General features: G+C 62.0%; 51 protein-coding genes and 1 pseudogene (2 of these 52 cut by a window edge). 31 read left to right on the top strand and 21 right to left on the bottom strand.

The genetic code is table 11. The features are described 5' to 3' along the window. A protein-coding gene (quiC, locus tag IFT44_RS10030) for a 3-dehydroshikimate dehydratase QuiC (protein WP_192137686.1) crosses the window boundary here: on the top strand, nucleotides 1-1,209 show its 3' portion. Its footprint begins 702 nt before the window's first position; only the last 1,209 of its 1,911 coding nucleotides appear in the window; its start codon lies off the left edge, out of view; it ends in the stop codon at nucleotides 1,207-1,209. 94 nt (nucleotides 1,210-1,303) lie between these two features. Next, nucleotides 1,304-1,975, top strand: coding sequence for a TetR/AcrR family transcriptional regulator (locus IFT44_RS10025; RefSeq protein ID WP_122475393.1), 672 nt, complete (start codon nucleotides 1,304-1,306; stop codon nucleotides 1,973-1,975). 80 nt (nucleotides 1,976-2,055) lie between these two features. Here the strand turns inward: IFT44_RS10025 and IFT44_RS10020 are convergent, their stop codons facing one another. The 3 genes from IFT44_RS10020 to IFT44_RS10010 form a co-directional block, all read right to left on the bottom strand. Beyond that, nucleotides 2,056-2,907 (bottom strand): shikimate dehydrogenase, encoded by an 852-nt coding sequence (locus tag IFT44_RS10020; protein ID WP_185795190.1) that lies wholly within the window; start codon nucleotides 2,905-2,907, stop codon nucleotides 2,056-2,058. Between the two features lie 96 nt (nucleotides 2,908-3,003). Then, on the bottom strand, nucleotides 3,004-4,089 hold the full coding sequence (trmA, locus tag IFT44_RS10015) for a tRNA (uridine(54)-C5)-methyltransferase TrmA (RefSeq protein ID WP_122475390.1): 1,086 nt from the start codon (nucleotides 4,087-4,089) through the stop codon (nucleotides 3,004-3,006). Further along, nucleotides 4,086-5,378 (bottom strand): NCS2 family permease, encoded by a 1,293-nt coding sequence (locus IFT44_RS10010; RefSeq protein ID WP_192175837.1) that lies wholly within the window; start codon nucleotides 5,376-5,378, stop codon nucleotides 4,086-4,088. The genes trmA and IFT44_RS10010 overlap by 4 nt, the downstream gene beginning before the upstream one ends. Nucleotides 5,379-5,614: 236 nt before the next feature. Between IFT44_RS10010 and IFT44_RS10005 the strand changes: the two genes are divergently transcribed. The 10 genes from IFT44_RS10005 to IFT44_RS09960 all read left to right on the top strand — a co-directional run bounded on the left by IFT44_RS10005 (nucleotide 5,615) and on the right by IFT44_RS09960 (nucleotide 15,840). Beyond that, nucleotides 5,615-6,133 carry a (2Fe-2S)-binding protein gene (locus IFT44_RS10005; RefSeq protein WP_122475723.1) on the top strand — a complete coding sequence of 173 codons (519 nt, stop codon included), beginning with the start codon at nucleotides 5,615-5,617 and terminating at the stop codon, nucleotides 6,131-6,133. After that, a complete protein-coding gene (locus tag IFT44_RS10000; RefSeq protein ID WP_122800663.1) occupies nucleotides 6,130-7,119 on the top strand; it encodes an FAD binding domain-containing protein in 990 nt (329 codons plus the stop codon). The genes IFT44_RS10005 and IFT44_RS10000 overlap by 4 nt, the downstream gene beginning before the upstream one ends. Beyond that, a complete protein-coding gene (locus IFT44_RS09995; protein WP_192175836.1) occupies nucleotides 7,116-9,305 on the top strand; it encodes a xanthine dehydrogenase family protein molybdopterin-binding subunit in 2,190 nt (729 codons plus the stop codon). Before IFT44_RS10000 ends, IFT44_RS09995 begins: the two co-directional genes overlap by 4 nt. Nucleotides 9,306-9,776: 471 nt before the next feature. Then, nucleotides 9,777-10,367: a hypothetical protein gene (locus tag IFT44_RS09990; protein WP_192175835.1), complete on the top strand. Its 591-nt coding sequence runs from the start codon at nucleotides 9,777-9,779 to the stop codon at nucleotides 10,365-10,367. A 38-nt stretch (nucleotides 10,368-10,405) separates the two neighbouring features. Then, entirely contained in the window at nucleotides 10,406-10,903 is a 498-nt protein-coding gene (locus IFT44_RS09985) for a hypothetical protein (protein ID WP_192175834.1), read from the top strand. Nucleotides 10,904-10,964: 61 nt separating this feature from the next. Beyond that, entirely contained in the window at nucleotides 10,965-12,221 is a 1,257-nt protein-coding gene (locus tag IFT44_RS09980; RefSeq protein WP_185795195.1) for a transporter, read from the top strand. A gap of 29 nt (nucleotides 12,222-12,250) precedes the next feature. Then, a complete protein-coding gene (locus IFT44_RS09975) occupies nucleotides 12,251-12,853 on the top strand; it encodes a C39 family peptidase (protein ID WP_244652138.1) in 603 nt (200 codons plus the stop codon). A gap of 328 nt (nucleotides 12,854-13,181) precedes the next feature. After that, on the top strand, nucleotides 13,182-14,618 hold the full coding sequence (locus IFT44_RS09970; protein ID WP_122475379.1) for a cytochrome ubiquinol oxidase subunit I: 1,437 nt from the start codon (nucleotides 13,182-13,184) through the stop codon (nucleotides 14,616-14,618). Nucleotides 14,619-14,620: 2 nt separating this feature from the next. Beyond that, on the top strand, nucleotides 14,621-15,628 hold the full coding sequence (cydB, locus tag IFT44_RS09965; protein WP_122475377.1) for a cytochrome d ubiquinol oxidase subunit II: 1,008 nt from the start codon (nucleotides 14,621-14,623) through the stop codon (nucleotides 15,626-15,628). A gap of 50 nt (nucleotides 15,629-15,678) precedes the next feature. After that, the gene (locus IFT44_RS09960) at nucleotides 15,679-15,840 is read left to right on the top strand and encodes a DUF2474 domain-containing protein (protein WP_082223659.1); all 162 of its coding nucleotides are present in this window, start codon (nucleotides 15,679-15,681) and stop codon (nucleotides 15,838-15,840) included. Nucleotides 15,841-15,936: 96 nt separating this feature from the next. On the opposite strand, the gene IFT44_RS09955 is transcribed toward IFT44_RS09960, so the two are convergent. Beyond that, nucleotides 15,937-17,061, bottom strand: coding sequence for a methyltransferase (locus IFT44_RS09955; protein WP_192175832.1), 1,125 nt, complete (start codon nucleotides 17,059-17,061; stop codon nucleotides 15,937-15,939). A gap of 344 nt (nucleotides 17,062-17,405) precedes the next feature. Here IFT44_RS09955 and IFT44_RS09950 point away from each other — a divergent pair, with 344 nt between their 5' ends. Next, a complete protein-coding gene (locus tag IFT44_RS09950; protein ID WP_192102661.1) occupies nucleotides 17,406-18,182 on the top strand; it encodes a ferredoxin--NADP reductase in 777 nt (258 codons plus the stop codon). Between the two features lie 228 nt (nucleotides 18,183-18,410). On the opposite strand, the gene mscL is transcribed toward IFT44_RS09950, so the two are convergent. Continuing rightward, a complete protein-coding gene (gene mscL, locus IFT44_RS09945) occupies nucleotides 18,411-18,863 on the bottom strand; it encodes a large-conductance mechanosensitive channel protein MscL (protein ID WP_122475373.1) in 453 nt (150 codons plus the stop codon). Nucleotides 18,864-19,074: 211 nt separating this feature from the next. Here mscL and radA point away from each other — a divergent pair, with 211 nt between their 5' ends. From radA to IFT44_RS09930, 3 genes are all read left to right on the top strand, one after another. Further along, the gene (gene radA, locus IFT44_RS09940; RefSeq protein ID WP_122475371.1) at nucleotides 19,075-20,442 is read left to right on the top strand and encodes a DNA repair protein RadA; all 1,368 of its coding nucleotides are present in this window, start codon (nucleotides 19,075-19,077) and stop codon (nucleotides 20,440-20,442) included. Between the two features lie 151 nt (nucleotides 20,443-20,593). Continuing rightward, nucleotides 20,594-21,829: a M20/M25/M40 family metallo-hydrolase gene (locus tag IFT44_RS09935; protein ID WP_192102659.1), complete on the top strand. Its 1,236-nt coding sequence runs from the start codon at nucleotides 20,594-20,596 to the stop codon at nucleotides 21,827-21,829. Nucleotides 21,830-21,941: 112 nt separating this feature from the next. Then, nucleotides 21,942-22,634: an HAD-IA family hydrolase gene (locus IFT44_RS09930; RefSeq protein ID WP_185795199.1), complete on the top strand. Its 693-nt coding sequence runs from the start codon at nucleotides 21,942-21,944 to the stop codon at nucleotides 22,632-22,634. 51 nt (nucleotides 22,635-22,685) lie between these two features. Here the strand turns inward: IFT44_RS09930 and IFT44_RS09925 are convergent, their stop codons facing one another. Next, nucleotides 22,686-23,054: a PilZ domain-containing protein gene (locus IFT44_RS09925; protein ID WP_192058522.1), complete on the bottom strand. Its 369-nt coding sequence runs from the start codon at nucleotides 23,052-23,054 to the stop codon at nucleotides 22,686-22,688. A 40-nt stretch (nucleotides 23,055-23,094) separates the two neighbouring features. Next, nucleotides 23,095-23,556 (bottom strand): methyltransferase family protein, encoded by a 462-nt coding sequence (locus IFT44_RS09920; RefSeq protein WP_185795200.1) that lies wholly within the window; start codon nucleotides 23,554-23,556, stop codon nucleotides 23,095-23,097. A gap of 172 nt (nucleotides 23,557-23,728) precedes the next feature. Here IFT44_RS09920 and IFT44_RS09915 point away from each other — a divergent pair, with 172 nt between their 5' ends. The 3 genes from IFT44_RS09915 to yjiA all read left to right on the top strand — a co-directional run bounded on the left by IFT44_RS09915 (nucleotide 23,729) and on the right by yjiA (nucleotide 27,117). Beyond that, nucleotides 23,729-25,795 (top strand): carbon starvation CstA family protein, encoded by a 2,067-nt coding sequence (locus tag IFT44_RS09915; RefSeq protein ID WP_192102656.1) that lies wholly within the window; start codon nucleotides 23,729-23,731, stop codon nucleotides 25,793-25,795. A gap of 18 nt (nucleotides 25,796-25,813) precedes the next feature. After that, nucleotides 25,814-26,011: a YbdD/YjiX family protein gene (locus tag IFT44_RS09910; protein ID WP_122475360.1), complete on the top strand. Its 198-nt coding sequence runs from the start codon at nucleotides 25,814-25,816 to the stop codon at nucleotides 26,009-26,011. A gap of 125 nt (nucleotides 26,012-26,136) precedes the next feature. After that, complete coding sequence (yjiA, locus tag IFT44_RS09905) at nucleotides 26,137-27,117, top strand: GTPase (protein WP_192058526.1); 981 nt, start codon at nucleotides 26,137-26,139, stop codon at nucleotides 27,115-27,117. A 106-nt stretch (nucleotides 27,118-27,223) separates the two neighbouring features. Here yjiA and glyA read toward each other — a convergent pair whose 3' ends face one another. Both glyA and IFT44_RS09895 read right to left on the bottom strand, forming a co-directional pair. Continuing rightward, on the bottom strand, nucleotides 27,224-28,477 hold the full coding sequence (gene glyA / locus IFT44_RS09900; RefSeq protein ID WP_192175831.1) for a serine hydroxymethyltransferase: 1,254 nt from the start codon (nucleotides 28,475-28,477) through the stop codon (nucleotides 27,224-27,226). 231 nt (nucleotides 28,478-28,708) lie between these two features. Beyond that, a pseudogene (locus IFT44_RS09895) lies at nucleotides 28,709-31,324 on the bottom strand (sensor domain-containing protein); the annotation flags it as partial. Nucleotides 31,325-32,613: 1,289 nt separating this feature from the next. Here IFT44_RS09895 and ettA point away from each other — a divergent pair. Continuing rightward, a complete protein-coding gene (gene ettA, locus IFT44_RS09890; RefSeq protein WP_122475355.1) occupies nucleotides 32,614-34,278 on the top strand; it encodes an energy-dependent translational throttle protein EttA in 1,665 nt (554 codons plus the stop codon). An 84-nt stretch (nucleotides 34,279-34,362) separates the two neighbouring features. Here ettA and IFT44_RS09885 read toward each other — a convergent pair whose 3' ends face one another. The 8 genes from IFT44_RS09885 to IFT44_RS09850 form a co-directional block, all read right to left on the bottom strand. After that, entirely contained in the window at nucleotides 34,363-34,860 is a 498-nt protein-coding gene (locus IFT44_RS09885) for a GreA/GreB family elongation factor (protein ID WP_122475353.1), read from the bottom strand. Nucleotides 34,861-35,038: 178 nt separating this feature from the next. Continuing rightward, nucleotides 35,039-36,280, bottom strand: a complete 1,242-nt coding sequence (locus tag IFT44_RS09880) for an NAD(P)/FAD-dependent oxidoreductase (RefSeq protein WP_192175830.1) — start codon at nucleotides 36,278-36,280, stop codon at nucleotides 35,039-35,041. A gap of 11 nt (nucleotides 36,281-36,291) precedes the next feature. After that, a complete protein-coding gene (locus IFT44_RS09875) occupies nucleotides 36,292-37,008 on the bottom strand; it encodes an ABC transporter permease (protein ID WP_192175829.1) in 717 nt (238 codons plus the stop codon). Next, the gene (locus IFT44_RS09870; protein WP_192175828.1) at nucleotides 37,008-37,724 is read right to left on the bottom strand and encodes an ABC transporter permease; all 717 of its coding nucleotides are present in this window, start codon (nucleotides 37,722-37,724) and stop codon (nucleotides 37,008-37,010) included. Before IFT44_RS09870 ends, IFT44_RS09875 begins: the two co-directional genes overlap by 1 nt. Before the next feature lie 50 nt (nucleotides 37,725-37,774). After that, complete coding sequence (locus tag IFT44_RS09865) at nucleotides 37,775-38,533, bottom strand: transporter substrate-binding domain-containing protein (protein ID WP_122475347.1); 759 nt, start codon at nucleotides 38,531-38,533, stop codon at nucleotides 37,775-37,777. Between the two features lie 29 nt (nucleotides 38,534-38,562). After that, entirely contained in the window at nucleotides 38,563-39,426 is an 864-nt protein-coding gene (locus tag IFT44_RS09860) for a MurR/RpiR family transcriptional regulator (protein WP_192058532.1), read from the bottom strand. A gap of 141 nt (nucleotides 39,427-39,567) precedes the next feature. Then, a complete protein-coding gene (locus tag IFT44_RS09855; RefSeq protein WP_192175827.1) occupies nucleotides 39,568-41,421 on the bottom strand; it encodes an Lnb N-terminal periplasmic domain-containing protein in 1,854 nt (617 codons plus the stop codon). 69 nt (nucleotides 41,422-41,490) lie between these two features. Beyond that, complete coding sequence (locus IFT44_RS09850) at nucleotides 41,491-41,979, bottom strand: DUF3015 domain-containing protein (protein WP_043192793.1); 489 nt, start codon at nucleotides 41,977-41,979, stop codon at nucleotides 41,491-41,493. 227 nt (nucleotides 41,980-42,206) lie between these two features. Here IFT44_RS09850 and IFT44_RS09845 point away from each other — a divergent pair, with 227 nt between their 5' ends. The 3 genes from IFT44_RS09845 (at nucleotide 42,207) to IFT44_RS09835 (ending at nucleotide 46,091) form a co-directional block, all read left to right on the top strand. Further along, entirely contained in the window at nucleotides 42,207-44,648 is a 2,442-nt protein-coding gene (locus IFT44_RS09845; protein ID WP_192175826.1) for a Lon protease family protein, read from the top strand. Nucleotides 44,649-44,843: 195 nt separating this feature from the next. Further along, complete coding sequence (locus IFT44_RS09840; protein WP_043192796.1) at nucleotides 44,844-45,332, top strand: TIGR00645 family protein; 489 nt, start codon at nucleotides 44,844-44,846, stop codon at nucleotides 45,330-45,332. A gap of 141 nt (nucleotides 45,333-45,473) precedes the next feature. Then, nucleotides 45,474-46,091: an FKBP-type peptidyl-prolyl cis-trans isomerase gene (locus IFT44_RS09835; RefSeq protein ID WP_122475340.1), complete on the top strand. Its 618-nt coding sequence runs from the start codon at nucleotides 45,474-45,476 to the stop codon at nucleotides 46,089-46,091. 256 nt (nucleotides 46,092-46,347) lie between these two features. On the opposite strand, the gene IFT44_RS09830 is transcribed toward IFT44_RS09835, so the two are convergent. From IFT44_RS09830 to IFT44_RS09820, 3 genes are all read right to left on the bottom strand, one after another. Further along, entirely contained in the window at nucleotides 46,348-46,590 is a 243-nt protein-coding gene (locus IFT44_RS09830) for a PA4570 family protein (RefSeq protein ID WP_122475338.1), read from the bottom strand. A gap of 142 nt (nucleotides 46,591-46,732) precedes the next feature. After that, nucleotides 46,733-47,074, bottom strand: a complete 342-nt coding sequence (locus tag IFT44_RS09825) for a zinc ribbon domain-containing protein YjdM (RefSeq protein WP_122475337.1) — start codon at nucleotides 47,072-47,074, stop codon at nucleotides 46,733-46,735. Between the two features lie 229 nt (nucleotides 47,075-47,303). Continuing rightward, nucleotides 47,304-48,272 (bottom strand): polyprenyl synthetase family protein, encoded by a 969-nt coding sequence (locus IFT44_RS09820; protein WP_192175825.1) that lies wholly within the window; start codon nucleotides 48,270-48,272, stop codon nucleotides 47,304-47,306. 330 nt (nucleotides 48,273-48,602) lie between these two features. Here IFT44_RS09820 and rplU point away from each other — a divergent pair, with 330 nt between their 5' ends. The 5 genes from rplU to IFT44_RS09795 all read left to right on the top strand — a co-directional run bounded on the left by rplU (nucleotide 48,603) and on the right by IFT44_RS09795 (nucleotide 52,405). Continuing rightward, nucleotides 48,603-48,917, top strand: a complete 315-nt coding sequence (rplU, locus tag IFT44_RS09815) for a 50S ribosomal protein L21 (RefSeq protein WP_003176051.1) — start codon at nucleotides 48,603-48,605, stop codon at nucleotides 48,915-48,917. Nucleotides 48,918-48,951: 34 nt separating this feature from the next. Further along, nucleotides 48,952-49,209 (top strand): 50S ribosomal protein L27, encoded by a 258-nt coding sequence (gene rpmA, locus IFT44_RS09810; protein WP_008371588.1) that lies wholly within the window; start codon nucleotides 48,952-48,954, stop codon nucleotides 49,207-49,209. A 185-nt stretch (nucleotides 49,210-49,394) separates the two neighbouring features. Further along, nucleotides 49,395-50,615: an Obg family GTPase CgtA gene (gene cgtA, locus IFT44_RS09805; RefSeq protein WP_043192803.1), complete on the top strand. Its 1,221-nt coding sequence runs from the start codon at nucleotides 49,395-49,397 to the stop codon at nucleotides 50,613-50,615. Nucleotides 50,616-50,808: 193 nt separating this feature from the next. Further along, nucleotides 50,809-51,927 carry a glutamate 5-kinase gene (proB, locus tag IFT44_RS09800; protein ID WP_122475717.1) on the top strand — a complete coding sequence of 373 codons (1,119 nt, stop codon included), beginning with the start codon at nucleotides 50,809-50,811 and terminating at the stop codon, nucleotides 51,925-51,927. Nucleotides 51,928-51,946: 19 nt separating this feature from the next. After that, a complete protein-coding gene (locus IFT44_RS09795; protein WP_122475332.1) occupies nucleotides 51,947-52,405 on the top strand; it encodes a CreA family protein in 459 nt (152 codons plus the stop codon). Between the two features lie 488 nt (nucleotides 52,406-52,893). Here IFT44_RS09795 and rpsT read toward each other — a convergent pair whose 3' ends face one another. Next, nucleotides 52,894-53,172, bottom strand: a complete 279-nt coding sequence (rpsT, locus tag IFT44_RS09790) for a 30S ribosomal protein S20 (RefSeq protein WP_043192805.1) — start codon at nucleotides 53,170-53,172, stop codon at nucleotides 52,894-52,896. A gap of 252 nt (nucleotides 53,173-53,424) precedes the next feature. On the opposite strand from rpsT, the gene murJ reads away from it, so the two are divergent. The 3 genes from murJ to ileS all read left to right on the top strand — a co-directional run. After that, the gene (gene murJ, locus IFT44_RS09785) at nucleotides 53,425-54,963 is read left to right on the top strand and encodes a murein biosynthesis integral membrane protein MurJ (protein ID WP_192137704.1); all 1,539 of its coding nucleotides are present in this window, start codon (nucleotides 53,425-53,427) and stop codon (nucleotides 54,961-54,963) included. 130 nt (nucleotides 54,964-55,093) lie between these two features. Next, the gene (gene ribF, locus IFT44_RS09780; RefSeq protein ID WP_192175824.1) at nucleotides 55,094-56,029 is read left to right on the top strand and encodes a bifunctional riboflavin kinase/FAD synthetase; all 936 of its coding nucleotides are present in this window, start codon (nucleotides 55,094-55,096) and stop codon (nucleotides 56,027-56,029) included. A 15-nt stretch (nucleotides 56,030-56,044) separates the two neighbouring features. After that, a protein-coding gene (gene ileS / locus IFT44_RS09775) for an isoleucine--tRNA ligase (protein WP_122475329.1) crosses the window boundary here: on the top strand, nucleotides 56,045-56,202 show its 5' portion. It continues 2,674 nt past the right edge of the window; only the first 158 of its 2,832 coding nucleotides appear in the window; its start codon is at nucleotides 56,045-56,047; the stop codon falls past the right edge of the window.

The following is a 56,202-nucleotide window of genomic DNA, read 5'->3' as shown; positions in this document are numbered from 1 at the left end:
CCGTTGTCCCTGGAAATCTTCAACGACGGTTTCCGTGCCGCACCGCCTCGGGCCAACGCGGCCGACGGTTTGCGCTCGCTGCTGTACCTCGAGGAAAAGACCCGCAAGCTGCTGGAACAGGAGGCTACGCCGGTGCCCAACCTGGATATTCTCTTCGCGCCCCCGGCTGCGGATGAATACCAGGGCATCGAGTTTCTCGAGTTCGCCGTGGACGAAAGCCTGGGCGCCAAGCTCAGCCACTGGCTGCAGCAACTGGGCTTCGCCAAGGCCGGTCAGCACCGTTCCAAGAACGTCAGCCTGCTGCGCCAAGGCGATATCAACCTGATCCTCAACGCCGAACCGTACTCCTTCGCCCACAACTTCTTCGAATCCCACGGCCCCTCACTGTGTGCCACGGCGTTGCGGGTCAAGGACAGCGCCAAGGCGCTGGAGCGCGCCGTGGCCTACAAGGCTCAGCCCTTCCGCGGTCTGGTCGGCCCCAACGAGCGCCAGCTGGCCGCCGTGCGGGCCCTGGATGGCAGCCTGATCTACCTGGTAGACGACGCCAGCGACGGGCCGACCATCTACGAGTCCGATTTCAGCCTCAGTGCACCCGCGGCGACACCCGGCATGCTCAAGTCCATCGACCACATGGCCATGGCCATACCGCCGGACACCCTCGACAGCTGGGTGCTGTTCTACAAGACCGTGCTGGACTTCAAGGCCGACGACGAAGTGGTGCTGCCCGACCCCTACGGCCTGGTGAAAAGCCGTGCGGTGCGCAGCCAGTGCAGCTCGATCCGCCTGCCGCTGAACATCTCGGAGAACCGCAACACGGCGATCTCCCATGCGCTGTCGACTTATCGCGGCTCGGGCGTGCATCACATCGCCTTCGATTGCGACGACATATTCGCGGCCGTGAGCAAGGCCAAGGAGGCGGGGGTGGCACTGCTGGACATCCCGCTCAACTATTACGACGATCTGGGCGCGCGGTTCGATTTCGACGACGAATTCCTCAGCGAGCTGGCGTACTACAACGTGCTGTACGACCGTGACGCCAACGGTGGCGAGCTGTTCCACGTGTACACGGAGCCGTTCGAGGAGCGTTTCTTCTTCGAGGTGCTGCAGCGTCGTGGTGGCTATGCCGGCTATGGCGCGGCCAACGTCGCCGTGCGGCTGTCGGCCATGGCCAAGGCGCGCGCCGGTGGCATCCGTCACGCCAAGCTGTGAGGGCCTGCCCGCAGCGCAGGTGTGCTGCGGGCTTTCCATGGGCGCGCGGCGCGCCGCATAATGGCCCCTGACCAACGACGGCCGTGAGCCCAGCATGACTACGATCTCAGAGGCGGACGCGCAATCGACCGACGTTCCTCGCAAGCCCCGCAAGAACAACCCCGAGAAGACCCGCGAGAACATCCTGCAGGCCGCTATCACCGAATTCGTCGAGCAGGGCCTGGCGGGCGCGCGCGTGGATGCCATCGCCGAGCGTACGCACACCTCCAAGCGCATGATCTATTACTATTTCAGCAGCAAGGAGCAGCTGTACCTTGAGGTGCTGGAAAAGCTCTACGGCGATATTCGCGGTACCGAAGCCAAGCTGCATCTGGACGAGCTGACGCCGGTGGAAGGCATCCGGCGGTTGGTGGAGTTCAGCTTCGATCACCATGATCGCAACGAGGATTTCGTGCGTATCGTGTGCAACGAAAACATGCACAAGGGCGAGTACGTCAAGAAGTCCACGAGCATTCGCGAGTTGAACAAGACCGTGCTGCTGGCGTTGGCCGACCTGCTGCGGCGCGGTACCGAGCAGGGCGTGTTTCGTCCGGGTCTGGATGCCATGGACGTGCATTTGCTGATCAGCTCGTTCTGCTTCTACCGAGTGTCCAACAAGCACACCTTCGGCGAGTTGTTCCAGGTCGATTTCAACGAAGCCACGTTGAAGCTGCACCACCGCGAAATGCTCTGCGAATCGCTCCTGCGCTTCATCCAGGCCCCGTAGCCGCATTCCACCTGACACACCACCCTGGCCGCCGACGCGGCTCGCGCCGCTGCTACACGGGTCGTGATCGGGGTCCTGGCTTATCCGTTCATTTCGGCGAAATGCGCCATCATGCGTTCGGCGTCGGCTTGCCGGCCGCTGAACAGCTCGAAGGCCTTCACTGCCTGGAACACCGCCATGGTGCCACCGTCCAGCGTGCGGCAACCCAAGGCGCGGGCTTCGCGCAGCAGTTCGGTTTCAAGGGGAAAATAGACGATTTCGGCCACCCACAACCCCGGGTGCAAGGCCGCCTTGGGCACAGGCATTCCCGGCAGCTTGGCCATGCCCATCGGCGTGGTATTGACCAGGCCGTCGGCCTCGGACAAGGCCGCCAGCAGGTCACTGCCCACCCGCGCCGGCTGCCCCGGGAAATGCTGATTGAGGTTGTCCGCCAACGCCTGCGCCCGTGCCGGCTCGACATCGAAAATGCTCAGTTGCCCCACACCCTCGAGCAGCAACGCATGGGCCACCGCCGCACCGGCGCCACCGGCGCCCATCTGCACCACGCGGTCGCGCTTGGCACCCTGCATGCCGCGGCGAAAACCTTCGGCGAAACCCAGGCAGTCGGTGTTGTGGCCCACCCGTTTGCCATCCTTGAGCACCACGGTATTCACCGCGCCAATCCCGGCCGCTTCCGGCGACAGCTCATCGAGCAGAGGAATGATCGCCTGCTTGGCAGGGAAGGTGATGTTCAAGCCGGTAAAGCTCATGCGCTGAGCGGCAGTGAGCAATTCTTCGAGGGCGCCGTTGTCGAGCTTCAGCGCATCCAGATCGATCAATCGGTAGACATAACCCAAGCCTTGCGCGGCGCCTTCGCGCTCGTGCATGGCCGGGGTACGGGACTGCTGGATACCGGCGCCGATCAGGCCTGCCAGGACGTTATTGCCGCTCATCGAGTGACTCCATTGTTATTGTTTGTTTAATGGAGATAAATTGTACGAACTAGTTACTTACGTCAAATGGTTTTCGACGATGGCGCAGGGCGCGCCTCAACGGCGCACCAGCAGGACCCCTGATTCCATGTGGTGGGTATACGGAAACTGGTCGAACAGCGCGCACTTGGCCACTTTGTGGGTGTCATGCAGCTGCTGGATGTTGGCCGCCAGGGTTTCCGGATTGCAGGAGATGTACAGGATGTTGTCGAAGCGCCGGGTGAGCTCGCAGGTGTCCGCATCCATGCCGGCCCTTGGTGGGTCGACGAATACGCTGCCGAAGTCATAGGCCTTGAGATCGATGCCCTGCAAACGGCGGAACGGCCGCACCTCGTTCAGCGCCTCGGTCAGTTCTTCGGCCGACAGGCGCACCAGCGTCACGTTATCGACCCCATTGTCGTCGAGGTTGTGCAGGGCAGCGGCAACCGACGTCTTGCTGATCTCCGTGGCCAGGACCTTGCGTACTCGTGTGGCCAGCGGCAGGGTGAAATTGCCATTGCCGCAATACAGCTCCAGCAGATCATCGTCACGCGGGCCCAACGCCTCGTACGCCCAGTTGAGCATCTTCTGGTTGACCGTGCCGTTGGGCTGGGTGAACGCGCCCTCGGGCTGGCGATAGCGGAAGGTACGGCCAGCGACTTCGAGCGCCTCGACCGCATAGTCGCGGCCGATGACCACACGCTTGCCCTTGGAACGACCGATGAGGCTCACGCCCAGATCGCTCGCCAACTGCTCGGCCGCGCGCTGCCAGTGCTCGTCCAGCGGGCGGTGGTAGCACAGGGTGACCATGGCGTCGCCATCCAGGGTGGTCAGGAACTCCACCTGGAACAGCTTGTTGCTCAGCGCTGCATCGTTCTGCCAGGCAGCTTTGAGGCGCGGCATCAGCTCGTTGATGCGGATGCTGGCAATGGGGAAGCTGTCGATCAGGATCGGCACATGCTTCTCGCCGGGAGCGAACATCGCATAGTGACGCTGGCCAGCCTCGCGCCACAGGCGAAATTCCGCACGCAGCCGGTAGTGCTCGCGCGGCGAATCGAAGACGGCCGGTTCCGGGGCGTCGAATGGCGCCAGCAGCGCGCGCAGGCGCGCCACTTTTTCATCCAGTTGCTGGGTGTAGGAGGAGGGGTCGAGAACAGCACTCATGGATACCAGCCCAGTTTCACAACGAACAGAATGGAAAGGATCACCAGTGCCGAATTCAAGTCGCGGGTACGGCCCGCCAGCAGCTTGATCAAGGTCCAGGCGATGAAGCCGAAGGCGATGCCGTTGGCGATCGAATAGGTCAGTGGCATGGCCAAAGCGGTGACCACCACCGGTGCGGCTTCGGTGATGTCGTCCCAGTCGATCTCAGCCAGCCCCGAGGCCATCAATACCGCCACGAAGAACAGCGCCGGTGCCGTTGCATAGGCCGGTACGCTGCCGGCCAGCGGAGCGAAGAACAGCGCCAGCAAAAACAGCACCGCAACCACGATGGCGGTCAGCCCGGTGCGGCCACCGGCACTCACACCTGCGGCCGACTCGATGTAGCTGGTCGTGGTGGAGGTGCCCAGCAGCGAGCCGGCCATGGCCGCCGTGCTGTCGGCGATCAACGCGCGGCCCATCTTCGGCATGTGGCCGTCCTTGCCCATCAGGCCGGCGCGCTTGGCGACGCCGATCAGGGTCCCGGAGTTGTCGAACAGGTCCACGAAAAGGAAGGCGAAGATCACGCTCAGCAGGCCGATGTCCAGGGCCCCGGCGATGTCCAGATGCATGAACGTCGGTGCCAGCGAAGGCGGCATCGACACCAGCCCGTTGAACGGGCTGAAGCCCAGCAGAATAGAGGCCGTGGTCACCACCAGAATGCCGATCAGCACCGCCCCGCGAACCTTGCGCGCCTCCAGGGCGACGATCAGGAAGAAGCCCAGTATCGCCAGCACCGCGCCAGGCTTGGTCAGGTCGCCCATGCCCACCACCGTGGCCGGATTGCCGACCACGATGCCAGCGCCCTGCAAGGCGATCAGCGCCAGGAACAGGCCAATGCCGGCGGCGATGGCCGAGCGCAGCGGCAGGGGAATGCTGTTGACGATCCATTCGCGGATGCGAAAGATCGACAGCAGGAAAAAGCACACGGCCGAGATGAACACCGCACCCAGCGCCACTTGCCAGGTGTGGCCCATGTGCAGGACCACGGTGTAGGTGAAGAAGGCGTTCAGGCCCATGCCAGGCGCCAGGGCGATCGGGTAGTTGGCGATCAGGCCCATGATCGTCGAGCCGATGGCGGCAGCCAGGCAGGTCGCGACGAAGACCGCGCCCTTGTCCATGCCGGTTTCGCCCAGGATGCTGGGGTTGACGAACAGGATGTAGGCCATCGCCAGGAAGGTCGTCACCCCGGCGAGTATTTCCGTGCGCACGTTGGTGTTGTGCGCCTTGAGTTGAAACAGCCTTTCCAGCATGCCTGCTCCCTGTGGCGCTTTTTGCGCCGTTGCCGTTGTTATCGAGTGTTGTAGTGTCGACCCTGATAGCAAAGCACATCCGGGCGGTAAAAAAAGCCGCGCATCATACCAGCAGCACCGCATGGAAACACTCATCAGCTCGTCTGAACGAATGGCGACCGCTCAAAGTCGTACCTGCAAACGACGCGACAAGAAAAATGTCGCGCAGCAAGCTGAATTACCGTGAGGTCGACCCGATGAACACGCTTTCTACAAGCGCTGGTGCGCAGCCGTACGCCAGCCACAGCATTTCCCTGCAACTCAATGGCCAATCACGTCAACTCGACGTGCTGCCCTGGACCACGCTGCTGGACCTGTTGCGCGAACAACTCGACCTGGTCGGCAGCAAGAAAGGCTGCGACCACGGCCAGTGCGGTGCCTGCACCGTGCTGCTCAATGGCAAACGCGTCAATGCCTGCCTGACCCTGGCCGTGATGTGCGATGGCGCCGAACTGACCACCATCGAAGGGCTGGCGCAGGGTGACCAACTGCATCCGGTCCAGGCGGCGTTCATCAAGCACGATGCTTTCCAGTGCGGTTACTGCACGCCCGGGCAGATCTGCTCCGCCGTCGGCCTGATCAACGAGGGTCGCGCCGAATCCAGCGCCGACATCAAGGAATTGATGAGCGGCAACCTGTGCCGTTGCGGTGCCTACAGCAATATTCGCGCGGCCATCGAAGAAGTGGTCGAAGTGCAGGGGGGTGAGCGCTCATGAATCCGTTTACCTACGCCAAGCCTGCAGGCGTCGATGAAGCCGTACGCCTGGCCGGCCCGCACTCGCGCTTCATCGCCGGTGGTACCAACCTGCTCGACCTGATGAAAGAAAACGTCCTGCAGCCCGAGCAGCTCATCGACATCACCGGGCTGCCGCTGCGCGAAGTCGAGGAGACCGCCGACGGCGGCGTGCGCATCGGCGCATTGGTGAGCAATGCCGACCTGGCCTGGCACCCGTTGATCGAGCAGCGTTACCCATTGCTCAGCCAGGCGATTCTGGCGGGCGCATCGCCGCAGCTGCGCAACATGGCCAGCACTGGTGGCAACCTGCTGCAACGCACGCGTTGCTACTACTTCTATGATTCGAAGATGCCGTGCAACAAGCGCGAGCCTGGCACCGGCTGCCCGGCCAAGGACGGCCTGAATCGCATTCACGCCATTCTTGGCGCCAGCGAGCAATGCGTGGCCACCCACCCGTCGGACATGTGCGTGGCCCTGGCGGCCCTGGCTGCCGTGGTCCATGTGCAAGGCCCGAACGGCGCACGTACCATCGAGTTCGCCGACTTTCATCGCTTGCCTGCCGATGCTCCCGAGCGCGACAACCAACTGGCCGATGACGAGTTGATCACCGCGGTGGAACTGCCTGCCGCCGGCTTCACCGCCCACAGCCAGTACCTGAAGATTCGCGATCGGGCGTCCTATGCCTTCGCACTGGTTTCGGTTGCGGCCGCTCTGGAACTCGACGGCGAGACCATCCGCGACGCCCGCCTGGCGCTGGGCGGGGTGGCTCACAAGCCATGGCGCGATGAGGCGGTGGAACGCCTGCTGATCGGCCAGCCCGCCACTGCCGAAACCTTCGGCAAAGCCGCCGACCTGTTGCTGCAGGACGCTCGCGGCCTGCAACACAACACCTTCAAGATCAAGCTGGCCCGCCGCGCGATAGTCCGTGCCCTGAGCGATGCCGCAAAAGGGGAGATGCAGCCATGAGCACACTCGGCCAACCCATGGACCGCGTCGACGGTCTGCTCAAAGTGACGGGTCAAGCGCGCTATGCCGGCGAGTTCCCGGAAGACGGCCTGCTGTTCGGCAGCGTTGTCTCCAGCACCATCGCCACTGGTCGAGTGGTTTCCATCGACGCTTCCAGGGCGCTGGCGCTGCCCGGTGTGGTGGCCGTGATCGACCACAGCAACCGGCCGAAGCTGGCCAGCTACGACGAAAAATACGAAGACGACGACTCCGCCGATGGCTCGCCGTTTCGCCCGCTGTACAACGACAACGTGCTCTACAGTGGTCAGCCCCTGGCCCTGGTCGTCGCTGATAACCTGGAGCTTGCCCGCCATGCAGGCTCGCTGGTGCAGATCGAGTACGCCCAGGAATCCCACCAGACCGACCTGCGCGCCCAGCTGTCCGCCGCCAAGCCGGCACCCGCCGAGCTGCCCGAGCCACGTGGCGATTTCGCCGGGCAATTCGCAGCTGCGCCGATCACCGTCGACGCGACCTACGACACACCGGTCGAGCACCACAACCCGATGGAACCGCACGCCAGCACCGCGCTCTACCAGGCCGATGGCAGCCTGGTCATCCACGACAAGACCCAGAGCACGCAGAACTGTCAGACCTACCTGTCCAACGTGTTCGGCCTGGACAAGAAAAAGATCCGCGTCATGGCCGCCTTCGTCGGCGGTGCCTTTGGTTCCGGCCTGCGTCCGCAGTATCAGCTGCCTTTGGCCGTGATGGCGGCCCTGCACCTCAAGCGTTCGGTGCGCGTCACCTTGACCCGTCAGCAGATGTTCACCTTTGGCTACCGCCCACGCACCGTGCAGCAGCTGCAGCTGGCCTGTAGCGCCGACGGCAAGCTGCAGGCAGTCGGTCACACGGCGACCGGGCAGACCTCACGCTTCGAAGACTTCTCGGAGCACGTCGTGGAATGGAGCGGCATGCTCTACCACTGTGACAACGTCAAGTTGACCTACAACCTGGTGCCGTTGGACGTGTTCACGCCGCTGGACATGCGCGCACCGGGTGCGGCCCTGGGCATGATCGGCCTGGAGTGCGCGATGGACGAGCTGGCCGTAGCGGCCAAAATCGACCCGGTCCAGCTGCGCCTGGTCAACTTCTCCGACACCAACCAGAACGAAGGCAAGCCGTATTCCAGCAAAGAGCTCAAGGCCTGCTATCAGCAGGGTGCCGAACGCTTCGGCTGGAGCCAGCGCAAGGTCGAGCCGCGCAGCATGCGCCGCGCCAACCAACTGGTTGGCATGGGCATGGCCGGTGGGGTCTGGGAAGCCATGCAGATGCCGGCCAGCGCCAAGGCCAGGCTCGACAAGCAAGGCAAGCTGGTGGTGAGCAGTGCAACCACCGACATCGGCACCGGCACCTACACCGTGATGACCCAGATTGCCGCTGCGGCGGCCGGCGTCGCCGCGCAGGACGTGGAGTTCAAGCTGGGCGATTCGTCGCTGCCTACGGCGCCGCTGCAGGGCGGCTCGTTCACCGTGTCTTCGGTGGGTACGGCCGTGCAGCAGGCCTGCGAAGCGCTCAAGGCCAAGCTCATCCATGCCGCCAGCCAGGTGCAGCCGGCGTTTGCCGACGCCGATCCTGCGCAGGTGTTCGTCGAGGGCGGCGAACTGCGTTGCCCTGGCCACCATTTGTCGCTGGCAAACCTGGCCAGCATCGACGGCTCGGACACTTTCCAAGCGCAGGTCGACGCCAAGCCGGACAAGAAGCGCGAAGGCTATGCCACGGCCACTCATTCGGCGGTGTTCGTTGAAGTGGAGGTCGACGAAGACCTGGGCACCATCCGCGTGACCCGTGTGGTCAGCGCCGTGGCCGCCGGTCGCGTGGTCAATCCGAAAATGGCCCGCAGCCAGATTCTCGGTGGCGTGGTCTGGGGCCTGGGCATGGCGCTGCAGGAAGAGACCCAGACCGACCATAACCTGGGCCGGTTCATGAACCACAGCCTGGCCGAGTATCACATTCCAGTGAACGCGGACATCAACGACATCGAAGTGATCTTCGTCGACGAACCTGACGACATCGTCAACGCCCTGGGCTCCAAGGGCGTCGGTGAAATCGGTATCGTCGGGGTTGCCGCTGCGGTGGCCAACGCGATCTACCACGCCACCGGCAAGCGTGTCCGCGAGTTTCCCATCACGCTGGACAAGGTGATGTAACGCATCTGGTGTCTTGGTAGGACAGTGCACTCCTCAAGAGCCGTTTAGGTTTTTTGGGGAGTGTTCTTGCAGGTGCAAGCCAAGTACGCACACCAGAAGAATCTTTCGATCGCGACTGCGTATCCGCGTTGATCAGTGCGGGCTCCGTCGCCCGCCTACCCATAATCATGGGCATCAGCTATCTGAGCAAACCCGCAGGAAGAAGGAATATTTCACCATCTCTCCAGCGGATTTTGCGCGCTAAGTATGTATCGACGCGGTTTTTTTCAGAATGTTCTTACAGCTTGTTGCGAATAGTCTTTGGTCGGGCTGCTATCTCGCAATGTTTTTTAACTTTCCAGATTATGGCACGCCTTGACGTCGGTAGGGTTAAGTCGACTACAGTACCGTCGCGCTGCAGTCAGGCGCATCATTGTTAACGCTCAATTTCTGCAAGATTCGCAACGGACATTACTTGCCAGGAGGCAACCGATGAATGTATCGAAAGTCGATTTTACTCGAGTTGTAAATCCGTTGGTTAAAGAGTCAAAGCCAGCATCGGACACAACGGAAAGTTTCAAGCAGATACTGAACCTATCATCGGAAACGCCACCTTCTCGGCACGATAACGTAACGCTTTCTCCAGCTGCCGTGAGTCTGGCTGACAAAGAACGGGAAATCGAGCGAGTGCGGGCGCAGGGGCGGGAATTGAGTGAGTGCGGGGTGAGTCGCGCAGAGTTGGCGATATGCCAAGTGCCGAGTTGGATGATTGGCTTTGCCAATTCCATTGTTGAAGTCGTGGGTTCACAAACTATCGAAACCCGTCTGACCCACAACGTTTCAGACGGTCAGATGCAAGAGTTCCGCGAGCGCCTGCAGGCCGTACAGCAAACGGTGTCGGAGGGTCATGGTTTGTGGGGGGTCGATGATTTGGAACATTACGTGATCATGAATACCACGCCGGGCATTGAAGCTACCCTGCATCGAGAGATGAACGAGGCAATCCGTTCGGACGCCCGACTTGTGGCACTTATCGCTGAAATAGGCTTTTACATGACGGACATTGGATCGCCTGACGTATAAGTCCCGATTTTTTAATAAAGGAGTACAGAAATACCTCCATGCAATGGAAAGCCCTTTCGATAGGCATAATGTTGGTCGCGGCGTCAGTGGGCAGTTATGCTGCGGTTCCCATGGTTGAAGCACTGCGCGGCGCGGGTATGGAAGTGCGCACACTTGACGATGGACAAATGGCGCTAATAAAAGGTACGGCCCGCATCACTGGATACGCCCGACCCAGTGTCACCCAAGGTATCAAAACTCATCAGGTCACATGGAAAAAGCGCGGTAGTCAGTCTGATTATCGAGCCTATCAATATCAAGGATTCGATTATAGCCCGCATGAATATAAGTGGTATCGAGATGGCGGGACGCTGGAGCTTGTTGCAGGCGATGTCTGGCTGGCCGATTCAACTAGCCGTATGAACGCCTGGAATCGTGCCAATGCCCGCGAAATCGAGCATCACTACCAGGCTCTGGATCGCGAAACCAAGGCGCCGCGCAACTATGGCTTCCGCGCCAGTCAATGGTCACGGCCCATCTCCACATTCCGCTGGTGACCCATAAGCGCAGCCTTGATACGTGCTGCGCCTACTTTTGTCGATAACCGCAAGGACGCCAATGTCTATCCCGTCTTCACTCACGCACTTTGCCGCGAGTGTCAGCATTCTGTTATCTACCGCTCCTGTTGCAATGGCTGATACTGTCCACCTGAAGAATGGCGACAGCCTCTCAGGCAGGTTGATCAGCTATGAGGGCGACGTCTGCGTTTTCAGCGCTTCCTACGGCACGGGGTTGAATATTCCGGGTCCGGACATTGCGTCATTGCAAACCGACCATGATTATGAAGTGCGATTCAAGAATGGCGAACTAGCCTCGGGGCGCTTGATGAGTAATGGCGCAACGTTGACCTTGCTCACATCCACGACCTTCGGTGAGGTCGAGGTCAGGATGACCGAAATACAAGCACTGACTCGCAGCTTCGTCGAAGAGCGGAATCCCGAAGCCGAGGATGTTCCCGCCGAATACGGCGAACGTACCGAACAACCGCCGCTGGATTTCCTGGTGGGTTCTACGGTATTGCTCGGGCCGGGTGAGTATGAGTTCGATATGGGGCTTGTTTACAAGCAAAGCCGCCGGCAACACAATCTGTTTGACGTTGGCTATTTCCAGAAATCCTCCTACAGTGCACGCGTCATCCAGTTCGAACCTACGCTTCGCGCAGGGCTTTTCGACCGGTTGGAAGGGCATCTTGCAGTGCCCTTCACTTATACGAGCGTCGAAGATGTCTCTTCCAATGAGTATGTAAGTACCACCGGCGCGTGGGACCTCGCGGACATAGGCTTTGGAGTCCAGTATCAGTGGCTGGACGAAACCTCCGCACATCCAGCTCTCTCGTTCACGTTCGACATCGGCGCCCCCACCGGCCGAAAACGCTACAACGACGCAGCCAACAGATGGAAGGACCCGTTGAACAACGGCTCGGGACACTGGAACGTAGCGCCAGGCATTGCGTGGGTGCGCAGCACAGACCCTGCCATTTTGTTTGGCGGTCTCAGCTATCAGCACTTCTTTAAGAGCACCATAGACGGCTATGCCGTGAAGCCGGGCTGGGCGTTGCGGAGTTACTTGGGTGCAGGTTTTGCACTGAATGAGAAGCTGTCCATAGGGGCGAGATTCTCATATAGCTACAGCGCCAACTTGAAGGCAGATAGACAAATCATCAAAGGTACTGATATCGATCCGGCGGACCTTGCCTTCAACCTGTCCTACCGGCTTCGTGACGATTGGGTGGTCTCTCCTCAAATCATGCTTGGGCTAAATGACGATGCAGGGCCGGCTTCCATGTCATTGAACCTCAAGCGCCAGTTCAATTGATGCGTCATCTAGCGGTTGGCCTTGCGTTCATGTTTGGGTTGACCATCATGGCGAGCGCTTCGCCATTCCAGGCTCCCAGATCCTTTGTCGCATTGCGCATGGCTAACATTGATCGCCAAACGCTGGATTACTCCTGTGGTGCTGCGTCATTGACCATTCTGCTCAACTTGTATTTCGGCGAGACCCTGAGTGAGCAGGACGTACTCGCCGACATGGTTGCCAGGCTTACCAATGAGCAGGCTATGGAGCGAACCACTCAAGGATTTTCCTTGCTTGACCTCAAAACCACCGCCCAGCGTTTAGGCTATCTGGCCGAAGGTGTGATGTTGCCTCGTCAGGCATTGGCCTTGCTGAAAGGTCCGGTGATCATCCTGCTCAGGCAAAAAACGCTGAATCATTTTGTCGTGCTCAAAGGTATAAGCAATGGTAGTGCTTTGGTGGCAGATCCCGCACGGGGACATATCCGTATGCCCCTGTTTGAACTGTTCGAACAATGGCAGGGTGAAACGCTTGCACTGGGCCGAGACCATTTCGGACTGCCATCGGAGCATGGGTTAAGGCTGCCATCGCGTCGCTTGATTGCATCCGAGCGGGAAACTGTTCGGACAATGCAACGAACCCCAGTGCAATGATGCCGTACGGCTACCTTGCGCCTAGGTATCAGATCCACCAAAGCCGTACAGATAGCCTTTCCAAACCCCATACCAGAGGAAAGTAAACCGGGTGCGACATCTGGTCGTGCGGCACTAAACCACACAGGCCAAGGCTGCAAACAAGGCTACTCTTTGAAGGTGTCTTCATCCATGTCAACGCCTCGTCTGGCGCGGCATGGCGGCCAAACGGCCACAATCCCTGCGACGTGGACTCCACTAGAACGAAGTCATCAGACCGCGCTCCCCTCGCAGGGGCCGCTGGCATGGGCCGCCCGCCTGCGCCGGTTCACCTGATAGAGGAAGCCCCATGTTCGGTTTAGAGGCAATCGATCTCGCCCGAATGCAGTTTGCGTTTACGGTCTCGTTCCACATTCTGTTTCCCGCCATCACCATCGGTCTGGCCAGCTACCTGGCTGTGCTCGAAGGCATGTGGCTGAAAACCCGTGACGACACCTACCGCGATCTGTATCACTTCTGGTCGAAGATATTCGCAGTCAACTTCGGCATGGGCGTCGTGTCCGGTCTGGTGATGGCCTACCAATTCGGCACCAACTGGAGCCGCTTCTCCGACTTCGCCGGTGCCGTCACCGGGCCGTTGCTGACCTACGAAGTGCTCACTGCGTTCTTCCTGGAAGCGGGCTTCCTGGGTGTCATGCTGTTCGGCTGGAACCGCGTGGGCCGTGGCCTGCACTTCTTCTCCACGATAATGGTGGCAATCGGCACGCTGATTTCCACGTTCTGGATTCTTGCGTCCAACAGCTGGATGCAGACCCCCCAGGGCCATGCGATCATCGACGGCCGGGTGATCCCGGTCGACTGGTTCGCAGTCATCTTCAACCCCTCGTTCCCGTATCGCCTGGTGCACATGTCCATTGCCGCGTTCGTGGCCACGGCGTTCTTCGTCGGCGCCTCGGCGGCCTGGCACCTGCTGCGCGGTCGCAACACCCCGGCCATCCGCCGGATGTTCTCCATGGCCATGTGGATGGCACTGATCGTGGCGCCGGTGCAGGCCTTCGTGGGTGACATGCACGGCTTGAACACGCTCGAGCACCAGCCGGCCAAGATCGCCGCGATCGAAGGCCACTGGGAAAACAAGGGTGACGAGGCAACGCCGCTGATCCTGTTCGGCTGGCCCGACATGGAAGCGGAGAAGACCCGTTTCGCCGTCGAGATTCCGTACCTGGGCAGCCTGATCCTGACCCACAGCCTGGACAAGCAGGTACCCGCGCTCAAGTCGTTTGCCAAGGAAGACCGTCCCAACTCGACCATCATCTTCTGGTCGTTCCGCGTCATGGCCGGACTGGGCATGCTGATGATCTTCGTCGGTCTGTGGAGCGTGTGGCTGCGCAAGAAAGATGCGCTGTTCACCTGCCGCCCGTTCCTCTACCTCACCCTGTGGATGGGGCCATCGGGCCTGATCGCGATACTGGCGGGCTGGTTCACCACCGAGATCGGCCGTCAGCCGTGGGTGGTCTACGGCCTGATGCGCACTGCCGACGCATCCTCCAACCACAGCATCGGCCAGATGACCTTCACCCTGGTGATGTTCGTCGTGGTGTATTTCGCGCTGTTCGGCGTGGGCCTGGGCTACATGATGCGCTTGGTGCGCAAGGGTCCGAAGGCGCACGAAGACAAGATCAACACCGGTGGCCCTGGTACCCAGCGCACGCCTGCACGTCCTCTTTCGGCTGCCCATGAAGGCACCGAAGAAGGCCACACCGACACCTTGAGCAAGGGGCACTAAGCATGGGTATCGACCTTCCGTTCATCTGGGCCGTGATCATCATCTTCGGCATCATGATGTACGTGATCATGGACGGCTTCGATCTGGGCATCGGCATCCTGTTCCCCTTCATGCAGGACGAAGGTGACCGCGATGTCATGATGAATACCGTGGCGCCGGTCTGGGACGGCAACGAAACCTGGCTGGTCCTGGGCGGTGCGGCGTTGTTCGGCGCCTTCCCGCTGGCCTACTCGGTGGTGTTGTCGGCGCTGTACCTGCCGCTGATCCTGATGCTGATGGGCCTGATCTTTCGTGGCGTGGCGTTCGAGTTCCGCTTCAAGGCCACTGCGGCCAAGCGCCATGTCTGGGACAAGGCGTTCATTGGCGGCTCGCTGGCGGCCACGTTCTTCCAGGGCGTGGCACTGGGTGCGTACATCGACGGCATTGCCGTGGTCGACCGCAACTATGCCGGTGGTGGCTTCGACTGGTTGACGCCGTTCAGCCTGTTCTGTGGGTTGGCACTGATCGTTGCCTACGCGTTGCTCGGTTGCACCTGGTTGATCATGAAAACCGAAGGCAGCCTGCAGCAGGCCATGCACAAACTGGCGCCGCCGCTGACCTACGGGCTGCTGATCGTGACCGGTATCGTCAGCATCTGGACGCCGCTGGCCCATGACGACATCGCCACGCGCTGGTTCAGCACGCCGAACCTGTTCTACTTCCTGCCCGTGCCGATTCTGGTGCTGGCCACGGTCGTCGGCCTGCTGCGCTCGGTGAAACGCAACGCGCACTACACGCCGTTCCTGCTGACCCTGCTGCTGGTGTTCCTGGGCTACAGCGGGCTGGGCATCAGCCTGTGGCCGAACATCATCCCGCCGTCGATCTCGATCTGGGACGCGTCGTCGCCGCCGCAGAGCCAGGGGTTCATCCTGGTGGGCACGCTGTTCATCATTCCGATCATCCTGGTGTACACCTTCTGGAGCTACTACGTGTTCCGCGGCAAGGTTACCCACGAAGACGGCTACCACTAGTCCAACCGCCGCTGCCCAGGCCAAGGCCTGGGTCGGGCAGGAGTAGAAGCATGAGCGAGAAACCGATCGTTACGCACAGCGAAGAGAAAAAGCCCTTGTGGAAACGCCTGGGCTGGCTGGTGGTGATCTATGCCGGCAGCGTCGTCGCGCTGGGCTTGTTTGCCATGTTGATCCGCCTGTTCATGACGGCGGCGGGGATGAAATCCCATTGAATCCCATCAGTGCTGCCCTGGCAGTGCTCATTTTACAGCCCTCCTTGCGGAGGGCTTTTTTTTGCCTGAGGGCAGCTGAGCGCCTGTGCAGTGCGCTTACTTGCGTGCGCGCAGCACCACGAACTTGGGCGTGGACGCGACCTGTTCTACGGCCCGGAACAGCCGCGCCAGTTTGCTGTGATAGCCCAGGTGGCGATTGCCGACGATGTACAGGTCGCCGCCGGCAACCAGGGCTTCGCGGGCTTGCTGGAACATCCGCCACGCCAGGAAATCGCCCACCACTTGCTGCTGGTGGAACGGCGGGTTGCACAACACCACGTCCAGCGACTGCGGTGCCTGGCCCGCCAGGCCATCACCGGCACGGACTTCGACCTCGCGGGCACCCAGGGCTGCTTGCCAGTTTTCCCGCGCCGATTGCACGGCCATGAACGATTCATCGACCAGCGTGTAGTGCGCCTCCGGGTTGGCCAGGGCGCTGGCGATGGCCAGCACGCCGTTGCCGCAGCCCAGGTCGGCCACCCGCGCCGAGCCCAGGTTGCGCGGCAGGTGGGGGAGGAATGCGCGAGTGCCGATGTCCAGGCCCTCGCGGCAGAACACGTTGGCGTGGTTGAGCAGCGTCAGCGCAGGTTCGTCCAGCGCATAGCGGGTAGGGTAGGGCGATGCTTGTGCGGGTTTGTCTTCATGGGTGGCGATCAGCAGCCTGGCCTTCTTGACGGCCAGTGAGGGTCGCATCGTGCCGATGTATTTTTCCAGCAGCTCGCCAGCGGCGTGAGGCAGGTGCTTGACCATGCCGGCGGCCACCACCTCGGCGCCAGGCTTCAGGTGGCCGTGCAGGCGGATGAGTTGTTCTTCGAGCAGCGCAAGGGTCTTGGGCACGCGCACCAGCACACGGTCGAACGGACCTTGCACATCGGTGCTGGCCGGGATGAGCTCGACGCTGTCGAATGGCAGGCCGTTACGCGTGAGGTTCTTTTCCAGCCCTAGCGCGCCCAGAAACGAATCGCCGCTGCTGACCACCTGCACGACGCTCTGCAGACTGATGGCCAGAGCACCGAAGCTGTCGTTGAGAATCAGCACGCGGGCCTGGGCTGGCAGCGCGTGCTCGGCCATGTAGGCCAGCAAGTACTCGTCCGCCGCATCGAACGCCTGCAACGGTTCGTTGGGTTGATCAGGCTGGCGGATCAGATCGAGTTCAGCGAAGGGCGAGGTCAGTACAGGCATGGCGAAGGGCACGAAAGCGGCAATAAAGCCGCGATTCTACCCGATCGCACGCGGAGCCTGTAGAAGCGGTCATCAGCCGCGGAAGCCGCGCCGCAGCCACACCTGCGCAAGCAGGTCCTACCCGCGATGGGTTCACCGCAGCCTCACCCTGTGGGAGCGGGTTCTACCCTGCAACTGCACCCTGTGGGAGCGGGTTCTACCCGCGAAGGGCTCACCGCCCAACATCAGACTCACTGCGGTACGAACTTCGCGAGCAGATGGCTCACCGGTCGCCACACAAACCAGCGGTGTTTATCTTCAGCGGTTTGCGGGAAAATGCCGGCACTTGAACAACGGAGCGCCTCATGACCGCCAGCGCAGAAAAATTCACTCGCCAGACCCTCATCGAGGTCCAGCCGCTGACCCCCAGCCTGTTCACCCTGCGCACAACCCGCGATGCCGGTTTCCGCTTCGTCGCCGGTCAGTTTGCTCGTCTGGGTGTGACCAAGGCCGACGGCACCGTGGTGTGGCGCGCCTATTCGATGGTGTCGTCGCCCCACGACGAGTTTCTCGAGTTCTTCTCCATCGTCGTACCGGATGGCGAGTTCACCAGCGAGTTGAGCCGACTACGCCCGGGAGACGAGCTGCTGGTGGAGAAAATGGCCACCGGATTCCTCACCCTGGACCGCTTCGTCGACGGTCGCGACCTGTGGATGCTGGCAACCGGCACCGGCGTGGCGCCCTTCGTTTCGATCCTGCAGGATTTTCCCGTGTGGGAAAAATTCGAGCGGATCAAGCTGGTATACAGCGCCAGACAGGGCCAGGAGCTGGCCTATCGTGAGCTGATCGCCGGGCTTGAACAGCGCGACTATTTGGCCGAGTTCGCCGGCAAGCTGCAATTCATCCCGATCGTGACCCGGGAAAGGGTGCCTGGGACCTTGCACGGGCGCATTACCGACCTGATTCAAAGCGGCGAACTGGAAAGGGCCGCAGGGCTGGAACTGACCCCCGAGCATTCACGGGTGATGATCTGCGGCAATCCGCAGATGATCGACGACACCCGGCAACTGCTCAAAGGCCGCGCCATGAACCTCAGCCTCAGCCGCCGTCCCGGCCAGGTCGCGGTCGAAAACTACTGGTAGCAATCGCCCCACCACCTGACCCACCGCATCAACCATTCGCGAACCGATGATCGCTCCTGCAGCAGCTTCCACCCGTAGGAGCGGTCATCGGCCGCGAAGGGCTCACCGCGTTGTACCTGGCTCACCGCATCAACCTTTCGCGGCCACAGACCGCTCCTACAGTGGATCAGTGCCCACCCCGGCCCACCCGTAGGAGCGGTCATCGGCCGCGAAGGCAGCACTGCGGTATCAGATCTGCGGCCCGGGCGTCGGCGCAGTGGTGACCACGGTGCCCTTGCCGTTCTGCTCCTTGAGCAGGTCACGGATTTCGCCCAGCAACAGCTCTTCCTTGGTAGGCGCAGCCGGCGCTGCTGGCTTCTTTTCTTCCTGGTGGCGCAGGCGGTTGATCGCCTTCACGCCCATGAAGATGGCGAACGCCACGATGATGAAGTCGATGACCGTCTGGATGAACTTGCCATAGGCCAGCACCACCGCCGGCGCATCGCCAACCGCGGCGCGCAGGGTAATGGCCAGGTCGCTGAAATCCACGCCCCCGATCAGCAACCCGAGCGGCGGCATGATCACATCGCCAACGAAGGATGAAACGATCTTGCCGAACGCTGCACCGATGATGATACCAACGGCCATGTCGACTACATTGCCTTTGACCGCAAAGGCCTTGAATTCACTTAGCACGCTCATGAGGTTATTCCTTATTACAGATGAGGTTGGTCAACGCATTCCAAATCAGCGAGATGCTTCATTTTCCATGCCTGCTGCAAGGGACCCAACTGCGCCCTAGAAGTTTTGTCAAAGTACAGACTAGACGCTTTTCCGCGCTGCAAGGGCTTGATTTGCCCACTATTCCAGCGCGCTCGATTATCATGAACGCACTTTTCGAACAGGAATTTTCATGGCCAAGGCAAAGCGCATGTACGGCTGCACCGAGTGCGGTGCCACGTTTCCCAAATGGGCAGGCCAGTGCGGCGAGTGCGGTGCCTGGAACACCCTGGTGGAGACCGTCATCGAAAGCGGCGCTGCCGCACCGCCCAGTGGCCGCACCGGCTGGACAGGGCAGCAGGCGCAACTCAAGACCCTGGCCGAAGTCAGCATAGAAGAGATCCCGCGCTTCTCGACTGCATCGGCCGAACTGGACCGCGTGCTCGGCGGCGGCCTGGTCGACGGCTCGGTGGTGCTGATCGGCGGCGATCCGGGCATCGGCAAATCCACCATCCTGCTGCAGACCCTGTGCAACATCGCCATGCGCATGCCCGCGCTGTACGTCACCGGCGAAGAATCGCAGCAACAGGTGGCCATGCGCGCGCGACGCCTGGGCCTGCCCCAGGACAAACTAAAGGTCATGACCGAGACCTGCATCGAAACCATCATCGCCACCGCCAAGGTCGAGCAGCCCAAGGTCATGGTGATCGACTCGATCCAGACCATCTTCACCGAAAACCTGCAGTCCGCGCCCGGCGGCGTGTCGCAGGTGCGCGAAAGCGCTGCGCTGCTGGTGCGTTATGCCAAACAGAGCGGCACGGCCATCTTTCTGGTTGGCCACGTGACCAAGGAAGGCGCCCTGGCCGGCCCCCGCGTGCTCGAGCACATGGTCGATACCGTGCTGTACTTCGAAGGCGAATCCGATGGCCGCCTGCGCTTGTTGCGGGCCGTGAAGAACCGCTTCGGCGCGATCAACGAGCTGGGCGTGTTCGGCATGACCGACAAGGGCTTGAAAGAAGTCTCCAACCCGTCGGCGATCTTTCTCACCCGCGCCCAGGAAGAAGTCCCCGGCAGTGTCGTGATGGCCACCTGGGAAGGCACCCGGCCGATGCTGGTGGAAGTGCAGGCGCTGGTCGACGACAGCCACCTGTCCAACCCGCGCCGGGTCACCCTGGGCCTGGACCAGAACCGCCTGGCCATGCTGCTGGCAGTACTGCATCGGCACGGTGGCATCCCCACCCATGATCAGGACGTTTTCCTCAACGTGGTCGGCGGCGTGAAAGTGCTGGAAACCGCTTCCGACCTGGCGTTGCTCGCGGCAATCATGTCCAGCCTGCGCAACCGTCCGCTGCCGCACGACTTGCTGGTGTTCGGCGAAGTCGGCCTGTCCGGCGAGGTGCGCCCGGTTCCCAGTGGTCAGGAACGGCTCAAGGAAGCGGCAAAGCATGGCTTCAAGCGCGCCATCGTGCCCAAGGCCAACGCGCCCAAGGAGGCGCCGCCAGGCCTGCAGGTCATCGCCGTGACGCGTCTGGAACAAGCGCTGGATGCCTTGTTCGAGTAGCGCGCACGCCGCAGTAGGCTAAGGTTGTTGGGTGTCAGGACTTGCCCTATCGGCGTAGACGCTCCCGCTGTTCCATTGTCGGAGCGGGTCTCTGCCCGCGAAGAGGCCAATCCTGGCTACAAAAACCACAACCGCCCGAGGCTCCCGACCTATGCCCGTTCGACCTTCACGCGTCACCGCAATCGCTGCAGCCTGCCTGTTCTCGCTGTCGACGCAGGCCGCCGAACTGCCTGCCGCCGATCTCTACAAACAGGCCCAGGCCGAACAACCCAGCTACCTGGAAACGGTCAAGGAGCTGGTCTCGGTAGACACCGGCACCGGCCAGGAAAAAGGCCTGGCCACGGTCAGCGCGCTGCTGGTCAAGCGCCTCAAGGAGCTGGGTGCCACGGTCCAGACCACCCCGGCCACGCCGTCGGTGGGCGACAACATCGTCGGCATCTTCAAGGGCAGCGGCAGCAAGAACTTCCTGCTCATGGTCCACTACGACACGGTCTTCCTGCCCGGCACTGCGGCCAAGCGTCCGTTCCGCACCGACGAAGCACGCGCTTACGGCCCTGGCGTGGCCGATGCCAAAGGCGGCGTGGCGATGATCCTGCACGCGCTGAAACTGCTCAAGGCCCAAGGCTTCGACGGCTACGGCACGCTCACTGTGCTGTTCAACCCGGACGAGGAAATGGGCTCGGCCGGCTCGAAGAAAATCATCGCCGAACTGGCTGCCCAGAACGATTACGTTTTTTCCTACGAGCCGCCGAACAAGGACGCAGTGACCACTGCCACCAACGGTATCAACGGCTTGGTCCTGGAAGTCAAAGGGCGCTCGTCCCACGCCGGCTCCGCGCCCGAAGAGGGCCGCAACGCGCTCACCGAACTGGCCCACCAGTTGGTCCAGCTCAAGGACCTGGGCGATCCCGACAAGGGCACCACCGTGAACTGGACCATGGCCAAGGCAGGCGAGAAGCGCAACATCATCCCGGCCCTTGCAACAGCTGAAGCCGACATGCGCTACTCGGACATCGAGGAAACCGACCGCGTGCTCGCGCAAGGCCAGCGTCTGATCCGCAAGCAATTGATCGACGACACTCAAGTCAGCCTGCGCCTGGAGAAGGGCCGCCCACCGCTGGCCAAGAACAGTGGTTCTGAACAACTGGCTGGCGTGGCGCAGAAAGCCTATGCCGCCATCGACAAATCCATCGAGCCGATCGCCATGCGCTTCGGTACCGATGCCGGCTATGCCTACGTGCCCGGCAGCGACAAGCCAGCAGTGCTGGAAACCATGGGCGTGGTAGGGGCGGGGTTGCATGCCGACGACGAATACATCGAACTGGACAGCATCGCGCCGCGGCTGTATCTGACCTTGTCGATGATTCGCACGCTGTCGGTACCGTGATTCACTGCAGTGCGGGCGCCTGGCACAGGCGCCCGCACTGCCATGCAAACTTGCTCAACCCCCGGCGCGCCCCGTACTCTGAGGTCCTCTCACCGACCATGGAGCGCGCCCTATGAATACTGCAGTGCCGGGCATGGGCCCCGTCAAGGCTGTCATCTTCGACATGGATGGCTTGCTGCTGAACACCGAAGGCATCTACACCGAAGTCACGCAGATGATTGCCGAGCGTTACGGCAAGGTCTTCGACTGGAGTATCAAGCAGAACACCATCGGCCTGGGTGCCACTGACCTGTCGACCTATATCGTCGAGACATTGGGCCTGCCGCTGACGCCCGCTGAATTCATCGAAGCGCGCGCGCCGCTGATGGCCGAGCGCTTTCCCCACGCGCAGGCCATGGCCGGTGCCGAGGCGCTGGTGCGGCATTTGAAGGCGCACAATATTCCGATCGCCGTAGGTACCAGTTCGTCTCGCGGGCACTTTGCGATGAAAACCACCCTGCATCAGGAGTGGTTTGCGCTGTTCGACACGGTTGTCACTGCCGATGACCCTGAGGTGGGCGCGGCCAAGCCTGCGCCGGATATTTTCCTGGTCGCGGCCAGGCGTCTGGGGGTGGAGCCCAAGGATTGTCTGGTGTTCGAGGATTCGCCCTTCGGCGTCACCGCCGCCAAGGCTGCCGGCATGTTCGCCGTGGCCGTGCCGGATGCTGCCATGGCGCCAGAACGCTATCACCACGCCGACGATCGCCTGCAAAGCCTGCTGGGCTTCGACCCCGCCCAGTGGGGGCTGCCGGCTCACTTGGTGTAGTAATACTCGCCGTAGGCGCGGTCATCGGCCGCGAAGGTCTCGCCGCCGTCCTCAAACCTCCAACAAAGCCCCCAGCTCCCGCTCCAGCTCCTCGGGGTCGCCCAGGTTGAGTTCGATCAAGCGACGCAGATGGCTGATCGAATCCAGGCCAATATGGGTGCACACGAAGCCCAGCTGCCCATGATCGTCATGGGCCAGCTTGACCTCCATCACCACATCTTCCTGCGGCCCCAGCTTCACATCCACATTGAAGGGTTGGCTGGCATCACCCAGCCAGGGCGACGGCTTTTCGATCAACAGTCCCTTCAATGACAGATCGAGCAGCTTCACCGGCCAGCGCTCGGTGCCTTGGCGCAGTTCGGTCTTGGCATCGAAGGCGATGCGCTTGAAGCGCCGGCGTTCGGTATGGGTTTGCGTCATGATCGGGTTCTCCAGTTTTGCTGGACTATAGCGCAGTGACTCAAAGCCAGCGGCGAACCCGTCGACAATACTGGCGATAAGTCTCGCCAAACAGCCCTTCCAGCTGGATTTCGTCAGGCCTGATCACCAGCCAGTTCATCAGGTACAACAACACCGGCAGCAACAGCCATGGCCACAGGCTGCCCATCAGCAACGACAGCGCGACATAGGCAAGGGTGTCACCCAGATTGATCGGGTTGCGCGACAGCGCGAACGGGCCGTCGCGCAGTAACTCGTGGGGGGCGTCGAAATTGCTGGTTGCCGTGTGTTGGCGCTTGAAACGCAGCATGGCCCAGAAGGAGAGGCTCTGGCCGAGGATGATCAAGGCCGCCGCCGTGGCTGCGGTCCAGCTGTTGACCGGCAACGCAATGGGCAGCGCATAGCTCAGGGCCATGGCCACCGCGATGAACGCCAGATACAGCAACGGTGGCGGCAGAACGGCTTGGGCAGGTGGCTTGGGCATGGGTCAACTCGCTTTGGACACCTTAAGTGCGACCCACACCGGCTGCAGGTGTTCCGATTCGTCCCTGCCTCACGCGCCGCACCGCTCTAGACCAACGTGGGGATGGCCATCGAGCAAAAAATCGCTAGACTCGATAAGGCTGACACTCATCCACTGAGCTGGAAACAATAATATGAAGAATAATAGCAGTGCGTTCCGCCACGTTCCGTGGCTGATCGTGGCGATCATTGGTGCCTGTGCCCTGGGCGTCGTTGCACTTCGCCGCGGTGAAGCAATCAATGCGTTATGGATCGTCGTCGCGGCAGTGGCCATCTACCTGGTCGCCTACCGCTACTACAGCCTGTTCATCGCCAACCACGTCATGCAGCTGGACTCGCGCCGGGCCACGCCCGCGGTGCTCAACAACGACGGTCTGGACTACGTACCGACCAACAAGCACATTCTCTTCGGCCACCACTTCGCAGCCATTGCCGGTGCTGGCCCTCTGGTCGGGCCGGTGCTGGCCGCGCAGATGGGCTATCTGCCCGGCACGCTGTGGCTGATCGCAGGCGTGGTCCTGGCCGGCGCCGTGCAGGATTTCATGGTGCTGTTCCTGTCCACCCGCCGCAACGGCCGCTCGCTGGGCGACATGGTGCGCGAGGAAATGGGCCGCATCCCCGGCACCATCGCCCTCTTCGGTTGCTTCCTGATCATGATCATCATCCTCGCGGTGCTGGCGCTGATCGTGGTCAAGGCACTTGCCGAAAGCCCGTGGGGCATCTTCACGGTCATGGCCACTATCCCGATCGCCATGTTCATGGGCGTGTACATGCGCTACATCCGCCCGGGCCGCATCGGTGAAATCTCCATCATCGGCGTGTTTCTGCTGTTGCTCTCGATCTGGCTGGGGGGCCAGGTGGCGGCCGACCCGGTCTGGGCCAAGGCCTTCACCTTCTCCGGCATTCAGATCACCTGGATGCTGGTGGGCTATGGCTTCGTCGCAGCCGTGCTGCCCGTGTGGCTGATCCTGGCACCGCGCGACTACCTCTCCACCTTCCTCAAGATCGGTACCATCATCGCCCTGGCCATAGGCATTCTGGTGACCATGCCGGAACTGAAGATGCCTGCGCTGACCCAGTTCACCGACGGCACCGGCCCGGTATGGAAGGGCGGTCTGTTCCCGTTCCTGTTCATCACCATCGCCTGCGGCGCGGTGTCCGGTTTCCATGCGCTGATTTCCTCGGGCACCACGCCCAAGCTGCTGGACAACGAAACCAACGCCCGCTACATCGGCTACGGTGCCATGTTGATGGAATCGTTCGTGGCGATCATGGCCATGGTTGCCGCTTCGGTCATCGAACCGGGCGTGTACTTCGCCATGAACAGCCCGGCCGCAGTGGTCGGTACCGATGTGGTCGCAGTGGCAACGGCGGTCAGCAGCTGGGGCTTTGCCATTACCCCGGAAGCGCTGCAGGCGGTGGCCCATGACATCGGCGAAACCACCATCCTGGCGCGTGCCGGCGGTGCACCGACCCTGGCCGTGGGTATCGCGCAGATCCTGCACTCGGTGCTGCCGGGTGAAAACACCATGGCTTTCTGGTACCACTTCGCAATCCTGTTCGAGGCGTTGTTCATCCTGACCGCCGTGGACGCCGGTACCCGTGCCGGACGCTTCATGCTGCAAGACCTGCTCGGCTCGTTCGTCCCGGCGCTCAAACGCACCGAGTCGTGGACCGCCAACGTCATCGCCACTGCCGGTTGCGTGGCCCTGTGGGGCTGGTTGCTGTACCAAGGCGTGATCGATCCGCTGGGTGGTATCAATACCCTGTGGCCGCTGTTCGGCATCTCCAACCAGATGCTGGCCGGTATTGCCCTCATGCTCGCCACCGTCGTGCTGATCAAGATGAAGCGTCAGCGTTACATCTGGGTCACCATGCTGCCGGCCGTGTGGCTGCTGATCTGCACCACCACTGCAGGCTTCATCAAGCTGTTCGACGCCAACCCCGCAGTTGGCTTCCTGGCGCTGGCCAAGAAGTACAGCGACGCGTTGGCCCAGGGCCAGGTCATTGCACCGGCCAAGAGCGTCGAGCAGATGCAACACGTAATCTTCAATGCCTACACCAACGCAACCTTGACCGTACTGTTCCTGCTGGTGGTCTTCAGCATCCTGTTCTTCGCCTTGAAGGTCGGCGTCGCCGCCTGGGGCAAGAAGGAACGTACCGACAAGGAAGCACCGTTCCAGCCGTTCCCTAATGCGTGATGATCGAGGGCTGCCGCCATGTTCAATGACTTGAGCAAGTTGGGAAAATACCTGGGCCAGGCGGCACGTCTGATGGTGGGCATGCCGGACTACGACAACTATGTCGAACACATGCAGACCAAGCACCCGGACAAGCCGATGATGGATTACCAGGCGTTCTTCCGCGAACGCCAGGAGGCCAGGTACGGCGGCAAGGGTGGGCCCAAGTGTTGTTGAGGCATGCCATCTCGTAGAGATGTGTCGTGAGTGACGGCCCTTTCGCGGCCACTGGCCGCTCCTACAAGTGATCGATTATCCCTGTAGGAGCGGCCAGTGGCCGCGAAGAGGCCATTTGCATTTAAATGATTCCGGAGCCAACAAACTTGTCCGAAGCCGCACCCCCGATTCCCGTCACCATCCTCAGCGGCTTTCTCGGCGCCGGCAAGACCACCTTGCTGCGCCACATGCTCAAGGCCGAACATGGCTTGAAGATCGCCGTGATCGAGAACGAATTCAGTGACGCCGGCATCGACACCCAGCTGCTGGGCGACGAGCCGGTGCAAATCATGACGCTGGCCAACGGCTGCGTCTGCTGCACCATCCACACCGACCTGACCAAGGCGCTGTACCTGTTGCTCGAACGCCTGGACAGTGGCGAGATCGCCTTCGATCGACTGGTCATCGAGTGCACTGGCCTGGCCGACCCAGCGCCCGTCGCGCAGACCTTTTTCATCGATGAAGAGCTGCGCGAGCGCTACATCCTGGATGGCATCCTGACCTTGGTCGACGCTGCCCATGCCGGCATTCATCTGGCCCAGACCATCGCCCAGGCGCAGGTCGGGTTCGCCGATCGCCTGTTGATCAGCAAGACCGATCTGGTGCCACCGACGGTGCTGGAGGAACTGAGCGAGCGCCTGACCCGCATCAACCGTCGGGCCCCGATCCGAGTGGTCGAACATGGGTGTATCGACCTGGCAGAACTGCTCGATGTGCGGGGCTTCAATCTCAATGCAGGCCTGGCGTTGCGCCCGGTCAACCAGGGTCCTAGCGTCGACCGCATTGCCAGCCTGGTGCTGCGCACCGACAAGCCGCTGGACATCGATCGGCTCAGTACCTTCATGAATGAACTGCTGGAAGAGCACGGCAAGCAACTGCTGCGCTACAAGGGCGTTTTGAATATCGCTGGGGACGATCGACGCCTGGTGTTCCAGGGCGTGCTGAAACTCTACGGCTTCGACTGGGACACCGAATGGGCCGAGGGGGAGGTACGCGAAAGCGTGATGGTGTTCATCGCCGATGATCTACCCGAAGCCAAGATCCGCGCCGGATTCGAAACCCTCTAAAGCCTGTGCCGGCCTTATCGCGGGCTCTGCCCGCGATAAGGCCGGCCCTGATACATAAAAAAGCCCGACTCAATGAGCCGGGCTTTTTCATATCAAGGCACAGCTATCAGTCGGCATACACCGGCAGCTTCGCGCAGATGGCCTTGACCTTCTCGCGCACGGCTTCGATCACCGCGTCGTTGTTCAGGTCAGCCAGAATGTCGCAGATCCAGCCGGCCAGCTCCTGGCACTCGGCTTCCTTGAAACCGCGAGTGGTCACTGCAGGCGTACCGAAGCGCAGGCCCGAGGTGACGAACGGCGAGCGTGGATCATTCGGCACCGAGTTCTTGTTGACGGTGATGAATGCCTTGCCCAGCGCGGCATCGGCGTCTTTGCCGGAAATGTCCTGCTTGATCAGCGACAGCAGGAACAGATGGTTCTCGGTACCACCGGACACCACGTCGAAACCACGGTCGATGAACACCTTGGCCATTGCCTTGGCGTTCTTCACGACCTGCTGCTGGTAGGTCTTGAATTCAGGCTGCAGCGCTTCCTTGAAACACACGGCCTTGGCAGCGATGACGTGCTCCAGCGGGCCGCCCTGGGCGCCCGGGAAGACTGCCGAGTTGAGCTTCTTCTCGATCTCGGCGTTGGCACGCGCCAGGATCAAACCACCACGTGGACCGCGCAGGGTCTTGTGGGTAGTAGTGGTGACCACATCGGCGAACGGCACCGGATTCGGGTACACGCCAGCGGCAACCAGTCCTGCCACGTGGGCCATATCGACGAACAGATAGGCACCGACCTTGTCGGCGATCTCACGGAAGCGTGGGAAGTCGAGGATCTGCGAGTAGGCGGAGAAACCGGCCACGATCATCTTCGGCTTGTGCTCGACGGCCAGGCGCTCGACTTCGTCGTAGTCGATCAGGCCTTGGGCATCGATACCGTACTGGACGGCGTTGTACAGCTTGCCCGACGAAGAAACGCTGGCGCCGTGGGTCAGGTGACCGCCGTGGGCCAGGCTCATGCCCAGGATGGTATCGCCCGCCTGCAGCAGGGCCAGGTACACCGCGCTGTTGGCCTGGGAGCCGGCATGCGGCTGGACGTTGGCGTAGTCGGCGCCGAACAGTTCCTTGGCGCGATCGATGGCCAGCTGCTCGACCACGTCGACGTACTCGCAGCCACCGTAGTAACGCTTGCCCGGATAGCCTTCGGCGTACTTGTTGGTCAGCACCGAGCCCTGGGCTTCCATGACAGCGGAGCTGGTGTAGTTTTCCGAGGCGATCAGCTCGATGTGCTCTTCCTGACGCAGGGCTTCTTGCTCCATGGCGGCAAAGAGATCGGCATCGTACTTGGCGAGTGTCTGGCTACGGCTGAACATGGCGGTCCTCAAGGATCGGGATGTTGGGAAAGGCGAGCATTCTACCCCATAGGCTTTTATCTGGCATATGAAAGGCAGTCACTGCGTGAACAAGCGGGCCTCATGTCCACCGGCACCCCGGCACCCCGGCACCCCGTAGGAGCGGTCATTGGCCGCGAAAGCCACGCCGCGGTTCCACTGATCTACCGCGGGGCGCCCTTCGCGGCCACTGACCGCTCCCACAAGCGAGGGTCACTGAAACAGGAACAGTGCGTCGTTACTGAACTGCGACTCGAAGCGATGAGCCTGCATCGGCCGGCCGAACAGGTAGCCCTGAACCTCGTCGCAGCCATGCTCGCGCAGAAACTCCAGCTGCTCGTGGGTTTCCACGCCTTCGGCGATCACCGACAGATTGAGGCTGTGCGCCATGGCAATGATGGCCCGGGCGATCTGCGCATCCTGCTCGCCGGAGGGCAGACCATCGACGAAGGTGCGGTCGATCTTCAGCACGTCGATGGGGAATTGCTTGAGGTAGTTGAGCGACGAGTAGCCAGTACCGAAATCGTCGATGGCGATGCTCAGGCCGAGGTTCTTCAAGATATCGAGGATCACCATGGCCTCGTTGACCTCGCGCATCAGGATGCTCTCGGTCAGCTCGAGCTCCAGACACGCCGGTGGCAGGCCGATACGTTCCAGCATTCGGGCAATCCGATTGCCCAGCTGGCCGTCGGCGAACTGCCGCGCGGAGATGTTCACCGACACCTTGGGCACCCGCACCTTGGCCAGATGCCAGGCCTTGAGCTGACGACACGCCTCGGCCAGCACCCAATCGCCCACGTCCACCACCAGGCCCAGCTCCTCGAGCACCGGAATGAACTCGCCAGGCGGCACCAGGCCGCGCCGTGGATGGTTCCAGCGCAACAGCGCCTCGGCACCGGTCAGACGCTTGCCGTCGCCGCTGAACTGCGGCTGGTAGTACAGCACGAATTCTTCTTGCTCCAAGGCATGGCGCAAGTCGCTTTCCAGCTCCAGACGCTCCAGCGCCGTAGCGTTCATGTCGGCCTGATAGAACTGGAAATTGTTCTTGCCGCGCTCCTTGGCGTGGTACATCGCGGTGTCGGCGTTCTTCATCAATTGGCTGAGCTCGCCGCCATCCTGGGGGCTCAAGGCAATGCCCACGCTCGCCGTGACGAAGAACTCGCGGCCTTCGAGCACGAACGGTTTGACCAGGCTGCCGAGAATCTGCTCCGCCACATGGATGGCCTGGTTCAAGGCCAGCTCACGGGTCGCGCGGGGTTGCAGCAGCAGGGTGAATTCGTCGCCGCCCATGCGCGCCACGGTGTCATCGTCGTCGACGCAACCCAGCAGGCGCGTGGCCATGTCCTTGAGCATGCGGTCGCCGGCGGCGTGGCCGAGCGAATCGTTGATCGGCTTGAAGCGGTCAAGGTCGAGGAACATCAGCACCACCCACGACTGCTGGCGTTCGGCCTGCTGCAGGGCGTTGTACAGGCGGTCCTGAAACAGCGTGCGGTTGGGCAGGTGGGTCAGGGCATCGTAGTAGGCCAGGCGATGAATACGCTGTTCGCTGGCCTTGCGCTCGCTGATGTCGCTGAAGAAGCACACGTAGCTGGCCAGATCGCCTTCGTCATCGAGTACCGCGGTGATGCCGACCCAGGCCGGGTAGTGCTCGCCATTGCGCCGCTTGAGCCAGACTTCGCCTTCCCAGGTGCCGCGTAGTTGCAGTTGCTTGAGCACATAGCGCAGGTGGGCTTCCTGCTGGTCATCCACGGTCAGCATGTTGGGCAGTTGGTCCAGCACCTGGGCCACGGCATAACCGCTGACGCGGCTGAAGGCTTCGTTGGCCTGGACGATATAGCCCGCCGGGTCGGTGATGAGAATCGCCGACGTCGAATGTTCGAACACCGTGGCAGCCATGCGCAGGTCCTTCTCCGCTCGGCGCTGCTGGCTGACGTCGCGCCCTACGCCCAGCATGCCTTCCAGAGCCCCGTGGGTGTCCCAGATCAACACCAGGCGCAGCTCGATGGGAATCTTGCGGCCATCGTTGCGCATGCAGTCGAACATGAAGACCTGGGTCTTGAGGTCGCTGCGCAGCGCGGCCAGCTCGGCCGGCACATGCAACGCCCGACGGACCTGCGTCAGCAGCGCATTGATCCCCGTCATCTGTGCGGGATTGGCCAGCATGCCCTGCCAACCGTGCTCCAGCACCCAGTCTGCCTCGTAGCCCAGCACGCTCTGTACCGAAGGGCTGACGTAGTTCAGTTCCAAACGGTTGTTGGTCGAGAAGATCACGTCGCTGATGCTCTCGGCGAGCATGCGGTGGCGCTTTTCGCTCTGGCGCAGCGATTCGCTCGCCGTCCTGTGGCTGGTGATGTCGGTGATGCTGAGAATGACCGCACGGTAGTCCTCCGGGCGCTCGGGAAAGCGCACGGTCAGCCACAGGTACTGGTCCTGGCCCTGCTGGTTGACCAGGCGGATTTCCTGTTCCAATTGCTGTTGGCGCTCCAGCAGCGCAGCGATCAGACGGTGGCCGATGCCGGTGGCCGAGCCGCCTTCGATGAGCTTGCGCCACGCCTGTTCGCCAGTGTCCACCTGCAGCACCCGCAAGGCAACCTGGTTCACTTCGGTGATGCGCAGTGCCTGCAGCAGGTCGAGGCGCTTGGTCGGGTTGTCCTGCAGCCACTGTGCAGAGTCGGTGTGCCCGTTGAGCCCGACCCGCTCGAAGAACGCCAGGACGCCCGACAGGTCGAGCACGCACAGCGCCACTCCGGCGCCTTCGAAGATGTCCTGATAGCGGCGACGCTCTTCGTTGAGCTCGCGCTGGCGGCGGCGCATGCCCAGCAGCGCAAGCAATGGCACCAGCGACACCAGAAGGCCCAGCAGGCATTTGCCCACCAGCGGCGGCAGGAGCGCCAGGCGCGCCTGTCTGGCGTCGAACAAGCTGCGCAATTGCCAGTCGCTATGGCTCAGCGGGGTCACCAGTACACTCTGCGCAAGCTCGGTGGCGCTCAGTTCCGAGGCGGTGAGCGGGGCTGGGCCGGCGCGGCCGATGATGTGCTTGTTCGCGTGATTTTCCAGGACCCAGCTGGGGTTCTCCTCGCGCTCGACCTGGTGGATGAGGCGGCTGATGACGGTCGGGCTCATGCGCAGCAGCCAATAGCCGTTGGTGTTTTCGCCAGGCTGGCGGATCAGCAGATAGACCAGGTCTACGGCTGTGTTGTTGGTGTAGTAGTGGCTATCGCCATCCAGGCGACCTGTCAGCAGGGCAATGAACGGCGCGTCAGTGGCGTCCGGCAGGGTGTCGGCGATGACTCGGGCATCGCCGCTGAGCCAGGCCAGGCTTTGCAGTTCCGGCACCGAGCGGCGGACGCGAGTGAGCGTTTCGGCCCGTTCCCGCGCGCTGGGGAAGGGCTGAGTCGTGAGCAACTGGTTCAGCGCGATCTGCGCATTGAGCGCCATGTTCAGGTTGACGTGATCGGCTAGGTCCGCGCTGTAGTCGATGCTGTGCTGGCGCTGGTCGGCCTGGGTGCGCTGGAACTGGTCGAGCAGCTGCCAGAACAACAGCATCAGCAACATCAAAACCACGAATGCCAGCGCGCCTTTCAACGAACCGTGCAGCGGCGTACCTGACCCTTGGACAGGCGGGCGCAAGGAGGACGGCTGATTGAAATTGGTCAAACTGAAATCCTGCGATATGACAGTCGGGGGCAGGCATAGGCGCGGGCCCAACCAGAGGGCACGTGAATCATGCGTGTTACACCTCGCACTATAAGCGCTAGCGCCCAAGGCCGGCTAGCGCAGCGTAAAACCACCGTGCTGCGCCTGACACGCCGCACCCACCGCCGACGCGGCTCGCGCCGCTGCTACAGCGCTCGTGTCGCTTCCGGACGTTCGTTCACACCGCGATCCGCCTGGCGCACCGCGTTTACCGCCGACGCGGCTCGCGCCGCTGCTACAGGCGCCGCAATCCCGTAGCAGCGGTGCAAGCCGCGTCGGGCCCACCGCGATCCGCCTGGCACACCGCGTCACCGGGCGCGCCCTGGTTTGCCCTGACTCCCGCATTCCGGTAGCTTTGAACACCTTGCGGGGGCCCAAGCTTCCATCCTCTATCTCGCACCTTCTTTATCCAGGTTCATTCCATGGCTCAATACGTCTACACCATGCATCGGCTGAGCAAAGTCGTTCCGCCGAAGCGGGAAATCCTCAAGAACATTTCGCTGTCCTTTTTCCCCGGCGCCAAGATCGGCGTGCTCGGCCTGAACGGCTCGGGCAAATCCACCTTGCTGAAGATCATGGCTGGTGTCGACAAGGAATTCGACGGCGAAGCCCGCCCGATGCCCGAGCTCAACGTTGGCTACCTGCCTCAGGAACCACAGCTCGACCCGACCAAGACCGTGCGCGAAGTGGTCGAGGAAGCGGTCAGCGTGATCAAGGACGCCCAGGCCCGCCTGGACGAGGTCTACGCCGCCTATGCCGAACCGGACGCCGACTTCGACAAGCTGGCTGCCGAACAGGCCAAGCTCGAGTCCATCCTCCAGGCCAGCGACGGCCATAACCTGGAACGGCAACTGGAGGTCGCTGCCGACGCTCTGCGCCTGCCGGCCTGGGATGCCAAGATCGAGCACCTGTCCGGTGGTGAGAAACGCCGCGTGGCCCTGTGCCGCCTGCTGCTTTCGGCCCCCGACATGCTGCTGCTCGACGAACCGACCAACCACCTGGATGCCGACTCCGTCGCCTGGCTGGAGCACTTCCTGCACGACTTCCCCGGCACCGTGGTTGCGATCACCCACGACCGTTACTTCCTCGACAACGTCGCCGGCTGGATCCTGGAGCTCGACCGCGGCGCCGGCATTCCGTACGAAGGCAACTACTCGGGCTGGCTCGAAGCCAAGTCCGATCGCCTGGCGGCCGAATCCAAGCAGCAGTCGGCCCACGAAAAAGCCATGAAAGAAGAACTGGAGTGGGTGCGCAAAGGCGCCAAGGCCCGCCAGTCGAAATCCAAGGCCCGCCTGCAGCGCTTCGAGGAAATGCAGTCGCAGGAATTCCAGAAGCGTTCGGAAACCAACGAAATCTACATTCCGGCCGGTCCGCGCCTGGGTGACAAGGTCATCGAATTCAAGAACGTCACCAAGGGCTACGGCGACCGCGTGCTGATCGACAACCTGTCGTTCGCCATGCCCAAAGGCGCCATCGTCGGCGTGATTGGCGGCAACGGTGCCGGTAAATCCACCCTGTTCCGCATGCTCATGGGCAAGGAACAGCCGGATTCGGGCAGCATCGAAGTGGGCGAAACCGTGCAGCTGGCGTGCGTGGATCAAAGCCGCGACGACCTGGACGGCAGCAAGACCGTGTTCCAGCAGGTCTCCGACGGTTCGGACAATATCCGCATCGGCAACTACGAAATTCCGTCACGCACCTACGTAGGCCGCTTCAACTTCAAGGGCGGCGACCAGCAGAAGTTCGTCAAGGACCTCTCCGGCGGTGAACGCGGTCGCCTGCACCTGGCGCTGACGCTGAAGGAGGGCGGTAACGTCCTGCTGCTCGACGAACCGTCCAACGACCTCGACGTGGAAACCCTGCGTTCGCTCGAAGAAGCCCTGCTGGACTTCCCCGGCGCGGCCATCGTGATCTCTCACGATCGCTGGTTCCTCGACCGCGTGGCCACGCACATCTTGGCCTACGAGGACGACTCCCAGGCCGTGTTCTTCGAAGGCAACTACACCGAGTACGAAGCCGATCGCAAGAAACGCCTGGGTGAAGCGGCTGCCCAGCCGCACCGGGTTCGCCACAAGAAACTGGCGTGAATGAAAAATGGGGCCCTCTTTGCAGGGCCCCATTTTTTTGCTTGGTGAATGGATATCGGCTGGCCAACAGAGCCGGCGTATCACTCAGGGGCCTGTCTGGATGCCCGTGACTTCCACGGTCAGGTCACCCGCAGGCCGACGCCATACGCGTTCTTCACCGACTTCCGCGCCCAGCAGTGCGCGACCCAGCGGCGACGCCCAGTTGATCAAGCCAACACCGGCGTCTGCCTGGTCTTCGCCGACCAGACACACGCGCTGCTCGGCGCCCTGGTCATCGGCAAAGGTCACCCAGCTGCCGATCTGCACCTTGGCGGTGGACGTGACCGGTGCCACCACTTGTGCATGTTGCAGGCGGTGCTGGTAGTAGCGCATGTCCCGGCTCAGGTCGGCCACACGCTGACGGTCGGCACGCTCACCCATTGCCATCTGCTCGGCCTGCAGTATTTGCACTTCAGCGACCCGCGCCTGCAACTGGGCCAGGCCACTGGCGGTCACGTAGTTGGGCTGCGTACTGATCAGTCGCTCCACGGGTTGGCTCGCCTGTTCGGCGGCCTGGTCTTCATTCACGAATGCGCGGCTCATGGTCTTCCTCCCTTGAGGGGCGGTACAACTCGCCCAGCTTGCTGTAGGGGAGCCGAGATGTGCCAACCGAGAGGCTGTACGAGGATCGCGGTCAAGCCCTACTCCTACAAGAACGGATGCTTGTAGAAGATTGGGCCGCAAAACCGCATCAGAGTTGCATAGGCCGTCTCCAACCGGCTCAGCTGAATCGAGCGGGGCTGTACGGCGCAGGATTGGTAAAGGTCGCCGCGCCGGCCATCATCTGCGCCAACAGCCGGCCACAGACAGGGCCCAGCGTCAAACCGTGGTGGGCATGGCCAAAGTTGAACCACAACCCGGGGTGTCGACCTGCCGGACCTATCACCGGGCGCATGTCCGGCAGGCACGGGCGGCGGCCCAGCCAGGGCTTGACGTCAAGGCGTTCGCCCAGTGGGTAGAAGCGCCTGGCCAGCGCCTCGCAGCGCAGCAGCTGGATATCATTGGCGGGGGCATCTTCGGCCGCGAACTCGATCCCGGTCGTCAGACGCAAGCCCTGGTTCATCGGCGCCAGCACGAACCCTCCCAGCGGGTCGCAGACGGGGTGGTTGAGGGTTGCGCCCGCAGAGGTCTGGTAATGCATGTGGTAGCCGCGCTTGCTTTGCAGGGGAATGCGATAGCCCAAGGGTGACAGCAACCGATTGCTCTCTGGCCCCAGGGCCACCACGACTTCGCGCGCGTGCAGCGTGCCCGCCGCCGTCTCGAGCTGCCAGTGATTGCCCTGCTGGCGCAGCGTCAATGCATCGGCATCCATGAAGCGCCCGCCGCGCTGCATGAACAGCGCGGTGTAGCCCAGGGCCAGGGCGCCCGGGTCCTGCACGGTCATGGGGTCATGCCAGTGCACGGCACCTGCAGCGCCCTGGCCGAGACTGGGCTCGACGGCCTGTAATTGCCCAGCGTCGAGCAAGCTGTAGCGCAAATGATGAACGTGCAGCTGTGCGGCATCCGCCTGGGCTCTGGCGAAGGCCTTGTGGCTGCGGTAGATCTCGATCCAGCCAGTATCGCGAAGCAATCCTTGCTGGCCGGATGCTGCAGCCAGTGCGCAGTGTTCCTCCACGCAGCGTTGCACCAGTGGCAACATCGCTTCGGCTGCACGCTGCAGGTTGCGTTTGGAAGATGCCTGCCAGTACTTCCACAACCAGGGCGCAACCTGTGGCAGGTAGCGCCAGTCGTAGCGCACGTCGGGCTGCTGATTGAGGGCGTAGAGCATCAATCGCCGCAGGTCACGCGGAAACGCATAGGGCACGATGCTGGAGCGTTCGATCAAGCCAGCATTGCCGTAGCTGGTGCCGCTGCCAGGCGCTGCACGGTCGACCAGTACCACCTCACGTCCCAGAGCCTGCAAGTGCAGTGCACTGCAAACACCAACGATGCCGGCACCCAGTACCAGCGTTTCACATTGCATGGCTTCGCTCCTCAGTGGTCGTGCAGATGGCGACTGAGCCGAGCGTCGAGGCGCCGCAGTACGCGGCGCAGCGTTTCGACGATCAGCAGGTAAAGTACCGCGGCCCAGAGGTAGATCTGGAAATCGAAACTGCGCGAGAAACCCAGTTTGGTCACCCCCATCAAGTCATACAGGGTGACCAACGAGGCAATGGCACTGGCCTTGATCATCAGGATCAGTTCATTGCCCAATGGCCCGATGGCGACCATCAGCGACTGCGGCATGATGATCTTCACGAACGTTACCCACGGTCTGAGGCCCAGCGCCCGAGCAGCTTCGCGCTGGCCCTCGCCGATGGCTATGAAGCTGCCGCGCAGGATTTCCGCCTGGTAGGCGGCCGTATTGAGGGTGAAGGCCAGCAAGGTGCAATACCAGGCATCGCGAAACAGCCACCACAAGCCGACGTCCTGCCAGAACTCGCGAAACGAACCCAGGCCGTAATACAGCAGGAACAACTGCGCCAGCAATGGCGAGCCGCGCAGGCAATAGATGTAGAAACCACTGGCATGGCGCAGCAGCGGGTTGCTCGACAGTCTGCCAAGGGCCAGCACCGTGGCGAGCAGCATCCCCAGGGTAAAGGCAATGGCGACCAGCTTGGCGGTCACCCACAGCCCCGCCAGCATGCGCCAGCCATAGCGCTGAAGCAGGTCGGGGTCGACGAAGAAGTAGGCAATGTCCTGGAGAATCATCAGCGCACACCCCGCAGATGGCGGCTGTAGTAGCGCTCCAGAAACGCCAGCGCTCTGCCGCTCAGCGCACTGAACAGAAGGTAGACCAGGCAGGCTACGCCATAGAAGAACAGCGGCTCCTTGGTAGCACTGACCGCCAGGTTGGTCTGGCGCATCAGGTCGACCAGGGAAATGGTGGATACCAACGAAGTGTCCTTGAGCAGCGACAGCCAATTGTTGGACAGCCCAGGCAGGGCGACCCGGGTCAGCTGCGGCAAGAGTACCCGCATGAACGTTATCCGACGGCTCAGCCCCAGCGCGGCTGCTCCTTCATACTGGCCTTTGCCGATGGTCTTGAATGCCGCCAGCCAGACCTGGGCCGAGAATGCGGCGAACACCAGGCCGAACGCGACCATGGCTGCCGCAAAGGCGTTGATCGAGACGGCTTGGGGGTGGCCAGCCGCGCTCAGCAGCTTCTGCATGGCGATCTGGCAACCGTAATAGATGATCAGCAGCGTCAGCAGTTCTGGAAGGCCGCGGAACACCGTGCCGAACAGCGTTGCAAAGCTGCGCAGGAGCCGATATCGCGAGCGCTCGGCGAGTGCCAGGGCCAGCCCCAGCGGCACGCCGATCGGTAGACAGGCAAGCGCCAAGGCCAGGGTCATCAGGGCGCCTGCCAGCAAAGCAAGGCCCCAGCCGCCCTCGGCCAGGGACAACAAAGCAAGGTGTTCGAGCATGCTTTTATCTCCGGCGACGCCCGATCAGAGGCGCCGCCACGCCCGGTCGATCAGTTGTAGATATCGAAGTCGAAATACCGGCTGGCGATCTTCTGGTAGGTACCGTCGGCAACGATCTCATCCAGCGCCTTGTTCAGGCGCAGGCGTAACGAGTCGTCGTCCTGGCGTACGGCTATCGCCGCATTGGCCGTGGTGCCATCGACGTCACCGAGCATGCGGCAGCACGCCGCGCCCGACTTCTTGAGCCATTCCTGCAGGGGAAACTTGTCGCCGATCACCACATCCAGACGCCCGGCCGCAAGGTCGGCATTGGCCGCATCGGCGGTAGGGTAGAGTTTTACCTCGGCGCCAGCCTTGCCGTAGACGTCTTCGGCATGAATCGACTGGGTGGAGGAGGACTGTGCGCCCACCACCAGGCCCTTGAACGTGGACTGCGCGTCATCGAGCTTCGACTGCTTGCCCACGGCTACCGACAAGGGGGTCTTGTAGTAGTGATTGGTGAAGCTGATTTTCTTGCGTCGCTCTTCGGTATCGATCATCGACGCCACGACGGCATCGTACTTGCGCGCCAGCAGCGCAGGAATGATGCCGTCCCAATCCTGGGCCACGATCGTGCAGCGCGCCTGCATCTTGTCGCACAGCGCCATCGCGATATCGACGTCGAAGCCCTGGGGCTTGTTGTTGGAATCCACATAGTTGAAGGGTGGATAGGCGCCTTCCGTGGCGATTTTCAGGTCTTGGGCAGTGGCGTTGTTCACGCCTGCCAGCAGAACTGCCAGTACCCCTGCAAAACGAATGCTCCGTTTCATGTTGCACCTCGGTGGTGGTGGTGGGTCAGCTAGTGTTGTCCGCCCGTGGTCAGTGACGTGTAGCCCACGAACTCGTGGTGAAGTGCGGCGGTGGCTTCCAGGCGCTTTTCGACGTCCGGTCCGAGCCGCTTGCACACTTCGTTGACCAGAAGATTCACCAGCGACAGCATGGCCGAGGTGGACTCCCAGAACAGGTTGAACTCGGTAGGCACGCGAAACACCTCATCGGCGTTCTGCTCGGCCCAGTCGCAGAAGGTGTCGGTTACCAGCGTGACCGGAATGCCGGCCTCACGTGCCTTGCGACACAGCATCAGCGCGTGGCGCGAGTAGCGTCGTGCTTCGAACACCACCAGGGCGGTCTGCTGCGGTGGGCTCAGCAACACCTCGGCATAGTGCCCGCTGGCACCATCGATCCCGTGTACGCCGTCGCGCAGGTACTGCATCAGGTGAACCATCGAACAGGCAATGCCACGTTCGGTCTGGAACCCGGCAACGAACACTCGAGGTCGACGGGCCAGACGCTCGGCGACCTGCTGCCAGGCTTCACCCTGACTGTATTCATGGACACGCATCAGTGCCGCCACCTCCAGATCGAGGCCGCGAGAAGGGCCGGACTGTTGGCGAAATTCGCGCAGGCGGTCGCCCATCAGCCACGGTCCCTGCCCCAGGTCTTCTTTGAGATCTGCCTTGAGCGCCTTGAGGTGCGGGTAACCAATGGCTCGGCAGAAGCGGCCGACACTGGATTCGCTGACACCCAGCGTGGCGGCCAGGGAAGCAGCAGTGAGGAACGGCAATTCCGTGGTATTGGCCAGCATGTAGCTGGCAATCATGCGCGCGGACGATGAGGCGGTTGGCAAGATGGCTTCGAGACGCTGCTTGAGGGACTGGCTCATGAGGATGCCTTGGCGTAGGTAGCGCGTGAAAATGAATCTGATCTTTTTCTGTCATCGTGTCAATAATGGCAGATACCTGTCATTTGTTGCCAAAAGAAACGCAGCCGTTGCAGCTGCGTTCATTGACCAATCGCTGGCCGATCAGTAGTGGTACCACTTCACCTCGAGCATGACCTCGTTGCGCGGCGAGCTCAAATGGCTGAACTCGCGCTGAGCGCTCAGGCGCAGGCCCAGGTTGCGAGAAATTTCCCACTGCTGATTCAGACTCAGGCTACGGCGCACTTCGCCATTGGTGAAGTAGTCACCCTTGCCCTCCAGGCTGAAATTGCCCAAGTCGTTCTTCCACAGCACACCGCTGTTGAAACCCGCCGCCGGCGTGACGAACTGGGCAAAGTCGTTGTTGTGTTCCACCCGTGCCGTGCCAAGGGCAAAGCCCAGCAGGTGCTCGCCAAGCTGCCACGTACCACCGGCACCGCCGTTCACATGGGACACCAGGTTTTCGTCGCCATGCTTGCCCAGCACCCGTTCCAGGCCGCCGGTGACCTGCCAGGAGAGGGGTTGCAACAGCTCGTTGCGCGGCGTCAGCGAACGGATCGTTGCCAGGTCAAGCTGCTGCAATTGCCAGTCATTGCCCTCGTACTGGCGCACTTTCAAGCCCAGGATCTCGATCTGCGCGCCCAGCGGAAAGCCCTCGGCGTTGTCGTTGAGGTCGTGATACGCCATGCGCAGCCCGTACTCGGCGAACGCGGTATCACCGCGGGTACCCACACCCGCGCTCCAGGTGCGTGACTGATGACCATCCTCGGGCAAGCCCGGCTGGGCGATGTCCAGCGGGGGCGGGGGGTTGCGGTTGATCGCGCGCAGCAACTGGAAACTGCGCTGGGTCCTCGCCGGATCGCGCTCCTGGCCGGTGGCCCGATAGCGCTCGAGACGAAACGCGGCATCCTGGATCAGCGCCTGACGCTCCCTGCCCAGCGCCTGAAAACCTTCACTGTCGATCTGCGCCGTGTCGGCGGCGATCCGCTGTACCCATTGCTGCTCGCTGCTGTCCAGCGGCTTGGCGCGTTCGAGCAGCTCGCGCTCGCGAGATGCGCGATAGTCGATCTTCTCGACCAGCCCGGCAGCCTTCACCGCCTTCACCGTGTCGGTGGGAATGGCGGTCAGGGGGAATTGTGAGGTCAGGTCCAGGCCAGGCCTGGCCACCTGAAGCAGTTCGAGCAGACGATACGAGCAGTTTTCATCGAAGAAGAAATAGTCGAACTGCACCTGCTTGAGTTCCCATACATGCTCGACCATGCGCCCGGTTTCTTCCGGCGTAAGGTTGAGCCGGTACTCCCACAGATCGCGGTTTTCCAGGCTGCGGTATTCGGAAAGCTTTTCCTGGTAGGGCACCAGGGCGAACAAGCCAGGATAGCCGCCGGCCAGGCCCTTCCAGGCGTAGAGAATGCTGTTGTCACCGCCTTCGACATAGGCGCCGAAGTTGATCGCATAGCTGAGCAGCGCAGTGTTGTTGCTTTGCACATCGGCCTGATCGATGCGCAGCAGGGTATGCCCGAACATCGACGAGGGGCTGTTCAGGTACGCCGCCGGGAATATCAGCACGGCGCTGTGGGGGGCCACGTCCGAGAACCATTTGCGGAACTCGGCGCAGTCCACGGTCGGCAGGTCGCTCAGGCCAAGCTGCTCGCGCAACCAGCGGGTACGCGCCGGGAACACGCACTGTGCATGGCGATCGCCCGTGCCTGCGGGTGCATAGATGGCCTTCAACGTGGCCTGCAGCTCGGCATCCGGATGGTGCGCGCCATCATCGGCCAGGAAGAATTTGCGGTCATCGACATAGCTGCGCCAGCCGCCGAGCTTGCCACGCTCGTAATGGCCGACGGAAATCCAGTACGGATCGTTGGCCAACTGTTGCAGACGCTGAGCGTCGAGGTGCGGAGCGGCATGCAGCGGGGCGCACACACAGAGCGCCAGGAAGGCAAGGCGTTTGAGCATTGTCGGCAACTAGTTCGGCGAAATCGGAAAGGGGGGATGCCCGCTCCGAAAGGAGCGGGCGGGTCGAGCTTAAGCCTGGGTGGCGTATTTGGCCAGACGTGGATCGTTTTTCAGGACCGCGATGGTGTTGCTGTGTACGTCTTCAGCGGTGCTGTCGGCGCTGCTGAAGATCTGCTGGAAGTGCTCGTGGGTAACCGACTGGAAGTAGGCACGGTCTTCGGGAGCGACGCCCAGAACCACGGCATAGGTGGTCAGTGCTTCGCCTTGGCCCTTGGCCATGTCTTCGGACAGCTCGTCCATCATGCCATTCATGGCAATCCAGGATTTACCGCCATAGGTCAGTGCAGCGTTGGTGGAGCAGCCGTTGGTGCCCGAGGTCATGCCGAAGGTGGCGTTGCCCGAAGTGCCGTTGGTGGTGGAAGCCAGGAAGTGCGCCGGAGTGCCGCGCTGGCCTTCGAACAACATATTGCCCCAACCGCAATCCGGACCGCCGGGCGCTTGCGCCATGGCATTGATCGAGACGGCGGCGAACAGAGTACCCAGCAGAATCCGTTTCATAGCGTTGTTCTCTTTTTTGATGTGCTTACCGAGGGTCTAAGTGCCTGGGGATCCAGGACGGGCCGGTTATTTGGCCAGCCGCGTAACTTGGAGTTTAGGCAAGCGTTGCAGTTCCGCACGAAATGAGTAACTTGCAGCCTTGAGCGTCCAGCCCCGCTGCAGCTTGCACCGCCGCCACAGAAGCGCCCAGAATGACCGCATCTGCCCCGCCGAAGTAAGGATGCCCGATGCCCGATTCCGTAGCTGCCAGCCTGCGTCTTGCACCCGAGGCACTGACCCGCCCGTTTTCCGCTGAACAGTTCAACTTCACCACCACCAATGACCTGGAACCCTTCCGTGGCGTCCTGGGCCAGGAACGCGCAGTCGAGGCCTTGCAGTTCGGCGTCGCCATGCCACGCCCCGGCTACAACGTGTTTGTCATGGGCGAGCCCGGCACCGGCCGCTTCTCGTTCGTCAAACGCTACCTGAAAGCCGAGGGCAAGCGCCTGCAGACCCCGGCCGACTGGGTCTATGTGAACAACTTCGATGAGCCGCGCGAACCCCGCGCCCTCGAGCTGCCGCCAGGTAGTGCAGGTGCCTTCATCGGCGACATCGGGGTGCTCATCGACAATCTGCTGGCGACGTTTCCGGCGGTGTTCGAGCATCCGTCCTACCAGCAGCGCAAGAGCGCCATCGACCGAGCTTTCAACCAGCGCTACGACCGCGCACTGGATGTGATCGAAAAACTTTCGCTGGAAAAAGACATCGCGTTGTACCGCGACAGCAGCAACATCGCCTTCACCCCGATGCTCGACGGCAAGGCCCTGGATGAAGCCGAGTTCGCCCAGTTGCCCGAAGTCGACCGCGAGCGCTTCCATACCGATATCTCCAATCTGGAAGAGCGCCTCAACGAGGAGCTGGCCAGCCTGCCGCAGTGGAAACGCGAGTCGAGCAACCAGTTGCGTCACCTCAACGAAGAAACCATCACCCTGGCCCTGCAGCCATTGCTCGCGCCGCTGTCGGAAAAATACGCCGAGAACGCCGCAGTATGCGGTTACCTGCAGGCCATTCAGGTCAATCTGCTCAAGACCGTGGTCGAGCAGCTGGTCGATGACAGCAAGGCCGATGCCCAGGCCCGCAAGCTGCTGGAAGAGCAGTACAGCCCCAGCCTGGTGGTCGGCCATCACCAGAGCGGTGGCGCGCCGGTGGTGTTCGAACCACACCCGACCTACGACAACCTGTTCGGCCGGATCGAATACAGCACCGATCAGGGCGCGCTCTACACCACCTACAAACAGTTGCGCCCCGGCGCCCTGCACCGGGCCAACGGTGGCTTCCTGATTCTGGAAGCCGAGAAGATGCTGGGCGAGCCCTTCGTCTGGGACGCGCTCAAGCGCGCCTTGCAATCGCGCAAGCTGAAGATGGAATCGCCACTGGGCGAGTTCGGTCGGTTGGCCACTGTCACGCTCACGCCACAGATGATTCCGCTGCAGGTCAAGGTCATCATCATCGGCGCTCGCCAGCTGTACTACGCGTTGCAGGATCACGATCCCGACTTCCAGGAGATGTTCCGCGTCCTGGTGGACTTCGACGAAGACATCCCCATGGTCGACGAGAGCCTGGAGCAGTTCGCCCAACTGCTGAAGACGCGTACCTCGGAGGAGGGCATGGCGCCGTTGACCGGTGACGCCGTCGCGCGCCTGGCCACCTACAGTGCGCGTCTGGCGGAAAACCAGGGGCGGCTGTCGGCCCGTATCGGCGACTTGTTCCAGCTGGTCAGCGAGGCGGACTTCATCCGCCACCTGGCCAACGAAGAACGTACCGACGCCGGCCACATCGAGCGTGCGCTCAAGGCCAAGGCCACGCGCACCGGCCGGGTTTCGGCGCGCATCCTCGACGACATGCTGGCGGGCATCATCCTGATCGACACCAGCGGCGCCGCGGTCGGCAAGTGCAACGGCCTGACGGTGCTGGAAGTGGGCGACTCGGCGTTCGGCGTGCCGGCGCGCATCTCGGCCACGGTGTATCCGGGCGGCAGCGGCATCGTCGACATCGAGCGCGAGGTCAACCTGGGTCAGCCGATCCACTCCAAGGGGGTGATGATTCTCACCGGCTACCTGGGCAGTCGCTATGCTCAGGAATTTCCCCTGGCCATTTCCGCCAGCATCGCCCTAGAGCAATCCTACGGATACGTGGATGGCGACAGCGCGTCGCTGGGCGAGGCCTGCACCTTGATCTCGGCGCTCTCGAAAATGCCGCTCAAACAGTGCTTCGCGATCACCGGTTCCATCAACCAGTTCGGCGAAGTCCAGGCGGTGGGCGGGGTCAACGAGAAGATCGAGGGTTTCTTCCGCCTGTGCGAGGCCCGCGGCCTGACGGGCGAGCAGGGTGCGATCATTCCGCAGGCCAACGTCGCCACCTTGATGCTCGACGAAAAGGTCCTGCAGGCGGTCCGCGACGGCAAGTTCCATGTCTATGCCGTGCGCCAGGCGGACGAGGCATTGAGCCTGCTGGCCGGTGAGCCAGCCGGTGAACCCGACGAGAACGGCGCGTTTCCCGAGGGCAGCATCAATGCCCGCGTGGTTGAGCGGCTGCGGGTCATCGCGGAAATGATCAGCGAGGAAGACCTCAAGGAAGCCGAGAAAGAGCACGCGCTGGAAGAATTGGTCGAGGTTCGGCCAACGGTGTAGGTCTCCGAGGGGCCACCCAGCACGGGTCGGCCCCTCTGCGCCATCGTGCAGGCGTCACCCGGCCAGGGTGCGCCGTCGATTTGTGGAAAACTGACATCTGTAGGCGGCAGGCGGCTGCGACACACCGTCGCACGTCGTGCTTTGCCATGGCCGTGGCTATAATCGTCGCCAATTTCCACCACCCTGTGAGCCTCAATGGAACGCTTCATCGAAAAAACCATGTACGCCTCGCGCTGGTTGCTGGCGCCGATCTACGTTGGACTGTCCTTGGGTCTGCTGGCGCTGGCGCTGAAATTCTTCCAGGAAATCTTTCACGTCCTGCCCAACATCTTTGCCATGGCCGAATCGGAAGTGATCCTGGTGCTGCTCTCGCTCATCGACATGGCGCTGGTTGGCGGCCTTCTGGTGATGGTGATGATCTCGGGCTACGAAAACTTCGTGTCGCAACTGGACATCGAAGAGGGCGTCGAGAAGCTCAGCTGGCTGGGCAAGATGGACTCGTCTTCGCTGAAGATGAAAGTTGCCGCTTCGATCGTGGCCATTTCGTCCATCCATTTGCTGCGTGTGTTCATGGATGCCAAGAACATCGAACCGCAGTACCTGATGTGGTACGTGATCATCCACATGACCTTCGTCATTTCGGCGTTCGCCATGGGCTACCTGGACAAGCTGACCAAGCACTGATTGCACCTGTAGCGTGGGCGCACACGGCCCGGCCTGCTGAAGTGCGGGCCTGCAGTGTGCTAGTCTGCTGGCCCTTTTATCCGGGCGCGCCCTTCATCCCCGCATGAAGATTGCGGCGCGGCCCCGCAGCGGAGCAGTGTTATGTCCGAAGTACAATTGTCGACCGACGAAACCCGCGTCAGCTATGGCATTGGCCGTCAACTGGGCGGCCAACTGCGCGACAACCCACCACCTGGCGTCAGCCTGGAAGCCATCCTGGTCGGCCTGACCGATGCGTTCCGTGGCCATGAAAGCCGTGTGAGCGAAGAAGAGCTGAACGCCAGCTTCAAGGTGATCCGCGACATCATGCAGGCCGAGCAGCAGGCCAAGGCCGAAGCTGCGGCTGGCGAAGGCAAGGCGTACCTGGCCGAAAATGCCAAGCGTGCCGAAATCACCACCACCGCCAGCGGCTTGCAGTACGAAGTGTTGAGCACAGGCGAAGGCAGCAAGCCGGCCGGTGACAGCACCGTGCGCGTTCACTACCACGGCACCCTGACCGATGGCACCGTGTTCGACAGCTCCTACAACCGTGGCGAGCCGGCCGAATTCCCGGTCAACGGCGTGATCGCTGGCTGGACCGAAGCCCTGCAACTGATGCCTGCCGGCAGCAAGTGGCGTGTCCACGTACCGAGCGAACTGGCCTACGGCGCCCAAGGCGTCGGCAGTATCCCGCCGCACAGCGTGCTGGTGTTCGACGTCGAGCTGCTCGAAGTCCTGTAACCCGCCAGCGGAAACGCACTCCCTGTAGCAGCGGCGCAAGCCGCGTCCGGCCTCACCGCGTGCGTCCAGAAACACCGCACCCACCGCCGACGCGGCTCGCGCCGCTGCTACAGGTGCCTGGCCTCCACCGACGACGCGGCTTGCGCCGCTGCTGCAGGGGGCCTGCATGCACTGCTGACGCGGCTCGCGCTGCTGCTGCGGGGAGTGCGGTATCTGTAGCAGCGGCGCAAGCCGCGTCCGGCTTCGGCGCGGTGTATCAGTGCAACTCCCCCATTGGCCGCAGTGCCCGTGCGTAGCAGAACAAAAACAGGTTGCGCACCACTTCCTTGAGCACTCCAGGTTCGCTTGAACTCAGGCCATGCAGGTCGAGGTCGCCCTGGTCGCGTAGCTCATCCAGAGCATCCTCGCCAAGCACCGCACAGACTTCACCCGTCTCGCGATGCAGGATGCGCAGGTAGGGGTGTGGGCGGTCGAGCCAGGCGTCGATCAGATAGGTCATGGCAATTCTCCTTGAGGGCATTCAATGAGAATAATTCTTATTCATATAATAGCAAGCGACTATTTGCCTTCCGCAGGCATTGCACCCTTGGAAGTCAGGCCGGGCGCCTCGCGACGGCCCGGACCGCTGGTCGGGCGACGCCTCAGACCTTGCGCACGAACTCGGACTTGAGCTTCATCGCGCCAATGCCGTCGATCTTGCAGTCGATGTCATGGTCGCCATCGCACAGGCGGATGTTCTTGACCTTGGTGCCGACCTTGACCACCAGCGAAGAGCCTTTGACCTTGAGGTCCTTGATCACGGTAACGGTGTCGCCGTCGGCCAGGGCATTGCCCACCGAGTCCTTGATCGTCAAAGCATCGCCGTCGGCACTCTCGTCGCTCGTGGCCGACCACTCATGGCTGCATTCGGGACAGATCAGCTGAGTGCCGTCTTCGTAGGTGTATTCGCTGTTGCATTTGGGGCAGGGCGGCAGCGTGCTCACGAGATTCCTCGGGGGTAGGGAATAAAGGCGCGCAGTATATAGGGTTTTTGCCGCAAGAGCCCATCAGCGCCAGCTGCCATGCAAGCTGCGCCTTTATGTGGAGTATGGTTCTTGTCTGGGAGCAGGGCTTTGGTGGAACAGGCTCTGCCAGCAAGAGCCCACCGCTCACTCACCGTAGAATCGGACACTTGTGGGAGCGGGCTCTGCCCGCGAATGGCCCACCACCGAATCAGTGCGTACGCGCCACCGCAAATTCACTCAGCTCGACCAAGGCATCCCGGTATTGGCTGGCAGGCAGCGCCTCCAGCTGAGCAATGGCCTTGGCCACATAATCGCGTGCCAGCTGCGCGGTGTAATCCAGCGCGCCACAATCCTCGACCGCAGTGCGGATGCGTTCCAGGTCCTCGATCCCGCCCTTCTGGATCGCCTGGCGGACCAGCGCTGCCTGCTCGGCGGTGCCTTCACGCATGGTGTAGATCAGTGGCAATGTCGGCTTGCCCTCGGCCAGATCGTCGCCCACGTTCTTGCCGAGGGTCTCGGCGTCGCCGCGATAATCGAGCAGATCGTCGACCAGCTGGAAAGCGACGCCCAGGTGATCACCGAACGTGCGCAGCGCTTCGCACTGTTCGGGGGTGGCACCGGTGAGCGCCGCGGCGCTGTGTGCCGACGCCTCGAAGAGCATCGCGGTCTTGCCGCGGATCACTTCCATGTAGATTTCTTCGGTGGTGCTGGCGTCCCGCACCTTGGACAGCTGCAGCACTTCGCCCTCGGCAATGATGCGCGTGGCGTGCGACAGAATCTTCATCACCGACATCGAGCCCAGCTCGACCATCATTTCGAACGAGCGCGAATAGAGGAAGTCGCCCACCAGCACGCTTGGCGCGTTGCCCCACTTGGCATTGGCGGTGGAACGACCACGGCGCATGCCGGACATGTCGACCACGTCGTCATGCAGCAGGGTCGAGGTGTGTAACAGCTCGATGGTGGCTGCCAGCAGACGCAGGTCGTCGCTTTGATGGCCCAATGCTTTGCCGGCGAGGAGCACCAGCAGCGGCCGCAGGCGCTTGCCCCCAGAGGAGGTGATGTAGTCGCTGATCGTCGATACCAACGGCACGCGCGAGGTCAGCTGCTGCTTGATGATCCCGTCGACGGCGCTGAAATCGTCCGCCACCGCGCGGTAGAAAGCTTGGGGTTGCATCAGCGAGAGTCGCTCCAGAAGGGTTGCGCGGCATGCTAGGACGCGGGTCGGGGTGTGTCAAGGCGCGTCCATGGCCCTGCGCGCCCGTGTGCAGGGCCGGCACGGCCCGGTATGGCCCGTGAAAGGCGTTCTGCCAGGTCCGCCAAGCCGATGAGGCGACTGGCGGCCTCTTGTCAGAGGTTCGCCGCTTGCGTACAATCGCGCACCCTGAACTTCCTGGGCAGCACCTGCCTTACGCAATTGCATTTGGGGCGTTCCAACCCATGCAGCCATGCCAGCCGACACTCTACTTATAAAGAGCTGGGTGAGCAGGATTATCGGAGAAATACCATGTCGTACGCAGTAATCGTTACCGGTGGCAAGCAATACAAGGTCGCCCCAGGTGAATACCTGAAGATCGAGAAACTGGAAATCGCCACCGGCGAATCCGTTACCTTTGATCGCGTTCTGTTGGTCGCCAATGGCGACGACGTGAACATCGGCGCTCCAGTGGTTGCCGGCGCTACCGTTGTGGCTGAAGTGATTTCCCAAGGTCGTCACGATAAGGTCCGCATCATCAAGTTCCGTCGTCGTAAGCACCACATGAAGCGCATGGGCCACCGCCAGTGGTACACCGAGATCAAAATCACCGGTATTCAGGCTTAATTTCAGCCTAATTCCTCACTAGGAGAATTGACTCATGGCACACAAAAAAGCTGGTGGTAGTACCCGTAACGGTCGCGACTCAGAAGCCAAACGCCTTGGCGTGAAGATGTATGGCGGCCAGGCTATCATCCCAGGCAACATCATCGTCCGTCAGCGCGGCACCCAGTTCCACGCTGGCTACGGCGTTGGCATGGGCAAGGATCACACCCTGTTCGCGAAAGTCGCAGGCGTGATCAAGTTCGAAGTAAAGGGCGCCTTCGGTCGTCGTTACGTGAGCGTTGTCGCAGCTTAATCGCGACGTCGCTGGAGAAGCCCTGTCTTGCGACGGGGCTTTTTCGTTTTTGGAGTGAGTCTCTTGCAAAGGTTTGCATGGGCTGTCGGTACGAGAGTCATTGACGGGTTTGCCGCGCTCATTTTCGCAAGAGCCTTACGTTTCAGTTTCATTAGCTCGTCCCTGCGGCGAGAGGCGTATTTTTCATGAAGTTTGTAGATGAAGTATCCATCCGCGTGAAAGCGGGTGACGGTGGCAACGGCTGCATGAGCTTTCGCCGTGAAAAATTCATTGAGAATGGCGGCCCCAACGGCGGCGACGGTGGCGATGGCGGCTCGATCTACATGATCGCCGACGAAAACCTCAACACTTTGGTCGACTATCGCTATACCCGCCACTTCGATGCCGAGCGCGGCGCCAACGGTGGTAGCACCGATTGCACCGGCAAGAAAGGTGAAGACATGGAGCTGCGCGTACCGGTAGGTACCACGGTGATCGATGCTTCCACGCAGGAAGTGATCGGTGACCTGGTCAAGGCCGGTCAGCGCCTGCTCGTCGCACACGGCGGCTGGCACGGTCTGGGCAACACCCGCTTCAAGTCCAGTACCAACCGCGCGCCGCGCCAGACCAGTCCGGGCAAGCCGGGTGAGCAGCGTGACCTCAAGCTGGAAATGAAAGTGCTGGCCGATGTTGGCTTGCTGGGCCTGCCCAATGCTGGCAAGAGCACCTTCATCCGCTCGGTCTCCGCGGCCAAGCCCAAGGTGGCGGACTACCCGTTCACCACATTGGTGCCGAATTTGGGTGTGGTCAGTGTCGATCGCTGGAAGAGCTTCGTGGTAGCCGACATTCCCGGTCTGATCGAGGGCGCTTCGCACGGTGCCGGCCTGGGTATCCGCTTCCTCAAGCACTTGGCGCGTACGCGCGTGCTGTTGCACCTGGTCGACATGGCGCCGCTGGATGAAACCAGTGCTGCCGATGCCGCCGAAGTGATCGTCAACGAACTGGTCAAGTTCAGTCCGTCGCTGGCCGAGCGCGAGCGCTGGCTGGTGCTCAACAAGTGCGACCAGATTCTGGAAGAAGAGCACGAAGAGCGGGTCAAGGAAATCGTCGACCGCCTGGAGTGGGAAGGTCCGGTCTACGTGATCTCGGCCATCGCCAAGGAAGGTACCGAGCGCCTGAGCCGCGACATCATGCGCTACCTTGAAGACCGTGCCGATCGCCTGGCCCGTGACCCGGCCTATGCCGATGAGCTGGCCGAGCTCGACCAGCGCATCGAAGACGAGGCTCGCGCGCAGCTGCAGGCCCTGGATGATCAGCGCGCACTGCGCCGTAGCGGCGTGAAGAGCGTCCACGACATCGGCGATGACGACGATTGGGAAGAAGAAGACGCCGAAGACGGCCCGGAAATCATCTACGTCCGCGACTAGTGCGTATGGGTGCAGGTCCCGCTTCTGTAGGAGCGGCCCGCGGCCGCGAAGGGCGCACCGCGGTGTGCCTGGCACTCCACGGTGTCTTCTTCGCAGCCGATGACCGCTCCCACAGTGATCTCCAGTGTTAAACTAAGCGCCGCTCACCATGAGCGGCGTTTTTGTTTTTCTACCGGGCAAAGGTTGGCAGATGATGCGGAGCAAGGTGACGGGTGCGCAGCGTTGGGTCGTGAAGATCGGCAGTGCGCTGCTGACCGCGGACGGCAAGGGTCTGGATCGCGCGGCGATGAGTGTCTGGGTCGAGCAGATGGTTGCTTTGCACAATGCCGGGGTCGAGCTGGTGCTGGTCTCTTCGGGGGCTGTAGCGGCCGGCATGAGTCGTCTTGGATGGGTCAAGCGCCCCAGTGGCATGCACGAGCTGCAGGCTGCCGCCGCCATCGGCCAGATGGGGTTGGTGCAGGCCTGGGAGTCTAGCTTTGCCGAGCATGGCCGGCACACTGCGCAGATCCTGCTGACCCACGACGATCTCTCCGATCGCAAACGCTACCTCAATGCGCGCAGTACCCTGCGGACCCTGGTCGAGCTGGGCGTGGTGCCGGTCATCAATGAAAACGATACCGTGGTCACCGACGAAATCCGCTTCGGCGACAACGACACCCTGGCGGCCCTGGTGGCCAACCTGGTGGAGGCGGACCTGCTGGTGATCCTCACCGATCGCGATGGCATGTTCGATGCCGATCCGCGCACCAACCCCGATGCACAATTGATCTTCGAAGCGCGTGCCGACGACCCATCGCTGGATGCGGTTGCCGGCGGTACCGGCGGCGCGCTGGGGCGTGGCGGCATGCAGACCAAGCTGCGCGCCGCACGCCTGGCGGCTCGCTCCGGGGCGCATACGGTGATCGTCGGTGGCCGTATCGAGCGCGTGCTCGATCGGCTCAAGGCCGGCGAGCGCCTGGGTACGCTGCTGTCGCCCGAGCGTGAAATGCTCGCCGCGCGCAAGCAATGGCTGGCCGGACACTTGCAGACCCGCGGCACCCTGGTGCTCGACGAAGGGGCCGTGCAAGCCTTGACCGGTGGCCACAAGAGCCTGCTGCCGGTAGGTGTGAAAGTGGTCCAGGGAAGTTTTCGGCGGGGTGAAATGGTGGTGTGCGTGGCGCCCGATGGTCGCGAGATCGCACGTGGCCTGGCCAACTACAGTGCGCTGGAAGCCCAGAAAATCATTGGTCAGTCGTCGGACGTTATCGAGCGCTTGCTGGGCTATATGGCCGAGCCCGAGCTGGTGCACCGCGACAACCTGATCCTCGTTTGATCCCTACAGGAACGTTTCCATGAAAGTGCTCAAAGCCCTCGCGGCTGCCATGTTGTGCCTGCCGATGCTGGCGAGTGCCGAGGAAATCGGCCAGGTGTCCACGGTGTTCAAGGTTGTTGGTCCCAACGATCGCATCGTCGTCGAGGCGTTCGATGATCCCAAGGTGCCAGGGGTGACCTGTTATCTGTCGCGCGCCAAGACGGGCGGAGTGAAGGGTGGCCTGGGCCTGGCGGAAGACCGTGCGGAAGCGTCCATCGCCTGCCGCCAGGTCGGGCCGATCCAGCTGCCGGGCAACTTGAAGGAGGGCGAGGAGGTGTTCAAGGAGCGCACCTCGCTGGTGTTCAAGACCATGCAGGTGGTCCGTTTCCACGACAAGAAGCGCAACGCCCTGGTGTATCTGGTCTACAGCGACCGCATGATCGAAGGCAGCCCGCAAAACGCCGTGACCGCCATCCCGATTCGCCCCTGGACCGAATAACCGCGTTGCACCCTTCGCGGCCGATGACCGCTCCTACGGAAGACATGCATGGCCCACCGTAGGAGCGGTCATCGGCCGCGAAAAGGGCGCCGCGGTGTGTCAGGTAAGCCGCGTTGCACCCTTCGCGGCCACGGACCGCTCCTACGGAAGACATGCATGGCCCACCGTAGGAGCGGTCATCGGCCGCGAAAAGGGCGCCGCGGTGTGTCAGGTAAGCCGCGTCGCACCCTTCGCGGCCACGGACCGCTCCTACGGAGGACATGCATAGCCCACCGTAGGAGCGGTCATCGGCCGCGAAAAAGGCACTGCGGTGTGTCAGGTAAGCCGCGTTGCACCCTTCGCGGCCGATGACCGCTCCTACGGAAGACATGCATGGCCCACCGTAGGAGCGGTCATCGGCCGTGAAAACGGCGCCTCGATACCGGCACATTCACACAGGCACAAAAAAGCCGACCCTGGGGTCGGCTTTTTCTACATCGTACAGCTGATCAGGCAGCAGCAGCCTGGTTCAGTGCTTTGATGTGGCCGTTCAGACGGCCCTTGTGGCGAGCAGCCTTGTTCTTGTGGATGATGCCTTTATCGGCCATACGGTCGATAACTGGCACGGCCAGAACGTAAGCAGCTTGTGCTTTTTCTGCGTCTTTTGCGTCGATGGCTTTGACTACATTCTTGATGTAGGTGCGAACCATGGAACGCAGGCTGGCGTTGTGGCTGCGACGCTTCTCAGCCTGTTTTGCACGTTTTTTGGCGGAAGGTGAGTTGGCCACCGTCGAGCTCCTCGAAAGACTTTTGAAATAGCAAACAAATAAGGCCGCGAATCATGCCCATCAACGAGTTGGTTGTCAAGGGTACGTGAGACGATCCGCTAAGTGGTTGGTCGGGTGTCGAAGTGATTCACTTCTGGCCCGCGACCTGTACACTCGCGAAGTTCTGGCTCTGCCTGCTGATGCGGCGCGGAGTATCGCACACCTGGGCCGGATATGGGCCTGCTCTTCGTCAACGGGCATGAAAAACTTTCGATGAACCTACTTAAATCCCTGGCCGCGGTCAGCTCCATCACCATGGTTTCGCGGGTGTTGGGCTTCGTCCGCGACACCATCATTGCGCGCATTTTCGGCGCCGGCATGGCCACCGATGCCTTCTTCATCGCTTTCAAGCTGCCCAACCTGCTGCGCCGGATCTTCGCCGAAGGCGCCTTCTCCCAAGCGTTCGTGCCCATTCTCGCCGAGTATAAGAGCCAGCAGGGCGAGGAGGCCACGCGTACCTTCATTGCCTACGTCGCCGGCCTGCTGACCCTCGCACTGGCGCTGGTGACGGTGGCCGGGATCCTCGCTGCGCCGTGGGTGATCTGGGCAACCGCTCCGGGTTTTGCCGATACCCCGGAGAAATTCGCGCTCACCAGCGATCTGTTGCGGGTGACCTTTCCTTATATATTGCTGATTTCGCTGTCGTCCTTCGTCGGTGCCATCCTCAACACCTACAACCGCTTCTCGGTTCCAGCTTTCACGCCCACGCTGCTGAACGTGTCGATGATCCTGTTTGCCCTGTTCCTCACGCCCTATTTCGATCCGCCGGTCATGGCGCTCGGCTGGGCCGTGCTGGCGGGTGGGTTGGCGCAATTGCTCTATCAACTGCCGCATCTGAAAAAGCTCGGCCTGCTGGTGCTGCCACGCCTGAGCCTGCGCGATACCGGTGCCCTGCGGGTGATGAAGCAGATGCTGCCGGCAATCCTCGGCGTATCGGTGAGCCAGATTTCGCTGATCATCAATACCGTCTTCGCCTCGTTCCTGGTGGCCGGCTCGGTGTCCTGGATGTACTACGCCGACCGCCTGATGGAGCTGCCGTCGGGGGTATTGGGCGTAGCCTTGGGCACGATCCTCCTGCCGACCCTGGCCAAGACCTACGCCAACAGGGACCGCCATGAATACTCGCGCATCCTCGACTGGGGGCTGCGCCTGTGTTTCGTGCTGGTCCTGCCGTGCGCGGTGGCCCTGGCGTTGCTCGCCGAGCCCTTGACCGTGGCCTTGTTCCAATATGGCAAGTTCACCGCGCTGGATGCGGCCATGACCCAGCGCGCGCTGATCGCCTATTCCATCGGCCTGCTGGGGATCATCCTGATCAAGGTGCTGGCGCCGGGCTTCTACGCCCAGCAGAACATTCGCACGCCGGTGAAGATCGCCATCTTCACCCTGGTGGCGACACAGGTCTTCAACCTGATGTTCATCAGCCATCTGCAGCACGCAGGCCTGGCGCTGGCCATCAGCCTGGGCGCCTGCCTGAACGCCGGGTTGCTGTACTGGAAGCTGCGTCAGCAGGACCTGTTCCAGCCGCAGCCGGGCTGGACCGCCTTTCTGTGCAAATTGGGCGTGGCCGTGCTGACCATGGCCGCTGCCTTGCTGGTGCTGCTGCAGTACATGCCGGCCTGGGCCGACGGGCAGATGCTCGAGCGCTTCCTGCGCCTGGGGCTGTTGGTGTTGACAGGCGTGCTAGTGTATTTCGGAATGTTGTTGGCCATGGGCTTCCGCCTCAAGGACTTCGCTCGCCGCGGGCTGGCGTGATCCTCGAGCGCACTGGTTGCCCTTGGCCGCGAGCGGTTTTATGCGTTAGCGAACATCCATGCACGCTGTTGCCTGTCGTCGACGCGTGGGTATGGTTATAATCGACCACTTTATGAGCAAGAAGCGCGTTATGCAGCTGGTTCGAGGCCTTCACAATCTGCGGCCCCAGCATCGGGGCTGCGCCGCCACCATTGGCAATTTCGACGGTGTCCATCGTGGCCACCAGGCTATTCTGGCCCGGCTGCGCGAGCGTGCCCGCGAGTTGGGCGTGCCCAGTTGTGTGGTCATCTTCGAGCCCCAGCCGCGCGAATACTTCAGCCCGCAGACCGCGCCGGCACGTCTGGCCCGGCTGCGCGACAAAGTGCAGCTGCTGGCTGCGGAACAGGTCGATCTGGTGCTGTGCCTGGCCTTCAACAAGCGCCTGAGCCAGCTCAGTGCGTCGGAGTTCGTCGACACCATCCTGATCGACGGCCTGGGCGTGAAACATCTGGAGGTTGGTGACGACTTCCGCTTCGGCTGCGACCGGGCAGGGGACTTCGATTTCCTGACCCAGGCCGGCAGCCTCCAGGGCTTTACCGTCGAGTCGGCGCAGACCGTCGAAATGGACGGTGTCCGCGTCAGCAGCACCCAGGTCCGCAAGGCTCTGGCTGCGGCCGATTTCAAACGTGCCGGACAGTTGCTCGGCCGGCCCTTCTGCATCGAAGGAAGGGTCCTGCATGGTCAGAAGCTGGCCCGCCAACTGGGCTGGCCCACTGCCAATGTGCAACTCAAGCGCCGTCGTGCGCCGCTCACCGGGGTATACCTGGTCAGTGTCGACATCGACGGCAAGACCTGGCCAGGAGTCGCCAACATAGGCGTGCGGCCAACCGTTGCAGGTGATGGCAGTGCCCACCTGGAAGTGCATTTGCTGGACTTTGCCGGTGACCTCTATGGCCGGCATTTAACGGTGGCGTTCCACCACAAGCTGCGTGATGAGCAGCGTTTCGCCTCGCTTGAGGCGCTGAAGTCGGCGATCGATGCGGATGTCGCCGCCGCGCGTGCCCACTGGGCCAAGCCAACCGCTTAAATTGAAGAGCCTGAAATGACCGACTACAAAGCCACGCTAAACCTTCCGGACACCGCCTTCCCAATGAAGGCCGGCCTGCCCCAGCGCGAGCCGCAAACTCTGCAGCGCTGGGACAGCATTGGCCTGTACCAGAAGCTTCGCGAGATTGGCAAGGACCGTCCCAAGTTCGTCCT

Source organism: Pseudomonas sp. CFBP 13710 (genome assembly GCF_014842235.1).
Classification (GTDB): Bacteria; Pseudomonadota; Gammaproteobacteria; order Pseudomonadales; family Pseudomonadaceae; genus Aquipseudomonas; species Aquipseudomonas baltica.
The sequence above is the reverse complement of the archived record's forward strand: the minus strand, read 5'-3'. Positions and strand labels throughout refer to the sequence as shown.

What these genes read in the sequence shown, in the direction of transcription:
- IFT44_RS09975 (WP_244652138.1), top strand. Translation starts at nt 12,251, where the DNA reads ATGTTTGGGTTGACCATCATGGCGAGCGCTTCGCCATTCCAGGCTCCC.
- IFT44_RS10005 (WP_122475723.1), top strand. Translation starts at nt 5,615, where the DNA reads ATGAACACGCTTTCTACAAGCGCTGGTGCGCAGCCGTACGCCAGCCAC.
- IFT44_RS09865 (WP_122475347.1), bottom strand. Translation starts at nt 38,533, where the DNA reads ATGAAACGGAGCATTCGTTTTGCAGGGGTACTGGCAGTTCTGCTGGCA.
- IFT44_RS09880 (WP_192175830.1), bottom strand. Translation starts at nt 36,280, where the DNA reads ATGCAATGTGAAACGCTGGTACTGGGTGCCGGCATCGTTGGTGTTTGC.
- IFT44_RS10020 (WP_185795190.1), bottom strand. Translation starts at nt 2,907, where the DNA reads ATGAGCGGCAATAACGTCCTGGCAGGCCTGATCGGCGCCGGTATCCAG.
- IFT44_RS10010 (WP_192175837.1), bottom strand. Translation starts at nt 5,378, where the DNA reads ATGCTGGAAAGGCTGTTTCAACTCAAGGCGCACAACACCAACGTGCGC.
- IFT44_RS09930 (WP_185795199.1), top strand. Translation starts at nt 21,942, where the DNA reads ATGAATACTGCAGTGCCGGGCATGGGCCCCGTCAAGGCTGTCATCTTC.
- IFT44_RS09985 (WP_192175834.1), top strand. Translation starts at nt 10,406, where the DNA reads ATGCAATGGAAAGCCCTTTCGATAGGCATAATGTTGGTCGCGGCGTCA.
- IFT44_RS09970 (WP_122475379.1), top strand. Translation starts at nt 13,182, where the DNA reads ATGTTCGGTTTAGAGGCAATCGATCTCGCCCGAATGCAGTTTGCGTTT.
- murJ (WP_192137704.1), top strand. Translation starts at nt 53,425, where the DNA reads ATGAACCTACTTAAATCCCTGGCCGCGGTCAGCTCCATCACCATGGTT.
- IFT44_RS09835 (WP_122475340.1), top strand. Translation starts at nt 45,474, where the DNA reads ATGTCCGAAGTACAATTGTCGACCGACGAAACCCGCGTCAGCTATGGC.
- glyA (WP_192175831.1), bottom strand. Translation starts at nt 28,477, where the DNA reads ATGTTCAGCCGTAGCCAGACACTCGCCAAGTACGATGCCGATCTCTTT.
- IFT44_RS09845 (WP_192175826.1), top strand. Translation starts at nt 42,207, where the DNA reads ATGCCCGATTCCGTAGCTGCCAGCCTGCGTCTTGCACCCGAGGCACTG.
- rplU (WP_003176051.1), top strand. Translation starts at nt 48,603, where the DNA reads ATGTCGTACGCAGTAATCGTTACCGGTGGCAAGCAATACAAGGTCGCC.
- mscL (WP_122475373.1), bottom strand. Translation starts at nt 18,863, where the DNA reads ATGAGCGTGCTAAGTGAATTCAAGGCCTTTGCGGTCAAAGGCAATGTA.
- IFT44_RS09850 (WP_043192793.1), bottom strand. Translation starts at nt 41,979, where the DNA reads ATGAAACGGATTCTGCTGGGTACTCTGTTCGCCGCCGTCTCGATCAAT.
- rpmA (WP_008371588.1), top strand. Translation starts at nt 48,952, where the DNA reads ATGGCACACAAAAAAGCTGGTGGTAGTACCCGTAACGGTCGCGACTCA.
- IFT44_RS09910 (WP_122475360.1), top strand. Translation starts at nt 25,814, where the DNA reads ATGTTCAATGACTTGAGCAAGTTGGGAAAATACCTGGGCCAGGCGGCA.
- ribF (WP_192175824.1), top strand. Translation starts at nt 55,094, where the DNA reads ATGCAGCTGGTTCGAGGCCTTCACAATCTGCGGCCCCAGCATCGGGGC.
- IFT44_RS09960 (WP_082223659.1), top strand. Translation starts at nt 15,679, where the DNA reads ATGAGCGAGAAACCGATCGTTACGCACAGCGAAGAGAAAAAGCCCTTG.
- IFT44_RS09925 (WP_192058522.1), bottom strand. Translation starts at nt 23,054, where the DNA reads ATGACGCAAACCCATACCGAACGCCGGCGCTTCAAGCGCATCGCCTTC.
- IFT44_RS09990 (WP_192175835.1), top strand. Translation starts at nt 9,777, where the DNA reads ATGAATGTATCGAAAGTCGATTTTACTCGAGTTGTAAATCCGTTGGTT.
- proB (WP_122475717.1), top strand. Translation starts at nt 50,809, where the DNA reads ATGCGGAGCAAGGTGACGGGTGCGCAGCGTTGGGTCGTGAAGATCGGC.
- cydB (WP_122475377.1), top strand. Translation starts at nt 14,621, where the DNA reads ATGGGTATCGACCTTCCGTTCATCTGGGCCGTGATCATCATCTTCGGC.
- IFT44_RS09875 (WP_192175829.1), bottom strand. Translation starts at nt 37,008, where the DNA reads ATGATTCTCCAGGACATTGCCTACTTCTTCGTCGACCCCGACCTGCTT.
- IFT44_RS09795 (WP_122475332.1), top strand. Translation starts at nt 51,947, where the DNA reads ATGAAAGTGCTCAAAGCCCTCGCGGCTGCCATGTTGTGCCTGCCGATG.
- IFT44_RS09840 (WP_043192796.1), top strand. Translation starts at nt 44,844, where the DNA reads ATGGAACGCTTCATCGAAAAAACCATGTACGCCTCGCGCTGGTTGCTG.
- IFT44_RS09915 (WP_192102656.1), top strand. Translation starts at nt 23,729, where the DNA reads ATGAAGAATAATAGCAGTGCGTTCCGCCACGTTCCGTGGCTGATCGTG.
- IFT44_RS09950 (WP_192102661.1), top strand. Translation starts at nt 17,406, where the DNA reads ATGACCGCCAGCGCAGAAAAATTCACTCGCCAGACCCTCATCGAGGTC.
- trmA (WP_122475390.1), bottom strand. Translation starts at nt 4,089, where the DNA reads ATGAGTGCTGTTCTCGACCCCTCCTCCTACACCCAGCAACTGGATGAA.
- radA (WP_122475371.1), top strand. Translation starts at nt 19,075, where the DNA reads ATGGCCAAGGCAAAGCGCATGTACGGCTGCACCGAGTGCGGTGCCACG.
- IFT44_RS09830 (WP_122475338.1), bottom strand. Translation starts at nt 46,590, where the DNA reads ATGACCTATCTGATCGACGCCTGGCTCGACCGCCCACACCCCTACCTG.
- IFT44_RS09955 (WP_192175832.1), bottom strand. Translation starts at nt 17,061, where the DNA reads ATGCCTGTACTGACCTCGCCCTTCGCTGAACTCGATCTGATCCGCCAG.
- ettA (WP_122475355.1), top strand. Translation starts at nt 32,614, where the DNA reads ATGGCTCAATACGTCTACACCATGCATCGGCTGAGCAAAGTCGTTCCG.
- IFT44_RS10025 (WP_122475393.1), top strand. Translation starts at nt 1,304, where the DNA reads ATGACTACGATCTCAGAGGCGGACGCGCAATCGACCGACGTTCCTCGC.
- IFT44_RS10000 (WP_122800663.1), top strand. Translation starts at nt 6,130, where the DNA reads ATGAATCCGTTTACCTACGCCAAGCCTGCAGGCGTCGATGAAGCCGTA.
- IFT44_RS09920 (WP_185795200.1), bottom strand. Translation starts at nt 23,556, where the DNA reads ATGCCCAAGCCACCTGCCCAAGCCGTTCTGCCGCCACCGTTGCTGTAT.
- IFT44_RS09820 (WP_192175825.1), bottom strand. Translation starts at nt 48,272, where the DNA reads ATGCAACCCCAAGCTTTCTACCGCGCGGTGGCGGACGATTTCAGCGCC.
- IFT44_RS09980 (WP_185795195.1), top strand. Translation starts at nt 10,965, where the DNA reads ATGTCTATCCCGTCTTCACTCACGCACTTTGCCGCGAGTGTCAGCATT.
- IFT44_RS09870 (WP_192175828.1), bottom strand. Translation starts at nt 37,724, where the DNA reads ATGCTCGAACACCTTGCTTTGTTGTCCCTGGCCGAGGGCGGCTGGGGC.
- yjiA (WP_192058526.1), top strand. Translation starts at nt 26,137, where the DNA reads ATGATTCCGGAGCCAACAAACTTGTCCGAAGCCGCACCCCCGATTCCC.
- IFT44_RS09860 (WP_192058532.1), bottom strand. Translation starts at nt 39,426, where the DNA reads ATGAGCCAGTCCCTCAAGCAGCGTCTCGAAGCCATCTTGCCAACCGCC.
- IFT44_RS09855 (WP_192175827.1), bottom strand. Translation starts at nt 41,421, where the DNA reads ATGCTCAAACGCCTTGCCTTCCTGGCGCTCTGTGTGTGCGCCCCGCTG.
- cgtA (WP_043192803.1), top strand. Translation starts at nt 49,395, where the DNA reads ATGAAGTTTGTAGATGAAGTATCCATCCGCGTGAAAGCGGGTGACGGT.
- IFT44_RS09935 (WP_192102659.1), top strand. Translation starts at nt 20,594, where the DNA reads ATGCCCGTTCGACCTTCACGCGTCACCGCAATCGCTGCAGCCTGCCTG.
- IFT44_RS09885 (WP_122475353.1), bottom strand. Translation starts at nt 34,860, where the DNA reads ATGAGCCGCGCATTCGTGAATGAAGACCAGGCCGCCGAACAGGCGAGC.
- IFT44_RS09995 (WP_192175836.1), top strand. Translation starts at nt 7,116, where the DNA reads ATGAGCACACTCGGCCAACCCATGGACCGCGTCGACGGTCTGCTCAAA.